At 65.4% G+C, this 56520-nt stretch carries 58 protein-coding genes, 1 pseudogene and 1 riboswitch (1 of these 60 only partly in view); of the genes and pseudogenes, 35 read left to right on the forward strand and 24 right to left on the reverse strand.

The window, feature by feature from the left end:
- The first annotated feature begins 158 nt into the window (after window positions 1–158).
- The 12 genes from LWC34_RS56030 to LWC34_RS56085 all read left to right on the forward strand — a co-directional run bounded on the left by LWC34_RS56030 (window position 159) and on the right by LWC34_RS56085 (window position 11819).
- The gene (locus tag LWC34_RS56030) at window positions 159–494 is read left to right on the forward strand and encodes a hypothetical protein (RefSeq protein WP_233735070.1); all 336 of its coding nucleotides are present in this window, start codon (window positions 159–161) and stop codon (window positions 492–494) included.
- A gap of 432 nt (window positions 495–926) precedes the next feature.
- Complete coding sequence (locus LWC34_RS56035) at window positions 927–2750, forward strand: MFS transporter (protein ID WP_233735072.1); 1824 nt, start codon at window positions 927–929, stop codon at window positions 2748–2750.
- 174 nt (window positions 2751–2924) lie between these two features.
- Window positions 2925–3134, forward strand: coding sequence for a hypothetical protein (locus tag LWC34_RS56040; RefSeq protein ID WP_233735074.1), 210 nt, complete (start codon window positions 2925–2927; stop codon window positions 3132–3134).
- Between the two features lie 114 nt (window positions 3135–3248).
- On the forward strand, window positions 3249–3833 hold the full coding sequence (gene clsA / locus LWC34_RS56045; RefSeq protein ID WP_233735076.1) for a cardiolipin synthase ClsA: 585 nt from the start codon (window positions 3249–3251) through the stop codon (window positions 3831–3833).
- Window positions 3834–3888: 55 nt separating this feature from the next.
- Window positions 3889–4740, forward strand: a complete 852-nt coding sequence (locus LWC34_RS56050) for an IS5 family transposase (RefSeq protein WP_233722595.1) — start codon at window positions 3889–3891, stop codon at window positions 4738–4740.
- A gap of 235 nt (window positions 4741–4975) precedes the next feature.
- Window positions 4976–5356: a glycine cleavage system protein GcvH gene (gene gcvH, locus LWC34_RS56055; protein WP_233735078.1), complete on the forward strand. Its 381-nt coding sequence runs from the start codon at window positions 4976–4978 to the stop codon at window positions 5354–5356.
- Between the two features lie 122 nt (window positions 5357–5478).
- Window positions 5479–5928 carry a glycogen accumulation regulator GarA gene (gene garA / locus LWC34_RS56060; protein WP_233735080.1) on the forward strand — a complete coding sequence of 150 codons (450 nt, stop codon included), beginning with the start codon at window positions 5479–5481 and terminating at the stop codon, window positions 5926–5928.
- Window positions 5929–6237: 309 nt separating this feature from the next.
- A complete protein-coding gene (locus tag LWC34_RS56065) occupies window positions 6238–6711 on the forward strand; it encodes a bifunctional nuclease family protein (protein ID WP_037260078.1) in 474 nt (157 codons plus the stop codon).
- A 266-nt stretch (window positions 6712–6977) separates the two neighbouring features.
- Window positions 6978–7550, forward strand: coding sequence for a MerR family transcriptional regulator (locus LWC34_RS56070; RefSeq protein ID WP_233735241.1), 573 nt, complete (start codon window positions 6978–6980; stop codon window positions 7548–7550).
- Window positions 7550–7819, forward strand: a complete 270-nt coding sequence (locus tag LWC34_RS56075) for a hypothetical protein (RefSeq protein WP_233735082.1) — start codon at window positions 7550–7552, stop codon at window positions 7817–7819. The genes LWC34_RS56070 and LWC34_RS56075 overlap by 1 nt, the downstream gene beginning before the upstream one ends.
- A 65-nt stretch (window positions 7820–7884) precedes the next feature.
- Window positions 7885–7983: riboswitch (glycine riboswitch) on the forward strand.
- Between the two features lie 146 nt (window positions 7984–8129).
- On the forward strand, window positions 8130–11003 hold the full coding sequence (gene gcvP, locus LWC34_RS56080; RefSeq protein ID WP_233735084.1) for an aminomethyl-transferring glycine dehydrogenase: 2874 nt from the start codon (window positions 8130–8132) through the stop codon (window positions 11001–11003).
- Between the two features lie 207 nt (window positions 11004–11210).
- Complete coding sequence (locus LWC34_RS56085) at window positions 11211–11819, forward strand: BtrH N-terminal domain-containing protein (RefSeq protein ID WP_233735085.1); 609 nt, start codon at window positions 11211–11213, stop codon at window positions 11817–11819.
- Here LWC34_RS56085 and LWC34_RS56090 read toward each other — a convergent pair.
- Window positions 11748–13136, reverse strand: a complete 1389-nt coding sequence (locus tag LWC34_RS56090) for an IS1380 family transposase (RefSeq protein WP_233722400.1) — start codon at window positions 13134–13136, stop codon at window positions 11748–11750. The two genes, LWC34_RS56085 and LWC34_RS56090, sit on opposite strands and share 72 nt — an antisense overlap.
- Window positions 13137–13249: 113 nt before the next feature.
- On the opposite strand from LWC34_RS56090, the gene LWC34_RS56095 reads away from it, so the two are divergent.
- Window positions 13250–13963: a BtrH N-terminal domain-containing protein gene (locus LWC34_RS56095; RefSeq protein ID WP_308200334.1), complete on the forward strand. Its 714-nt coding sequence runs from the start codon at window positions 13250–13252 to the stop codon at window positions 13961–13963.
- A 52-nt stretch (window positions 13964–14015) separates the two neighbouring features.
- On the opposite strand, the gene LWC34_RS56100 is transcribed toward LWC34_RS56095, so the two are convergent.
- Entirely contained in the window at window positions 14016–15011 is a 996-nt protein-coding gene (locus LWC34_RS56100) for a LacI family DNA-binding transcriptional regulator (protein ID WP_233735087.1), read from the reverse strand.
- 133 nt (window positions 15012–15144) lie between these two features.
- Between LWC34_RS56100 and LWC34_RS56105 the strand changes: the two genes are divergently transcribed.
- The gene (locus LWC34_RS56105) at window positions 15145–16263 is read left to right on the forward strand and encodes a discoidin domain-containing protein (protein WP_233735089.1); all 1119 of its coding nucleotides are present in this window, start codon (window positions 15145–15147) and stop codon (window positions 16261–16263) included.
- 54 nt (window positions 16264–16317) lie between these two features.
- Complete coding sequence (locus tag LWC34_RS56110; protein WP_233735091.1) at window positions 16318–18138, forward strand: ricin-type beta-trefoil lectin domain protein; 1821 nt, start codon at window positions 16318–16320, stop codon at window positions 18136–18138.
- Between the two features lie 41 nt (window positions 18139–18179).
- Here the strand turns inward: LWC34_RS56110 and LWC34_RS56115 are convergent, their stop codons facing one another.
- The 3 genes from LWC34_RS56115 to LWC34_RS56125 are packed head-to-tail and all read right to left on the reverse strand — an operon-like array spanning window position 18180 to window position 20151.
- Window positions 18180–18617 (reverse strand): VOC family protein, encoded by a 438-nt coding sequence (locus LWC34_RS56115; protein ID WP_233735093.1) that lies wholly within the window; start codon window positions 18615–18617, stop codon window positions 18180–18182.
- Window positions 18618–18668: 51 nt separating this feature from the next.
- Window positions 18669–19721 carry an FAD-dependent oxidoreductase gene (locus LWC34_RS56120; RefSeq protein ID WP_233735095.1) on the reverse strand — a complete coding sequence of 351 codons (1053 nt, stop codon included), beginning with the start codon at window positions 19719–19721 and terminating at the stop codon, window positions 18669–18671.
- Between the two features lies 1 nt (window position 19722).
- Complete coding sequence (locus LWC34_RS56125) at window positions 19723–20151, reverse strand: hypothetical protein (RefSeq protein WP_233735097.1); 429 nt, start codon at window positions 20149–20151, stop codon at window positions 19723–19725.
- Window positions 20152–20162: 11 nt separating this feature from the next.
- Here LWC34_RS56125 and LWC34_RS56130 point away from each other — a divergent pair, with 11 nt between their 5' ends.
- The gene (locus LWC34_RS56130) at window positions 20163–20315 is read left to right on the forward strand and encodes a hypothetical protein (RefSeq protein ID WP_233735099.1); all 153 of its coding nucleotides are present in this window, start codon (window positions 20163–20165) and stop codon (window positions 20313–20315) included.
- 38 nt (window positions 20316–20353) lie between these two features.
- The gene (locus tag LWC34_RS56135; RefSeq protein WP_233735101.1) at window positions 20354–20974 is read left to right on the forward strand and encodes a TetR/AcrR family transcriptional regulator; all 621 of its coding nucleotides are present in this window, start codon (window positions 20354–20356) and stop codon (window positions 20972–20974) included.
- Here LWC34_RS56135 and LWC34_RS56140 read toward each other — a convergent pair.
- Window positions 20937–21200, reverse strand: a complete 264-nt coding sequence (locus LWC34_RS56140; RefSeq protein WP_233735103.1) for a SemiSWEET family sugar transporter — start codon at window positions 21198–21200, stop codon at window positions 20937–20939. The two genes, LWC34_RS56135 and LWC34_RS56140, sit on opposite strands and share 38 nt — an antisense overlap.
- A gap of 60 nt (window positions 21201–21260) precedes the next feature.
- On the opposite strand from LWC34_RS56140, the gene LWC34_RS56145 reads away from it, so the two are divergent.
- The 4 genes from LWC34_RS56145 to LWC34_RS56160 all read left to right on the forward strand — a co-directional run bounded on the left by LWC34_RS56145 (window position 21261) and on the right by LWC34_RS56160 (window position 26309).
- Complete coding sequence (locus LWC34_RS56145; RefSeq protein WP_233735105.1) at window positions 21261–22406, forward strand: ROK family protein; 1146 nt, start codon at window positions 21261–21263, stop codon at window positions 22404–22406.
- A gap of 751 nt (window positions 22407–23157) precedes the next feature.
- Entirely contained in the window at window positions 23158–24306 is a 1149-nt protein-coding gene (locus tag LWC34_RS56150) for an epoxide hydrolase family protein (protein WP_233735107.1), read from the forward strand.
- Between the two features lie 6 nt (window positions 24307–24312).
- Window positions 24313–25242, forward strand: a complete 930-nt coding sequence (locus LWC34_RS56155; protein WP_233735109.1) for an alpha/beta fold hydrolase — start codon at window positions 24313–24315, stop codon at window positions 25240–25242.
- Window positions 25243–25484: 242 nt separating this feature from the next.
- Window positions 25485–26309 carry an aldo/keto reductase gene (locus LWC34_RS56160; protein ID WP_233735243.1) on the forward strand — a complete coding sequence of 275 codons (825 nt, stop codon included), beginning with the start codon at window positions 25485–25487 and terminating at the stop codon, window positions 26307–26309.
- Here the strand turns inward: LWC34_RS56160 and LWC34_RS56165 are convergent.
- The 5 genes from LWC34_RS56165 to LWC34_RS56185 are packed head-to-tail and all read right to left on the reverse strand — an operon-like array spanning window position 26306 to window position 29667.
- On the reverse strand, window positions 26306–26953 hold the full coding sequence (locus LWC34_RS56165) for a response regulator (RefSeq protein ID WP_233735111.1): 648 nt from the start codon (window positions 26951–26953) through the stop codon (window positions 26306–26308). The genes LWC34_RS56160 and LWC34_RS56165 overlap by 4 nt on opposite strands.
- A complete protein-coding gene (locus LWC34_RS56170) occupies window positions 26950–27798 on the reverse strand; it encodes a sensor histidine kinase (protein WP_233735113.1) in 849 nt (282 codons plus the stop codon). The genes LWC34_RS56165 and LWC34_RS56170 overlap by 4 nt, the downstream gene beginning before the upstream one ends.
- 11 nt (window positions 27799–27809) lie before the next feature.
- Window positions 27810–28307, reverse strand: coding sequence for a P-loop NTPase family protein (locus LWC34_RS56175; RefSeq protein ID WP_233735115.1), 498 nt, complete (start codon window positions 28305–28307; stop codon window positions 27810–27812).
- A complete protein-coding gene (locus LWC34_RS56180) occupies window positions 28304–28993 on the reverse strand; it encodes an ABC transporter permease (protein WP_233735117.1) in 690 nt (229 codons plus the stop codon). Before LWC34_RS56180 ends, LWC34_RS56175 begins: the two co-directional genes overlap by 4 nt.
- Window positions 28990–29667 (reverse strand): ABC transporter ATP-binding protein, encoded by a 678-nt coding sequence (locus LWC34_RS56185; RefSeq protein ID WP_233735119.1) that lies wholly within the window; start codon window positions 29665–29667, stop codon window positions 28990–28992. Before LWC34_RS56185 ends, LWC34_RS56180 begins: the two co-directional genes overlap by 4 nt.
- A 181-nt stretch (window positions 29668–29848) precedes the next feature.
- Between LWC34_RS56185 and LWC34_RS56190 the strand changes: the two genes are divergently transcribed.
- Together LWC34_RS56190 and LWC34_RS56195 are read left to right on the forward strand one after the other, a co-directional pair.
- Complete coding sequence (locus tag LWC34_RS56190; protein WP_233735121.1) at window positions 29849–30673, forward strand: poly(ethylene terephthalate) hydrolase family protein; 825 nt, start codon at window positions 29849–29851, stop codon at window positions 30671–30673.
- 547 nt (window positions 30674–31220) lie between these two features.
- Window positions 31221–32192, forward strand: a complete 972-nt coding sequence (locus LWC34_RS56195) for an ABC transporter substrate-binding protein (protein WP_233735123.1) — start codon at window positions 31221–31223, stop codon at window positions 32190–32192.
- 16 nt (window positions 32193–32208) lie between these two features.
- Here the strand turns inward: LWC34_RS56195 and LWC34_RS56200 are convergent, their stop codons facing one another.
- Entirely contained in the window at window positions 32209–33711 is a 1503-nt protein-coding gene (locus LWC34_RS56200; protein ID WP_233735125.1) for a peptide deformylase, read from the reverse strand.
- A 126-nt stretch (window positions 33712–33837) separates the two neighbouring features.
- Between LWC34_RS56200 and LWC34_RS56205 the strand changes: the two genes are divergently transcribed.
- A complete protein-coding gene (locus tag LWC34_RS56205; RefSeq protein WP_233735127.1) occupies window positions 33838–34152 on the forward strand; it encodes a hypothetical protein in 315 nt (104 codons plus the stop codon).
- A gap of 160 nt (window positions 34153–34312) precedes the next feature.
- Here LWC34_RS56205 and LWC34_RS56210 read toward each other — a convergent pair whose 3' ends face one another.
- From LWC34_RS56210 to LWC34_RS56220, 3 genes are read right to left on the reverse strand one after another with little or no spacing between them, the layout of a single operon-like run.
- A complete protein-coding gene (locus LWC34_RS56210) occupies window positions 34313–34879 on the reverse strand; it encodes a GyrI-like domain-containing protein (protein ID WP_233735129.1) in 567 nt (188 codons plus the stop codon).
- Entirely contained in the window at window positions 34872–35102 is a 231-nt protein-coding gene (locus LWC34_RS56215; RefSeq protein WP_233735131.1) for a GyrI-like domain-containing protein, read from the reverse strand. The genes LWC34_RS56210 and LWC34_RS56215 overlap by 8 nt, the downstream gene beginning before the upstream one ends.
- Window positions 35042–35614, reverse strand: a complete 573-nt coding sequence (locus LWC34_RS56220) for a MerR family transcriptional regulator (RefSeq protein WP_233735133.1) — start codon at window positions 35612–35614, stop codon at window positions 35042–35044. The genes LWC34_RS56215 and LWC34_RS56220 overlap by 61 nt, the downstream gene beginning before the upstream one ends.
- A 75-nt stretch (window positions 35615–35689) precedes the next feature.
- Here LWC34_RS56220 and LWC34_RS56225 point away from each other — a divergent pair, with 75 nt between their 5' ends.
- Window positions 35690–36460 carry an SGNH/GDSL hydrolase family protein gene (locus LWC34_RS56225; protein WP_233735135.1) on the forward strand — a complete coding sequence of 257 codons (771 nt, stop codon included), beginning with the start codon at window positions 35690–35692 and terminating at the stop codon, window positions 36458–36460.
- Here LWC34_RS56225 and LWC34_RS56230 read toward each other — a convergent pair.
- From LWC34_RS56230 to LWC34_RS56255, 6 genes are all read right to left on the reverse strand, one after another.
- A complete protein-coding gene (locus LWC34_RS56230) occupies window positions 36457–38169 on the reverse strand; it encodes a VWA domain-containing protein (protein ID WP_233735137.1) in 1713 nt (570 codons plus the stop codon). The genes LWC34_RS56225 and LWC34_RS56230 overlap by 4 nt on opposite strands.
- Before the next feature lie 152 nt (window positions 38170–38321).
- Window positions 38322–39200 (reverse strand): 3-methyladenine DNA glycosylase, encoded by an 879-nt coding sequence (locus LWC34_RS56235; protein ID WP_233735139.1) that lies wholly within the window; start codon window positions 39198–39200, stop codon window positions 38322–38324.
- Window positions 39200–40240, reverse strand: a complete 1041-nt coding sequence (locus LWC34_RS56240; protein ID WP_233735141.1) for a hemolysin family protein — start codon at window positions 40238–40240, stop codon at window positions 39200–39202. Before LWC34_RS56240 ends, LWC34_RS56235 begins: the two co-directional genes overlap by 1 nt.
- Window positions 40237–41580: a hemolysin family protein gene (locus tag LWC34_RS56245; RefSeq protein ID WP_233735143.1), complete on the reverse strand. Its 1344-nt coding sequence runs from the start codon at window positions 41578–41580 to the stop codon at window positions 40237–40239. Before LWC34_RS56245 ends, LWC34_RS56240 begins: the two co-directional genes overlap by 4 nt.
- 141 nt (window positions 41581–41721) lie before the next feature.
- The gene (locus LWC34_RS56250; RefSeq protein WP_233735145.1) at window positions 41722–42285 is read right to left on the reverse strand and encodes a TIGR03086 family metal-binding protein; all 564 of its coding nucleotides are present in this window, start codon (window positions 42283–42285) and stop codon (window positions 41722–41724) included.
- A gap of 49 nt (window positions 42286–42334) precedes the next feature.
- Entirely contained in the window at window positions 42335–42709 is a 375-nt protein-coding gene (locus LWC34_RS56255) for a cupin domain-containing protein (RefSeq protein ID WP_233735147.1), read from the reverse strand.
- Window positions 42710–42796: 87 nt separating this feature from the next.
- Here LWC34_RS56255 and LWC34_RS56260 point away from each other — a divergent pair, with 87 nt between their 5' ends.
- The 5 genes from LWC34_RS56260 (at window position 42797) to LWC34_RS56280 (ending at window position 46569) form a co-directional block, all read left to right on the forward strand.
- Window positions 42797–43333 (forward strand): MarR family winged helix-turn-helix transcriptional regulator, encoded by a 537-nt coding sequence (locus tag LWC34_RS56260; RefSeq protein ID WP_233735149.1) that lies wholly within the window; start codon window positions 42797–42799, stop codon window positions 43331–43333.
- A gap of 147 nt (window positions 43334–43480) precedes the next feature.
- Window positions 43481–44749 carry a DUF8832 domain-containing protein gene (locus tag LWC34_RS56265; RefSeq protein ID WP_233735151.1) on the forward strand — a complete coding sequence of 423 codons (1269 nt, stop codon included), beginning with the start codon at window positions 43481–43483 and terminating at the stop codon, window positions 44747–44749.
- Window positions 44746–45123: a FixH family protein gene (locus LWC34_RS56270; protein WP_233735153.1), complete on the forward strand. Its 378-nt coding sequence runs from the start codon at window positions 44746–44748 to the stop codon at window positions 45121–45123. Before LWC34_RS56265 ends, LWC34_RS56270 begins: the two co-directional genes overlap by 4 nt.
- 4 nt (window positions 45124–45127) lie before the next feature.
- The gene (locus LWC34_RS56275; protein ID WP_233735155.1) at window positions 45128–46132 is read left to right on the forward strand and encodes a hypothetical protein; all 1005 of its coding nucleotides are present in this window, start codon (window positions 45128–45130) and stop codon (window positions 46130–46132) included.
- Between the two features lie 2 nt (window positions 46133–46134).
- Complete coding sequence (locus tag LWC34_RS56280) at window positions 46135–46569, forward strand: hypothetical protein (RefSeq protein ID WP_233735157.1); 435 nt, start codon at window positions 46135–46137, stop codon at window positions 46567–46569.
- Window positions 46570–46610: 41 nt separating this feature from the next.
- On the opposite strand, the gene LWC34_RS59265 is transcribed toward LWC34_RS56280, so the two are convergent.
- From LWC34_RS59265 to LWC34_RS56290, 3 genes and pseudogenes are all read right to left on the reverse strand, one after another.
- Complete coding sequence (locus LWC34_RS59265; protein ID WP_372496530.1) at window positions 46611–46973, reverse strand: transposase; 363 nt, start codon at window positions 46971–46973, stop codon at window positions 46611–46613.
- A gap of 267 nt (window positions 46974–47240) precedes the next feature.
- Window positions 47241–47324, reverse strand: a pseudogene (locus LWC34_RS59270) (helix-turn-helix domain-containing protein); the annotation flags it as partial.
- The gene (locus tag LWC34_RS56290) at window positions 47305–48255 is read right to left on the reverse strand and encodes an ISL3 family transposase (RefSeq protein ID WP_233727881.1); all 951 of its coding nucleotides are present in this window, start codon (window positions 48253–48255) and stop codon (window positions 47305–47307) included. The gene LWC34_RS56290 and the pseudogene LWC34_RS59270, both read right to left, overlap by 20 nt.
- Before the next feature lie 73 nt (window positions 48256–48328).
- On the opposite strand from LWC34_RS56290, the gene LWC34_RS57835 reads away from it, so the two are divergent.
- The 5 genes from LWC34_RS57835 to LWC34_RS56310 all read left to right on the forward strand — a co-directional run.
- The gene (locus tag LWC34_RS57835) at window positions 48329–48451 is read left to right on the forward strand and encodes a hypothetical protein (protein ID WP_284052016.1); all 123 of its coding nucleotides are present in this window, start codon (window positions 48329–48331) and stop codon (window positions 48449–48451) included.
- A 347-nt stretch (window positions 48452–48798) separates the two neighbouring features.
- Entirely contained in the window at window positions 48799–49311 is a 513-nt protein-coding gene (locus tag LWC34_RS56295; protein ID WP_233735159.1) for a DUF1707 SHOCT-like domain-containing protein, read from the forward strand.
- Window positions 49312–49386: 75 nt separating this feature from the next.
- Window positions 49387–51609: a molybdopterin oxidoreductase family protein gene (locus LWC34_RS56300; protein WP_233735161.1), complete on the forward strand. Its 2223-nt coding sequence runs from the start codon at window positions 49387–49389 to the stop codon at window positions 51607–51609.
- 22 nt (window positions 51610–51631) lie between these two features.
- The gene (locus tag LWC34_RS58615) at window positions 51632–54355 is read left to right on the forward strand and encodes an ATP-binding protein (RefSeq protein ID WP_233735163.1); all 2724 of its coding nucleotides are present in this window, start codon (window positions 51632–51634) and stop codon (window positions 54353–54355) included.
- 24 nt (window positions 54356–54379) lie between these two features.
- Window positions 54380–56520: the 5' portion of an ATP-binding protein gene (locus tag LWC34_RS56310; protein WP_233735165.1), read on the forward strand. Its footprint extends 586 nt past the window's final position; 2141 of the gene's 2727 nt are visible here — the first part of the coding sequence; it begins with the start codon at window positions 54380–54382; its stop codon lies off the right edge, out of view.

Raw genomic sequence — 56520 nt, forward strand, 5'->3', positions numbered from 1 at the left:
TTCTACCAAGGGCTCCCCGCCCATCTTTCCCCGGGTCTCACCACTCCCCAGCACATCGACCAGCGCTCGTCCGAGCAGCTTCGCGGCTCAACAAACGAACCAGAATCTTGGTGAGATTACCTCAGTGGCGACCGGACGGCGGGGTCGCGATCTGCCGGATGCTGGCCGTCGCTGATACGTATGAGGAAGCCTGGAAATCCGCCGAGCAGTCCATGGCTTTCATGGGCGACTGGCTCGGCGAATTCGGTTTCTTCGAGGCGTGGCGGTTGCCCGGGCAAGAAGGTCCGGTTCCGCGTACTCTGGAACAGTTGGTGAAGTCCGGCATGATGCTGGTCGGCACTCCGGACAGCGTCGGTGAACAGGTGCAGGATCTTCGCCGGGATCTCGGCGTTGATTACATCGTTTTTGTGGCATGCGCGGGGGCTGTTGACCATCAGCGGATGCTCGACACCATTCAACTCTTTGGGGAGAACGTCATTCCAGCGGTCGCCTAGGGTTCAGCCGCCCCTGTGCGGTCCATCAGCCCGTGTCCACCGTTCCGTCACACCGTGTCCACCGTTGCTCGCGACCGTGTCCACCGTTGCTGCACACCGTGTCCACCGTTGCTGAAGGCCGTGTTGACCTTTGCTTGCGGCCAGGTCTTTTTTCGGCGGTGTTCTTTGCGCTTGCGGGGCTTGCACTTCGGGGCTTCTCGCATTGCACCGCCCTCTCGCGTGTCCACCATTCCTTCATGGTGAGTCAAACTGCTCGACTCGCTTCCAGCTTCGCTGGTCGCCGCCTTGCGCCGCTCGCGGGTTCAACTCACCACAAGGAATGGTGGACACGCGTGTCGCGTGCCGCGTGCTTCGGTTGGTGACTTGCTCGTCACACCTCTGGATGAATAGTTGCTACATGCAACCAGATTGGTTAGCATTACTAAGTAACCGATGCAGGAGGTTGGTGTGGCCAGGCGGGGTGCTGAGCGGAAATCACTGAGCGAGCTGGGACCGCGCTACAAGTGGGTGGCGCTGTCCAATACGACGCTCGGCCTGCTCATCGCGACGATCAACTCGTCCATCGTGCTGATCGCGTTGCCGGACATCTTCAAGGGCATCGGGGTCAACCCGCTCGACGCGGGCAACACCAGCTATCTGCTGTGGATGATGATGGGCTTCCTTGTCGTCACCGCTGTCCTCGTCGTCACCTTCGGGCGACTAGGGGATATGTATGGCCGCGCCAGGATGTACAACCTTGGGTTCCTCATCTTCACCATCTCGTCCATCGCGCTGGCTGTCACCTGGATGAGTGGGGACGCGGCCGCTATCTGGCTGATCGCGTGGCGGATCGTGCAGGGGATCGGTGGCGCGTTCCTGATGGCCAACTCCAGCGCCATCCTGACCGACGCTTTCCCCGCCAACCAGCGTGGCCTCGCGCTCGGCGTCAACGGCATCGCCGCGATCGCGGGCAGTTTCCTCGGCCTGGTCATCGGCGGCGTGCTCGCTCCGATCCACTGGCACTGGGTCTTCCTCGTCTCGGTCCCGTTCGGGCTGATCGGCACCGTCTGGGCGTACCTCAAGTTGCATGACACGGGCGTTCGCGTGAAGGCCAAGATGGACTGGGGCGGCAACATCACCTTCGCCGTTGGCCTCATCGCCGTGCTTGTCGCGATCACCTACGGGATCCAGCCGTACGGCAACAGCTCGATGGGATGGACGAACCCGTGGGTCATCGGTGCCCTCGTCGGCGGCGTGCTGGTGCTGGCTTGGTTCGTGGCCATCGAGCGCAGGTCGCCTAATCCGCTCTTCAACCTCAGTCTTTTCAAGATCCGCACGTTCACGTGGGGCAATGTCGCGAACCTGATGGCTTCGCTCGGCCGTGGTGGCCTTCAGTTCATCCTCATCATCTGGCTGCAGGGGATCTGGCTTCCGCAGCACGGCTACTCGTTCGAGGAGACGCCGCTCTGGGCCGGTATCTACATGGTGCCGATGACGATCGGGTTCCTGATCGCCGCGCCGATCTCCGGCGTGCTGTCCGATCGGATCGGTGCTCGCGGCCTCGCCACCACGGGGATGATCATCACAGCGGGCACGTTCTTCGCCCTCACGATCCTCCCTGTCAACTTCGACTACGTCGTGTTCGCGATCCTGCTCGTGATCAACGGCATCGGGATGGGCATGTTCTCGTCGCCCAACCGTGCCGCCGTGATGAGCAGCCTGCCGAGCAACGCCCGAGGCGCGGGCGCGGGTATGACGGCCACGTTCCAGAACGCCGCCATGGTCCTGTCGATCGGCATCTTCTTCAGCCTGATCATCGCCGGTTTGTCCACGAGCCTGCCGGGTGCCTTGACCAGCGGTTTGACCGCTCACGGCGTGCCTGCGGCGGATGCCAACGAGATCGCACAGCTGCCTGCGGTCGCTGTGTTGTTCGCGGCGTTCCTTGGGTACAACCCCGTGCAGCAGTTGCTCGGACCCGCGCTGAGCCAGTTGCCGCCGGATCAGGCGAGCTTCCTGACCGGGCGCAGCTTCTTCCCGAGCCTGATCACCGAACCGTTCGCCGATGGTCTGCACGTGGCGTTCTGGTTCGCGATCGTGGCTTGTGTCATCGCCGCCGTCGGGTCGTGGCTCGCAGGTCGGGGCGTCCCAGTTGGTGAGAGCGTTGGCGAGGAGTTGGCCGCGACCGCTTCCGAAAGCGGGACCATCCCCGTTGACCTGGTGGATATGAGCCGGGCCGATAGCTCGGTGACCGCTGGGCGCTCGGTGAGTGGCGGCTGACGACGCCGCAGCGATCGTTCCGCCTAAATGATCTTCGACCGATCGGCGCGTTGTGGTGCCGATCGGCGCCATACACCCGCAAATTGTCAAGAGCAAGGTGAACCGTGCCGCATGATCTAGAAGCGGCTAACGGAGCGGCTCCGTCGGCCGACACCCCTGACGGAGGTGGGGGACATGACTGACGAGGCAGCACCCGAGACCAAGTCCATCCGCAGGCTCCCGACCGCGCCATGCAGCGTCGTGTGGAGCCGGGGCCACGCATACGTCCTCGAGGCAGGCCTTGCCAGGTCGCGCTGGGTAGGCTGCGACGACCGCGGCCGTCCGGTCGAGTACACCAACGCCGAGATCGAGCGCAGGGGATGGACCCTCACCCGCGCGAGCTGATCCCCGGTCACTAGAGTTTCCCCTGGTCATCCCTCGTGAGTGGTTAGCCGTGTTAGAACACGCGCAACCACTCACGAGGAGAGACCAGGGGTTTTCTGCTTAGTGGAGGGGTGTGTGGTGGAGGGCGAGCGGATTTGGACCGTGCCGAACGCGCTGAGCGTTCTGCGTCTCGCCGGGGTACCGCTGTTCCTCTGGCTGCTGCTCGGCCCGCAGGAGGATGGCTGGGCGATCGTCGTGTTCGTCGTCAGCGGGATCACCGACTGGCTGGACGGCAAGATCGCGCGCTGGCTCAACCAGATGAGCAAGTTCGGCGCCATGCTCGACCCGCTGGCCGACCGGCTGTACACACTCGCCGCGATGGTCGCGTTCGTCGTGCGCGACATCGTGCCGCTCTGGGTCGTGCTCCTGGTCATCGGCCGTGACCTGGCCGTTCTTATTTGCTTGCCGCTGCTGCGGCGCGCGGGCTACGGCCCTCCGGAGGTGCTCTACCTGGGCAAGGGCGCCACGTTCGTGCTGCTCTACGCCTTCCCGTTCTTGCTGCTCGCGCAGACCGATTGGGCGGTGGCCGGTGTGGCCAAGCCGATCGCGTACGCCTTCCTGGTCTGGGGCATTGTGCTGTACGTCTGGGCCGGGCTCATTTATGTCATGCAGGCGGTCACCGCGATCCGGCGACCGAGGCCACTCTTAGAGGGCATCTGATCTTGGTTGGGGCGATATGTCTGTGTCGGGTGACGGCTGATACCTTGATCAACTTGTGGGGTCCCGGCGTGCGTACCGCAGCGACTTGTCCGATGCTCGCTGGGCGTTGATCGAGCCAACGCTGACGGCGTGGCGTGCTGCCCGGCGTGGGCCGGGAACCGTGATGCGCGTGCATGACTTGCGGGAGATCGTGAACGCGATCCTGTACGTGTGCCGGACCGGGATCGCCTGGGAGTATCTGCCGCACGACTTCCCGCCCTGCAAGACGGTTTATGACTACTACGCCAAGTGGGAAGCCGATGGCACAACGGAAACGCTGCATGACCTGTTGCGTGACCAAGTCCGCGTCGCGAAAGGCCGCGCTGCTGCCCCGACGGCGGCGATCATCGACTCGCAGAGCGTGAAAACCTCCTGCAATGTCAGCGAATCCAGTCAGGGTATCGACGCGGGCAAGAAGATCAAGGGCCGCAAACGGCACATCGCCACCGATGTGCTCGGCCTGCTGCTGGCGGTAATCGTGACCGCGGCGTCGGTGCAGGATTCCGCTGGCGGGCAACAGGTTCTCGATCATCTCGCCGCTGCGCATCCGACCGTGTCGGCGGCATGGGTGGACGGTGGCTACAACAACACAGTCATCCGTCATGGAGCCCAGCGGGGTATCCGGGTTGAGGTCGTCAAACGCCCTTCTGCCAAGGGATTCCACGTGTTGCCCCGGCGGTGGGTAGTGGAGCGCAGTCTGGGCTGGCTGATGCAACACCGCCGACTCGCGCGCGACTACGAAGCCCTGCCCCAGCGGTCGCGCACGATGGTCCACTGGGCGATGACTAACATAATGAGCCGCACCCTGACCGGGGAATCCACCCAAACCTGGCGAAACGATCCACCCAAAGCAGACATTCTTGCCTAACTAAGATCAGATGCCCTCTAAGAGGCACCGCCGAGTGAGTCTCGGAATAGCGAGTCAGGATCCGCGTGGATGGATCGGCGTTCTGCGGGTTGGACCTGGACTGGACCGTCCCGGTCCAGCCCGCAGGACGCCGAGGCGCCGCGCGGGCCTGATCTCGCCCGAACGCTCACTCGGCGGTGCCTCTAAGCTCTGCGCCAACCAGCGCAGTCGGTGATCGACAAGAGGAGACGGGGACGTGACGCCGGAAGAGTTGAAGTACACACCTGACCACGAGTGGATCGCCGTGAACGGCGACACCGTGCGGGTGGGCATCACCGACTTCGCCCAGGAACAGCTGGGTGACGTGGTGTTCGTGCAGTTGCCCGAGGTCGGCGGGACGGTGTCGGCGAAGGACTCGGTCGGCGAGGTGGAGTCGACCAAGAGCGTGTCGGAGATCTACGCCCCGCTCGGCGGCGAGGTGGTCGCGGTGAACGAGACGCTGAACGACACCCCCGAGTTGATCAACTCGGACCCGTTCGGCGATGGCTGGATGTTCGAGCTCAAGATCAGCAACTCCGCCGAGCTCGGTGACTTGCTCGACGCCGCCGCCTATGGCGAGCTGACCGGTCAGGCATGAGAAGGATCTTGGACTGGTTCCGCAGGCGACGGGGCGCATCTGGGGGACCAGCCGATTCGTCATATGGCCCGCACGGTACGTTTGGCGGAACAAGCGATTCCAGTAGCAGGAGGAGAGCTCAGGTGAGCACGAACGACGGACCCGGCGTTCCGCCGGAGCAGTCTCCGGAGCGGACCTCCGTCTTCCGGGCCGACTTCCTCGCCGATGTCGAGGGCCAGCAGGCACCCGCGCCGGAGCCGCAGGTCGCCGGGATCGACGCGTTGCCAGCCGGTTCGGCTCTGCTGGTGGTGAAGCGTGGCCCGAACGCGGGCTCCCGGTTCCTGCTGGACCGTGACACCACGAGCGCGGGCCGTCACCCGGACAGCGACATCTTCCTCGACGACGTCACGGTTTCCCGCAGGCACGCGGAATTCCGCCGTGAGGGCAGCGACTTCGTCGTGATCGACGTCGGCAGTCTGAACGGTACGTACGTCAACCGTGAGCCGGTGGATCAGGCCGTGCTCGCCGGTGGCGACGAGGTTCAGATCGGCAAGTTCCGGCTGGTCTTCCTCACCGGCCCCGGCGGCCAGTAAAAGGCGAGTGAACGCCAGTTAGACCAGGTAGGAACAGTCGGGAAGCGCACGGGCCGGGGGTATCCCCGGCCCGAGCTTGTTTTCTGTTGCCCTGCACACACTTTGTGTGTCCGATGTGTTGCGCCGGGTGATCGGCGGCTAGAACAGGCCATCATATGAGCTGCACAGAGCGCAGATCGTGATCGATATGCAAACCTGGGATGTCAAGCGTGGGGCCCGGATGGCGGGTAGCGTCATTGTTGACGATGCGCGATCCTCTTGGCAGCAGGGGGTCGTCGCGGTTGAGCGTGCTGAGGGAGGCGATGGCCGATGAGCGAGATGCGCGTCGTTGGCGTGCGGGTCGAGCTGCCCGCCAACCAGCCGATCTTGTTGCTACGCGAGACCGAGGGCGAACGCTACCTGCCGATCTGGATCGGCTCGGTGGAAGCCACAGCGATCGCGCTGGAACAACAGGGTGTGCGGCCTGCCCGGCCGCTGACCCACGACCTGCTCAAGGACGTGATCGCGGCACTTGGTCGTGAGCTGGAGCAAGTGCGGATCACCGACCTGCGGGAAGGCACGTTCTTCGCCGAGCTTGTCTTCGACGGTGACATCAGGGTGTCGGCGAGGCCGAGCGACTCCGTCGCGCTGGCCCTGCGGATCGGCGTGCCGATCCATGCCGAGGACTCCGTGCTCGCCGAGGCCGGACTCATCATTCCGGACGAGCAGGAAGACGAAGTCGAGAAGTTCCGCGAGTTCCTGGATTCGGTCTCGCCAGAGGATTTTAGAGGTGCGGACACCTGACCGACGCCCGCTGAGGCGAACAGGTGTCCGCTTATTCCATGTCATGCTGCCCGTTCGCGGGCTGAGCACACGTCCAAGTGGTGTGAACCACTTCGCTTGATTCGCGGCGCTCCGCGCGTCGCGTTGACCGGGATGCTCCCCCGTCCTACCGTCAGATACGAGCCAATGACGACGGCGTGACCACTAGAGGCGCCGCCGTCGAATGCTCATGACCGGCGTATTCCTGCTCCTGTTGGCGGGCGCTGGGGACGATGGGAGGCAGTGTGATGGAGCAACGGCCCGACAGTCCGCTCGCCGGTGTGGACGCCGGTGAACAGGGCGAGCTGTTCCCGGACGCTTCACTGCCGGACGAGCTGGTCGGCTACCGCGGCCCTGCGGCGTGCCAGATCGCGGGGATAACGTACCGCCAGCTGGACTACTGGGCGCGCACGGGGTTGGTCGCCCCGTCCATCCGCACGGCGCACGGATCGGGCAGTCAGCGGCTGTACTCGTTCAAGGACATTCTGGTGTTGAAGGTGGTCAAGCGGCTGCTGGACACCGGCGTCTCGCTGCAGAACATCCGCGTCGCCGTCGACCACCTGCGCCGAAGGGGCGTGCGCGACCTCGCGAAAATCACCCTCTTCAGCGACGGAACGACCGTCTACGAGTGCTCGTCGCCGGAAGAAGTCGTCGATTTGCTGCAGGGCGGCCAAGGTGTGTTCGGTATCGCGGTGAGTGGCGCGATGCGGGAGATCAGCGGAACGATCCACGAGTTCCCGGCCGAGCGGGCCGACGGAGCCGAGTTGATCCAGCACGACGACGAACTGACCGCAAGGCGACGCGCCCGCAACGCGGGATGATGAACAGGTTCACGCGAGCCTTGGCCGCGGTGGCGTTGGTCGTCCCGGCGGTGCAGGGATGCGCGGCCGAGAAGATCTGTTCCGCCGGTCAAGTCGTGATCGAGCGCGCGGGCGGCGGCCGGATGTGTGAGAAACCGGCGCCAACCGACCGGAGCTGCCCGGACGGCGAGATCTTGTTGAAGAACCCGGACGCGGGCCGCGAGGGATGCATCCCGAACGTCTATTCGTCGGATTCGTACACCGACAAACTCCCGAAAACATCCGGGTGACCTAGACACCAGTCACACATAACCAGTAGATGATCGGCCGCGCGCTATCCTTACGCGGTAGTCGACGACGTCGTGCGGGAGAGACCGGGTTGCGCTAGGGGCCCGGCACCGAAGGAGCAATTCCTCCCCGGAACCTCTCAGGTACCCAGGACCGCACGAAGTAGACGCCTCTGGAAAGTGGGTTCGCGGACCCCGCCGACGGTGAAAGCTCGCAGCAGTGCGCGAGTGAAGCTCTCAGGCGCCCGATCGTGGGTACGGACAGAGGGGGAGGGCTTGCCGGAGCACGCCCGACCCTCGCCGGAGGCTGAAGATGACCCAGGACCGGATCTCGCTGGCAGATCTCGAGCACGGTACGCCGTTCGCGGACCGGCACATCGGCCCGCGCAATGGCGAGATCGCCAAGATCCTCGACGTCGTGGGCGTCGACTCGCTTGAGACGTTGGCGCAGCGCGCCGTACCTGACTCGATCCGCGAGACCAACCTGGTGATGGACCTGCCGCCAGCCGCGACGGAGGCCGAGGCGCTGGCTGAGCTCCGCGCGCTCGCTGCGCGTAACCGCCCGATCACGCAGATGATCGGCCTTGGCTACTACGGCACCCAGACCCCGCCGGTGATCCTGCGCAACGTACTGGAGAGCCCGGCCTGGTACACGGCGTACACGCCGTACCAGCCGGAGATCTCGCAGGGCAGGCTCGAGGCACTGCTGAACTTCCAGACGATGGTCGCCGACCTGACCGGCGTGCCGGTGGCCAACGCGTCGATGCTGGACGAGGGCACGGCCGCAGCCGAGGCGATGACGCTGGTGCGGCGCGGCGGAAAGGCCAAGTCGCCGCGGTTCCTTGTGGACGCGGACACGTTCCCGCAGACCGTCGCGGTGATCGAGACCCGCGCCGAGCCGCTGGGTATCGAGGTCGAGGTCGTCGACCTGACCGACGGGCTGCCCGAGGGCGAGTTCTTCGGGGTTCTGCTGTCCTACCCGGGTGGCAGCGGCGTGCTGCGTGACCACGAGGCGCTGATCTCAGACGCGCACGGTCGTGGCGCGCAGGTCGTTGTGGCCGCGGACCTGCTGTCGCTGACGCTGCTGCGTCCTCCGGGTGAGATCGGCGCGGACGTAGTTGTCGGCACGACCCAGCGTTTCGGTGTTCCGATGGGCTTTGGTGGCCCGCACGCCGGATATATGGCTGTACGTAAGGGACTTGAGCGCCAGCTCCCGGGCCGTTTGGTTGGCGTGAGCACCGACGCTGACGGCTCGATGGCGTACCGGCTGGCGCTGCAGACTCGTGAGCAGCACATCCGCCGGGAGAAGGCGACCAGCAACATCTGTACCGCCCAGGTCCTGCTCGCGGTCGTCGCGTCCATGTACGCGGTCTACCACGGCCCGGCTGGCCTGAAGTCGATTGCCTTGCGGGCGCACAGGATGGCGGCCGTGCTGGCGGCTGGTCTGCGTGCCGGTGGCGTCGAAGTTGTGCACCCCCAGTTCTTCGACACCATCCGGGTCCGCGTTCCTGGGCGAGCGTCCGATGTGGTCAACGCCGCCCGTGAGCGCGACATCAACCTGTGGCTTGTGGACGGTGACCACGTCGCGATTTCATGCGACGAAACCACCACGCGTGCACACATTTCCCTTGTCTGGCAAGCCTTTGGTGTATCAGCTGATGTGGACACTGTGGACGCGTCCACTTCGGACATTATCCCCGCCGAACTGCTGCGGACCTCGGAGTACTTGACGCACCCGGTATTCCACACCCACCGCTCGGAGACCGCGCTGCTGCGCTACCTGCGTGCGTTGTCGGACAAGGACATCGCGTTGGACCGGAGCATGATTCCGCTGGGATCGTGCACGATGAAGCTGAACGCGACCGCGGAGATGGAACCCATCACGTGGCCGGAGTTCTCCAGCCTGCACCCGTTCGCGCCAGCGGAGGACGCCTCGGGTCTGCTGGAGATCATCACCGACCTGGAAAGCTGGCTCGCCCAGATCACCGGCTACCACGCGGTGTCCCTGCAGCCCAACGCAGGCAGCCAGGGGGAGTTCGCGGGTCTGCTGGCAATCCGCGCGTACCACCGCGACCGCGGCGAGACCCGCCGTGACGTCTGCCTGATCCCCGCAAGCGCACACGGAACGAACGCGGCATCCGCGGTGATGGCCGGAATGCGCGTCGCGGTCGTGAAATGCGATGACAACGGCAACATCGACATGGACCACCTGCGCACATCGGTGCAGGAGCACAAGAACGACCTCGCCGCGATCATGATCACCTATCCGTCAACCCACGGCGTGTACGAAGACACCGTGCGCGAGGTCTGCGGCCTTGTCCACGACGCGGGCGGCCAGGTCTATGTGGACGGTGCGAACCTGAACGCCCTGATCGGCCTCGCGCAGTACGGCCGTTTCGGCTCGGACGTCTCACACCTGAACCTGCACAAGACCTTCTGCATCCCGCACGGAGGCGGTGGCCCCGGCGTCGGCCCGATCGGAGTCCGCGAGCACCTCGCGCCGTTCCTGCCGAACCACCCGCTGCAGCCGCAAGCAGGCCCGAAGACCGGCGTCGGCCCGATCAGCGCGGCACCATGGGGCAGTGCGTCAATTCTGCCAATCTCCTGGGCTTACGTCCGCATGATGGGCGCAACCGGCCTCCGCAACGCGACGCTGACGGCCGTGGCGGCTGCGAACTACGTGGCCCGCCGGTTGGACGAGCACTACCCGGTCCTGTACACGGGCGAGGGCGGATTCGTTGCCCACGAATGCATCCTGGACCTGCGACCGATCACCAAGGCGACCGGCGTGACCGTGGATGACGTGGCCAAGCGTTTGGCCGACTATGGCCTGCACGCCCCGACAATGTCGTTCCCTGTGGCGGGAACGCTCATGGTCGAGCCGACCGAGAGCGAGGACCTCGCGGAGCTGGATCGCTTCTGCGAAGCCATGATCGCGATCAAGGCGGAGATCGACAAGGTCGGCGCGGGCGAGTGGCCGATGGACGACAACCCCCTGTGCAACGCCCCGCACACGGCGGCTTCCATTGCGGGCGAGTGGAACCATCCTTACAGCCGCGAGATCGCCGCTTTCCCGGTCACCTCGGACCGGCCGAAGGCGTGGCCTCCGGTTCGGCGTATCGACGGCGCCAAGGGCGACCGCAACCTGGTTTGCTCCTGCCCGCCTTTGGACGCGTACACCAGCTAGATACCCGTGGGCGCCCCGGTTAGGATGCTTGCAGGCGAGTTCCACGCCCAACCTCCTGACCGGGTGCCCACGCTGCCCGGCTTACGCGGAGGCAAAGGGGACCTGTGTGCCTCGGGACGCTCTCTTCGTCACGCCTGAACACAGGCTGTCGTGGCATCGGGGCGCGTGGGGTCCGGGTGTCGGTGGCGACGGCCGAGGAGTTTGGTGATGACGTCACGCAAGCAGCTCAAAGCCCAGGTCCGTGCCCGGATGGCCAAGACCGGCGAGCGCTACACCACCGCGTTGGCCCATGTGGCCGGAGCGTCTCCGGCTGGCGGGTGGACGTTGCGTGGAGGCACGGACCCCGACGCGGCGGGCCTGCACGCGATGCTCACGGCACGAGGCATTTCCGGTCTGACCGAGGCGCTGGTGTTCGGCATCGGCGGCGGGATCGGCGCTGGCTACATCCTGTGGGAGTTCAAGCACGACAACAGCCGTTACGTGACGATAGGCTTTGACAACTCCTGGCAGTACTTCGGCCGTCGCACCGAGAAGGTCCTCACCCGCCTTGGCATCGCAGCTGAGTGGCACAGGTCCGCGCCTAAGCCTGAATCCACCGATAGACCTTGTGTTGATCTTCCGGGGTGTTCTGGTCATGTGTGGATCTTGGGTTTTGGTGGTGGGCATGGTGAAACGGCTGGCTTGTCCAGCGTGTCCACGGGAGGTCTCCGGTCGGGCCCTGGCGGGCGGGTGGTGAAGAAAAGGTCAGGCGGCGGGTGGGCTGGCGGCGGTGTGCAGGGTGGTGAAAGCCTCGGCCCAGGGCCAGTGCTCGGGTAGGTGCAGGACCGGGCGGCCTTGAGGGCGGGCAAGGCGGGCTGGGACGCAGACGAGGTGTTTGCGCAGTGTCGCGCCGCGGGCTTTGGCGTGGAAGGTGCTGGTGAGGCTGCCTGCGGCGCGCAGCAGGTTGTGGGCGAGGGCGGTGCAGACGACCCACGCGGCGTTGGCGTCGAACTGCCCCGATGGCAGATGCGCCAGCGGGCCGTCGATGAGGTCGGCGAAGGTCGTTTCGACGATCGCGTGCTGCCGGTGGGCGAGATCAGCGTCTACTGTGGATAGTTCGGTGTTGGTGAAGAACGCGTGGTAACGCCAGATCGGGAACAGGGCGTTCTCGGAGTTCTTGTCCTTCACCCGGCGTACCACCAGCCGGGCGGTGATGACGTGGCGGGTTCCGGCGAAGGCGGTATAGCCGGTCTCGGCGACCTCGGCGTCAGAGATCAGCTCGCCGGTATCGGGATCTTCCACCGAACCCGGGTAGCGCACCGCGACCCACGCGTCCTCGGCGATCGCCGTGATGGCGGCCTGGATTGACGGGTTGGTCGCCACGGTGATCGAGAACATCGCCCCGGCGCGGCGTGCGGCACTGACCACTGTGCCGGCGTAGTAGGCGGAATCGCCGCGGACCAGGATCCGTCCCGCGCGTGCCCCGGCGGCTTTCGCAGTGTTCAGGGCTTGGGTCAGTAACCTCGCCGCGCCCCGCGCGGAACCGGCGTTGCCTGCCCGCAGACGGATCGCGGCGACGAGGGGTGCGGCCAGCCGGGTGGAGATCGTGACCACCAGCGGCGAGAGCCCTCGCAGCAACAATTGGTAGCCACCGACTTTGGCCGGCCCGAACCGCGCACCTCGTTTCTGGGTGCCGTACACGCGGCGCAGCAGCGAGTCGATGTCCACAAAGGTCATCTGATCCGCCCCGGCCAGCACCGGGGTCTTCGCCGCCAGCGACACCAGCATCGCGCGCAGCACCGCGGCCAGTTGCAGCGCATGGCCGTGGGTGAACGAGCGCAGAAACGATCCCAGCGTCGAGGGCGCGTACACCCCGGTGAACAGACGTTTCATCCCGCCGTGGCGGATCACGTCCAGGTCATCGATACAGTCCGCGCCCGCGAGCATCCCCGCGACGATCGAGGCGACCTTGCCTGCCGGGCTGGCCCCAGTCGACGGGATCGGAGCGTTCGTGATCTCTACCTTCTGCGCTACCAGTTCCGACATGCCCGCCCGCTCGGCCAGCGCCATCACCGGCACGATCCCGGCGCAGGACACGAGATTCTCCTCATCGAACCGCACCGCCGCCCGCGACCACCTGTGCGATAATTTCACTGAAAGTGCCTTCCATCCCCGGGTGATAATCGAGCCTCAGTAACTCGTATTATCACAGGTCAGAAGGCACTTTCACTTGTAACACGCCGCCCCGAACACCCACTCATCAGTGGATTCAGGCTAAGGCGGCGCAGGCGTGGCTGACCGGCCAGTTGGCCGACGGCAACGCCGTGATGGTGTGGCCGGACCGTTACCAGATCGGCTACTGGGACCTTCCGGAGCAGCTCGACGGCCACGGCGGTCACCCGGTTGTGGTGTACGCAGCTTCTGGTGACCAGGTGTATCTGGACGACCGGAACCTGGCGCCGCTGACCGTTGCCCGAGCGGACCTGGACCGGGCGGTGGCCCGGGTCGGCAGTTGGAAGAACCAGGGGCTCGTGATCACCGACCGGGATCGCACGCCTGATGTCGAGACTGCGGTTCGCGAGGGTTTGCGGGATGTCGTTGAGCATCTGTCGGCGAAGTCGGACTCGTTCTCGTTGCCCGCGTGGCGCAAGTGGTCACGGATGATGACAAACACCAAGGCCGCCAAGGCGTGGCCACGGGTGTTCGCCGACGGACAGTGGCTCGACCTGGCGATGCAGGGCGTCCGGGAGGGTGTGGACGCCCGTTTCGGGGTCACCGGCGGTAACTTGCGGCCGTTGTTCGCGGATTTCCTTGAGCAGGCTGGGCATTCCGGACTGGCGCCGCAGTGGCGGGAGATCGCCGAGATGTGGCACGCGCTGGGCGAGATGACCGAGTTCGCGGCCATGGGCAAGCAGCTCAATGCGTTGTACGAGGCGGAAACCGATGCCATTGCCCGCCTAAAGGCGACGACAACGGCCTGACGGAGCACCGCGGCTCGGCATCAACACGGCCGGATCCGTCGGCAGATGGGCCTCAGTGGGCGGCGGTCGAGTCGCGGACGACCAAGGTCGTGGCCAATTCGATGTGCAGAGCCTCGGGTTGGTGACCGTCGAGCACCCGCATGAGCTGGGTGACGGCGATGCGGCCCATCTCCTGCAACGGTTGCCGCACGGTGGTCAGCGCGGGATCGGTGGCCTCGCTGAGATCGATGTCGTCGAACCCGGCGACGGACAGATCCTCAGGGACCCGCAGTCCCCGTTCCCGTGCGGCCTGCAACGTGCCGACGGCGACCTTGTCGTTGAAGCACACGATCGCGGTCAGCCGGGGTGAGAGGTCAAGGAGGGACGCCGCGGCGCTGCGACCTGCGGCAGTGGTGGGTTCGATGTGGCGCAACCGTTCTGGCGTCAGCAGGATTCCGGCTTGGGCGAGGGCGGCGCGGTGTCCGGCCAGGCGCGCGTCGCCCGCCAGCCACTCGTCGGGGCCCGCGATGACGCCGATGTCCCTGTGGCCGAGGCCGATCAGATGGTCGGCAACTGCCCTGGCACCGGAGAAATGGGCTGCTGAGACAGCGGCGATGTCCGGCGGTGGTGGGGTGCGGGGATCGACCACGACGAATGGAAAACCGGTGTGGGACAACGTGACCAGCTGGTCGCCTGCCTCCGGCGGAAGGATCAGGATCGCGCCGTTGATGTCGTCTTGGCTTGGCAGTACCGTGAGCGCGTCGCTGTCCTGTGCGGATTCTCCTGCGTCAAGGACTAGGCGCAGGCCGTGGAGTTTCAGGGTTTCCGCGATTGAGGAGACGATCACGCCGAAGTAGTCCGTCAGCACGTATGGGCAGCGGACATACACCGTGCGCGGCCGGGAAGGCTGGGTTGCGCGCTGTTTGTGGCGTTCGACGGCTTGCAGGACCAGGTCGCGGGTTCGGGGCGCCACGTTCACGCGGTCGTTGAGTACCCGCGAGACGGTCGCGACCGAGACACCGGTCTCCGCCGCTATGTCACGGAGACTCGCGCGCCGGTTATCGGGCATGGCGCTGTTTCAGGTGCCCGGGCTGGCGTTGCACCTGGTGAGTATAGCGAAGGCTTGACGACGTCAACCGGCGCGGTGTTTCATGCTGCAAGTCGGTGTTTCATGGTGATCACCGCTTGTTACAAGGACGGCGATGAGAACGATTGTCGTGTCGGTGGCCCTCGTCGCGGGGCTCGCCGCGGTGCCTGCGGCCGAGGCCTCCGGTGAACGAGTGCGGGTGTGGGTGACCACGCCGGATCGGTCTGAACTGCTGGCGCAACGTCCGCCGGTGACGTTCGGCAAGAGCCCGTCCACCCAGCCGACGATCGTCATCGACCCTGATCGCGAGTATCAGACCGTCGACGGGTTCGGCGCGTCGATCACCGATTCCTCCGCCGCGGTGCTCGCTGGTCTTGCGCCTGCTGTCCGGGCTGACACGATGCGCGAGCTGTTCGATCCGGTACGCGCACGCAACATAGTCCTTGGCACCACACGTAACTGGGCGCGCAGCGTGGTCAACTGGAACATCGCGCTGGACAGCACCGGCGGCCCACACAACGGCGGCTGCGGCACGTGCACAGGCCTGGTCACGGTGCACCCAGACGGTTCCGTAACCACAGACGCCGAGTACTACACGATCGGACACCTGGCGAAGTTCGTGAAACCCGGCGCCCGCCGCGTCGCCAGCACGTCCTTCGGCACCACGGGCTGGAACGGCCAGATCATGGACGCCGCGTTCCGCAATCCGGACGGATCCACCGCACTCGTGGTCCACAACCAAAACGACGACCCGCGGTCGTTCGCGGTCAACGTCGGAGACCGCACCTTCGAGTACACGCTGCCCGGCGGCGCCCTGGCCACCTTCACCTGGCCCCGCGGCCACAGCCGAAGCCTGGACTTTGTGCCGATCAACGGTGCCACAGCCGCACCCGGGCCAGAAGCAAACCTCGCCGTTGACGACGACGCCTCAACCCGTTGGTCCAGCGGAGCACCTCAAGCCAACGGGCAGTACCTCCACGTGGATCTGGGCGCACGCAAGCGCTTCCGCCGAGTCGCTGTCGACAGCGGCGGGTACCTCGGTGACTACGCCCGCAACTGGCAGTTGGAGATCAGCGACAACGGCACCACATGGCGGACCGTCGCGACCGGGACCGGGGGCAGGCAACTCACGACCATTGACGTCCGCCACACCAGCGCACGGTTCTTACGTATCACCTCCACCAGTGCAGCAAGCGCTTGGTGGAGCGTCGCCGACATCCGCCTCTACGACTGAGGCGGAGCGGGGCACCGCCCCACGAGATTGCTCTTTACCCCTGCAAGGAGCGTCATGCACTCAACGATGAGGAGCAGGCGATGGCGGATCACCGCACTCGCCGCGGCAGCTGTCACTGCCGGAACTTTCCTGGCCATCCCGGCCCAGACCGCGCTTGCTGCGACAAGTGCCAGCGTCTGGCTGACCACTGGCGACCGGTCGAACCTGTTACGGCAACAAGGAAACGTCACTTTCGGTTCTGGTGGTAGCGGCCCGGTCATCACGGTCAACCCGAACGCCACCTACCAGTCGATGGTCGGGTTCGGTGCCTCGTTCACCGATTCGGCCGCGTGGAACGTCTTCAACTCGCCACGACGTGACGAGATCATGAACGCGCTGTTCAACCCGAACACCGGCGTGGGCATGACCTTCCTGCGTCAACCCATTGGCGCGACAGACTTCTCACGCAGCTTCTACACCTACAACGACGGCGCCGCCGACCCGACGCTGTCACGATTCTCCATCGCGCACGACAATGCCTACATCCTTCCGTTGGTACGCCAAGCCAAATCGCTCAACCCAAGACTGTCTATTATGGCCAGTCCGTGGAGCGCGCCAGCGTGGATGAAGAACAACAACAACCTGATCGGTGGGTCGCTCAACGACAGCCGGATCGGTGTGTACGCCGACTATCTGGTCAGGTTCACCCAGGCGTACACGGCCGCGGGCGCGCCGATCGACTACATGAGCGTGCAGAACGAGCCGAACTTCTCCCCGCCGGGGTATCCGGGCATGCTGATGTCGGCGGCACAGCAGTCGAACATCATCAACAACCTGGTGCCGAAGCTGCGTGCGGCCGGGTTCGGCACGAGGCTGCTCGGCTATGACCACAACTGGGACAACACCAGCTATGCCCAGCAGGTCAACAACAGTGCGGGCAACAACGTGGTCGGTTCGGCGTGGCACTGCTACGGCGGTAACCCAAGTGGACAGTCGGTGGTGCGCAATGCCCAGCCGAACAAGGAGATCTTCTTCACCGAGTGCTCCGGCACCTCGTCGGGCAGTGACGCCGCTACCTTCCGGGACACGTTGCGCTGGCAGGGGATCAACCTCGCGATCGGCACCACCCGCAACTGGGCAAGGACCGTCACGACGTGGAACATGGCCCTGGACAACAACCACGGCCCGGTCATTGGCAGCTGTGGCAACTGCATGGGCGTCGTCACCACGAACGGCAGCAACGTCACGTACAACGCCGAGTACTACGTGCTGGGCCACCTGAGCAAGTTCGTGCAGCCCGGTGCTGTGCGGATCGACTCGACCGGGTACGGCGAGGGCGGCATCCAGAATGTGGCGTTCCGCAACCCGAACGGATCGATCGTGCTCGTCGCGATCAACAGCGGCGGTACGCAGAACTTCCAGGTCTCCTATGGTGGCCAGTCGTTCGGATACCAGTTGCCGGGCGGCTCGATGGCGACATTCACCTGGCCGGGCACGCTTGACCCGCCGACCGGTCGGACCGGGCAGATCACCGGCCTGGCTGGCAAGTGCCTCGATGTCACCGGCGGATCGACGGTCAACGGCAACCTGCCACAGATCTGGACGTGCGTCGGCGGCCCGAACCAGCAGTGGACCATGGGTACCGACGGCACGATCCGCGGCCTTGGCAAGTGCCTCGACGTTGCTGGCGGCGGTACGGCAGATGGCACGCCGGTCCAGTCATGGGACTGTTTCGGCGCAGGCAACCAGCAATGGACCTATTCCGGCGGGACGTTGATCAACGTCCATACGAGAAAGTGCCTTGACGTCACGGGAAACAACTCCGCGGACGGCACCAAGCTGCAGATCTGGACCTGCGGCAGCGGAGCCAACCAGCGGTGGACCGTCCCAGCATAAAACTCCGGTGGGGCGGGCTTGGGGGTCCGCCCCGCCGGTTTCTAGCTGAGCTGCTCGGCCAATGCGACGATGATCCCTTCGGGGCCGCGGATGTAGCAGAACCGGTAGCTGTCGCCTTCGACGTTCGCCAACTCGCCGAGGAGTTCCCAGCCGCGGGCACGTATCCCTTCGGCGAGGGTGTCGATGTTGTCCACGGCGAACAAGATCCGCCGGATGCCCAGCGCGTGCACTGGCGCGTCGGCTGCGCCACTGACCGCCGTTGGCCGGTGGTAGCGCATCAGTTCGAGCCTGCCGTTGCCGTCTGGCGTCCGCATCATCGCGATGTCGAGCTTGACGTCGTCGAGCCCGACGATGCGGCCCATCCAATCGCCCTCGAACGTTCCCCTGCCTTGCGTGGTCAGGCCAAGGTGCTCGAAGAACTCGATCGTGGCATCGAGATCCTCGACGACGATGCCCACGTTTTCCAACCGCTTGATCATGGTGTGCCTCCTTACCCCAGTGACGGAGCCGGTTCGAGGAACTCGACACTGTCAGGAGGCGAATCTGGTGGGATCCATGAATTCGATCGGGCAATAGGTGGGTTCGCCGGTCACGATCTGCGCCAGCAGCTCGCCGATACCGGCGCAGTGCTTGAATCCGTGGCCGCTGTCGCCGCCTGCGACGGTCACGTGGTCGCTGATCCGTCCGACAAGGAACTGCTCGTCAGGCGAATCCGTGACGTGGCAGGGCTTGACGTCGAACGGCTTGGGGGCCAACGACGGAAACGCTTGCGCGACAGCGTCTTCGACATCGACGGTGTCCAGGGGATGCGCGCCGACCTTGACGGCGAAGTCCGCTGTCGAGCCGTGCCCCCACAGGCCCATCTCCTCGGAAAAGTCCCAGACGAAGGCAGGGAACTTCGCCAGCGAGAAATCGGCGGAATCCTTGGGACGGAACCAGCTCACGGGCGTCGGCGTGTGCTTCAACGGCAGATCCGGGACGAAGTGGCGCAAGCCCGCACCGGCCGCGATCACGATCTGGTCGGCTTCGATGGCCAGCGTCGGCGTGTAGACCGTGTTGCCTTCTATGGCCAGGACGTTGGTGTTCGCGTGCACGTCCGCGCCGAGCCGTTCGGCCGCGGCGACGTGGGCGCGGACGCTGAGCTCGGGGTAGCAGATGCCCGCGCCCGGGTCCCAAACGCCGATTTGTCCAGGTTGGACGTTGTACTGTGGTTGGCGTTCAACGACTTCCGTGTTGGTCAGCAGTTCGACCGGAACGCCTGCCTGCTGCGGCACGGTAATGGCCTTGCTGTCCGGATTTCCAACGTAGAGCAGGCCGGTCTGGTGGACATAGGTTTCGCCGGTCTGCGCGCCTAGCGCCGTCCACAGTTCAAGGGATTTCAGCGCGATCGCTGACAGGCTGGGATGTTCCATGCAGGCGATCCGGAACAGCCTTGTGCCGCCGTGGGATGAGCCTTGGTCGTGGCCGATCGCGTGCTGCTCGATGCCTGCCACGGTCAGGCCGCGCTGGGCAAGGCGCCAGAGCGCCGCCGATCCGAACGCGCCCAATCCGACAACCACGACATCTTTCCGGACGATCTGCAAACTAGCTCCTCACGCGGATCAAGGTGACGCCGTACGTTGCGATCCAGACGACCCACATTAACCAGCCAAGCAATCCGAGCAAGCCGATCGACAGGGTCGCGAACGTGAACATCAACATGGCCCCGGTGAAACCAAGCGTCGCGTGCCAGCGGCGGATCAGCCCGGCTTGCAGGCCGCCCATGGACAGTCCGAGCATCACGATCGCGAGGAACGTGCCATTGAGGCTGAACAAGGCCTCATGCAGGTTCCATAAGCCCTCGGTTGGCGGGTTCATCGCGTGCCGCAGTGCGATGACCGCGGTGAATGCGCCGTTCTGCAGCAGCATCCCGGCGAATCCGACCAGGGCCCAGCCGGATCGGAGGATGTTCAGCGCGCCCGCTGCGAAGAGCGTGGCCGCCAGGAAACTGGCCGGGCCCAAAGCCAAGGCCACGGCCAACGCCCGTGCTGTCCTTGGCGAAGAACTGGGCGGCCTCGGGGTACGGGGTTCCTGGGATGGGCAGGCCCGCTGGCACGGCGATCGCGTTGGCGAGGACGATCAGGATCGCGAACCCCAGTCCCGCCGCCCCGCTGAGCTGGGTGAACGTTTTGGTTTGACGACTCGTATAATGAATATAGCGAACGGAAGGCGATTGGTGGACACCCCACGGCGGAAGTACGACTCCCTCAAGCGCGCGACCCAGGCTCTGGAGACGCGGGCGGAGATCGCACGCGCCGCGCGAAAGCTCTTCGTGGAACAGGGATGGGCGGCCACGACCGTCCGCGATGTCGCGCGTGAGGCGGGCGTGTCCGTGCCGACCGTGTATTCGGTCTACGTCAACAAGACCGGCCTCGCGCTGGCCGTGGCGGACGCGGCGGACCTGTCGGCGGACGGGCCGCGGATGGTGGAGGAGTTGGAATCCGAGACCTCGCCCGCGAGGCAGCTCGCGGCGATGATCGGCTATGACCGGCGCCTGTACGAGCGTTCCGGCGAGGTCATCGTGCCGTTGCGCGAGGCTGGCCGGGTCGATCCTGAGCTCGCGGGTGTGCACAGCGAAGGCCGTCGGCGAGGCGATCAGACCAGGAGGCAGGTGTTTTCGGGGTGGTCGGACATGCGGATGGACGTCGAGACCGCGATCGACGTGTACGCGGCGCTCTGCAACATCGACGTCTACCTGACGTTGATCAACGAACGCGGCTGGTCGCCGGATCGCGTCGAGCAGTGGTGGAACGAGGTGCTTACGCGGGAACTGCTGCTCGTTGATGGACAGCCTTGATCACGCCGAGCGCGGCAACGAGCACAAGCGTGATGCCGTTGGCGACGATCACCGGCATGTCCGCGCCGAGCAGGCCGTAGACGAACCACGCGCCGACACCCGCACACATCATCAGGATCCATGCCCAGGACAGATCGCCGGTGCTTCTCGTGCGGAAGCACCGCACCACTTGCGGCAGAAAGGCGAGCGTGGTCAACGCGCCCGCGAACAGACCAAGGATGGTCAAGACAGATAACCCCTCGTTTGTGCAGTGGCTGTACAAAGGTACGATACGGGGGTGGGCGGCGTGACACAAGCGTCCAAGGACACGCTTGGGCAGCTCCTGCTGACCCTGCATGTCTCCGGCGGCCAAGCCAGCCGCGCCGAGCTGACCGACCGGCTCGGCTGCGGCCGCAGCGTGATGGGCTATCTCCTGGGCGAACTGGCCGACCGCTCACTCGTGCGGATCGACCGGACCGGTGGAAAACCCGGAGGCGGGCGGCCATCGCACCAAGTGACCATCCCCGCGGAAGCGCCGACGGTCGTCGCGGCGCAGATCCAGCCGGACGCGTTCACGGTCGCGACAGTGGGCCTCGGCGGCAAGATCCTCTCCCGCTCCACGCTCCCGCTGCGTAACCCGCAACCGTCCGAGGCACTCGACGAGCTCTGCGAGCTGATGAATCAGCACGTCGGGCCGAACGTGCTTGGGTTCGGAGTGGCCGTGCCGTCGCCAGTGCGGGCTGACGGATATGCCCCGGCCGCGTTGCACCTGGGCTGGCCCGGCCTGCACCTGCTGGACCTGCTGCGAGAGCACCTGGACCGGCCGGTCGCGATCGCCAACGACGCCAACCTGGCCGCGCTTGCCGAGCACAGGCATGGCGCGGGCAGGGAATCTGGTCAGCTGCTGTACCTGACGACTGGCAATGTCGGGCTCGGCGGGGGAGTGGTCACCGAGGGTCGCCTTTTCCTTGGCGCGCATGGGTATGCGATCGAGCCAGGGCACATCACGGTCGATCCGGATGGCGCGCAATGTCCGTGTGGCTCAACGGGATGCCTTGAGGTCGAGGCGGATCACCGGGCCCTGCTGCGGCTGCTGGGCATCGAGGTCCCGTTGCAGGAAGTCGCAGCTCGAATCGAGGACCTGTTGGCGTCGCCGTCCGAGGATGTGCTCGAAGCCGTGCACCGGGTGAACACGCGGCTCGCGATCGGGCTCGGCAGCTTGGCCAATATCGTTGACGCGGACCGAATCGTGCTCGGCGGAACGCTCGGCAAGCTGTACTCCCTTGAGCCCGAGACCGTCCGTCGAAAACTAGCGGAACGCGCGTTCCTGGCAGACCTGGCGCACGTGCCGATCACACCAGGCGAACTGGCGGACAGCGTTTTGCTTGGCGCTGCCGAGCTCGCCTTCCAACCGTTGCTCGACGATCCACGCGCCTTTGTGCGAGCGAACTAACCCCCGGAGCGAAGCGACGGGTTACGGCGCGACAGCGCGTGTGTCCACCATTCCTTGTGGTGAGTTGAACACGCTCGCGGCGTACAGCGGGTCCCAGCGGGGCTGGGAGCGAGTCGAGCAGTTTGACTCACCGTGAAGGAATGGTGGACACACGCCGGCTCGCGGGTTCAGCGAGATGCCCTGACATGCTCGGCCCTCTTTTTTCGTCCTGGTTGGGTTGGATGGTCTTCCGCGTGTCCGCCCCACCGGCACGGCGTGTCAAACTGCTCGACTCGCTTTCAGCCTGGTTGCTCGCCGCCGTGCGCCGCTCGCGCGTTCAACACGCCATGCCGGAGCGGCAGACACGCGCGGGCACCCGTCGCTGACTTCCCGCCTGTTCGCTTCGCTCACGGCGATACGTCATTGTGCTACCGGGTGCTTGTTCTTGCGTACATTTTCCGGCCTGGCCCTTTGTCCCCTCGATCATGGAGGCGTGAGCCGCCAGTCCTCGTACACAATGTGGGATACCTCCGGGCTCGTGCACTGTCTGGCAATGCCTGAGTGCGGCGGGAGGTGGGCAACTCGCCAACTGTTCGGGCCGGTCGCCGGTGGCTGACGAGCCCGGCTTTCTTTGTACGCCAAGGTGATTAGCGACTGATCCGGTCGACCTCACCGCGCGTGAGGGGCTAGCCGCCGTCCAGGGGTTTCAGCCCTGGCTGAAACCCGGGATCGACCCTCACGATCCGGCCAGCCTCGGCGCGAGGCTGTGCGCATGAGCAGCCAAGACATCACGCCATTTCGCATCGACATCCCGCAGTCCGACCTCGACGACCTGACCGACCGGCTCGATCTCACCCGCTGGACCTCGGCGCAGTTACCCGGTTGGGACCGCGGAGTGCCCACAGAGGAGTTAAAGCGGCTCGCCACCTACTGGGCCAACGGGTTCGACTGGCGCGCCCAGGAACAGAAGATCAACGCCTTCCCGCAGTTCCAGACCGAGATCGACGGCACGAACGTCCACTTCCTGCACGTGCGCTCGCCAGAGCCGGACGCGTTCCCGCTGATCCTGACGCACGGCTGGCCTGGCACGTTCGTTGAGTACCTCGGCGTCATCGCGGCACTGACCGACCCTCGCGCGCACGGAGGCGACCCGGCCGACGCCTTCCACCTGGTCATCCCCTCCATCCCCGGCTTCCCGTTCTCCGGCCCGGCGACCGACGCGGGCTGGAACGACACCCGGATCGCCAAGGCATGGGCGGAATTGATGAGCCGCCTTGGATACGAGCGTTACGGCGCCGCTGGAAACGACGCCGGTTCGATGATCACGCCAGTCCTGGCCAGGGTTGCCGCCGAACAGGTCCCGGCCGTGCACGTGACCCAGGTTTTCTCGTTCCCCAGCGGGGATCCCGCCGAGTTCGACGGCTTCGGCCCTGAGGAGTACGGCAGGCTCGGTTTCCTGCAGCGGTTCATGGACGAGCATTCGGGCTTCAACAAGCTCCAGTCCACCAGGCCCGAAACGCTGGCGCACGCGCTCGCGGACTCCCCGGTCGGCCAGCTGGCGTGGGTCATGGACCTGATCCGTGGCTTCGGCGATCACCCGGCCGAGATGGACAAGGCACTGGACGACGACTTCATCCTGACCGTCGCCTCGCTCTACTGGTTCACCAACACCGCAGGTTCCTCCGCGCGGCTGTACTACGAGAACTCTCACCAAGGCGAAGGAGAACCCGCGGCACGCGGCACGGTCCCTACCGGTGTCGCGGTGTTCGCCCACGACTTCAAAGCGATCCGCCCTTTCGCCGAGCGTGACCACAACATCGTGCACTGGTCGGAGTTCGACCGCGGCGGCCACTACTCGGGTGTTGACGCGCCTGACCTGCTGACCGGCGACCTGCGTACCTGCTTCCGCGACTACAGGTGATCATTCATGGCGCTCAATCGACGTAACCTCTTCTCGCTCACCGCGGCTACGGCTGTCCTCGGCGCTCCGGCGGCCGCTGCGGACACCGTGAGCGCGTCCCTGCCGGGTTTCCGCAGTGGATACGCCAACGTCAACGGCATCCGGATGCATTACGTGACCGGCGGCCGCGGCAGACCGCTGGTGCTGGTGCCTGGATGGCCGCAGACCTGGTGGGAGTTCCACAAGATCATGCCCGCGCTCGCGGCGAAGTACCGCGTGATCGCGGTGGATCTGCGTGGCCAAGGCAATTCGGACAAGCCAGCCGGTGGCTACGACAAGAAGACCATGGCACGGGACATCTACGAGCTTGTCCGCGAGCTCGGATACTCCACTGTGGACATCGTCGGGCACGACATCGGCGCGATGGTGGCGTTCAGCTTCGCCGCCAACCACCCCGACGCGACCAGGACCGTCAGCCTGCTGGACGTCTCGCATCCCGACGAGAACCTGTTCCGGATCCCGTTGCTGGCCCCGCCCGGCACGCCCGTGCACGTCTGGTGGTTCGCGTTCAACCAGGTCAGAGGCTTGCCAGAGCAGCTGCTCGCCGGGCGGTTCCGGTACATGGTCGACTGGCTGTTCAACACGATCCTCGTCGACAAGACCTCGGTCAGCGACCGTGACCGGGCGATCTACGCGGCCGCATGGAACCGGCCGGAGGCCATCCGTGCTGGCAACGCCTGGTACCAGGGCTTCTACCAGGACATCGAGGACCAGAAGGGGTACGGCAAGATCACCGCGCCGATGCTCGGACTGGCCGCCGAGTACAACGACACATTGCAGTACTCGTTGCCGGACAAGGGAACCAACGTCAAACTCGGCAAGATCGCCGGTGCCGGGCACTTCCTGCCGGAGGAACAACCGGAAGCGGTCCTCAAGGCCCTCACTGAGTTTCTATAAGGCTTCGACGAGCCCAAGGTCCGGCTGGAACAGTCAGTCTCCTCGTGAGTGGTTACGCGTGTTCTAACCCTGCTAACCACTCACGAGGGCTGACCAGGGCCTGGGCTGATGTCCGAACTCGTCCGGGTCGACCCGCGGACGGGCCTTACTGCGGCCGAACTGGCGGCGGTGCGTGCCTGCCTCGGGTGAGCCACTACCATCCGTGGCATTACGCCATGTGGAGTCGGAAGGGCAGTTCGTTGATGGGCGAGGTTCCTGTCGTTGAGATGAGCAACGGCGTATCCATTCCGCAGGTGGGCTTCGGAATGGCGTTGGTGCACGACAGCGTGGTCGCCGACGTGATCTGCACGGCGATCGAGGCTGGCTACCGCAGTTTCGACACCGCGTCGATCTATGGCAACGAAGAAGCCGTCGGCAAGGCGCTCGTCAGCTCGGGCGTGCCGCGTGACGAGCTGTTCGTGGCCACCAAGCTGTGGAAGAACGCGCAGGGTTACGACGCCGCGCTGCAGGCGTTCGACGAGAGCCTGAAGCGCCTCGGCCTCGAGTACATCGACCTTTTCATGATCCACTGGCCCGCGCCGGCGCGCGGCGACTTCGTGCAGACGTGGAAGGCACTGGAGAAGCTCGCGGTGGACGGCCGGGTGCGCGCGATCGGCGTCTCGAACTTCCAGATCTCGCACCTGCGCAGGCTGAGCGAGGAAACCAGCACGGTCCCCGCGTTCAACCAGATCGAGCTGCACCCGAACCTCGTGCAGGACAACCTGCGTGCGTACCACAGCGAGCACGGAATCGTGACCCAGGCGTGGAGCCCGCTGGCCGGTGGACGGCTCCTGCAGGACCCGGGCATCCGTGGCATGGCCGAGAAGTACGGCAAGTCACCTGCCCAGGTGATCCTGCGCTGGCACCTCGAGCTCGGCAACGTGGTGATCCCGAAGTCGGTCACGCCGTCCCGGATCCGCGAGAACATCGACATCTTCGACTTCGAGCTCGCCGAGGACGACGTGATGAGCCTCTCGGAGATGCACAACGACACCCGAGTCGGCCCGCACCCCGACCACTTCTCCTAACGGTTCGGCGCGACCAGGCCCAGTTCGTAGGCGGCGATCACCAGCTGGGCCCGGTCACGCGCGGCAAGCTTGCTCAACAGACGGCTGACGTGCGTCTTGACCGTTTTGACCGAGATGGTCAGTGCCGTGGCGATCTCGTCGTTGGACAGTCCGCGGCCGATGACCGTCAGGATCTCCGCTTCGCGTTGGGTCAGACCGTCGGGTTGTGGTGGCTGATGCCGTGGCGTGGCCAGGTAGTGCTCGACCAACCGCGTGAGAATGGCTGGCGCGAATAGGGACTCGCCTGCGTGCGTACGTCTGACCATGGTGAGAAGATCGTCCGGGTTGGTGTCCTTGAGCAGGAACCCGCTCGCGCCTGCTCGCAGTGCGCCGTAAACGTATTCGTCCAGCTCGAACATCGTCAGCACGAGGACTCGGGTGTCGCTGAGTTCCTCGCTGATCTGGCGCGTGGTCACGATGCCGTCCTGGCCGGGCATGCGGATGTCCATCAGCACGACGTCCGGGCGCAGTTGCCGCGCCAGTGTGAGGGCTTCGGTTCCGTCCGCAGCTTCGCCAACGACTGTCATGTCGGGCGCGGCGTTGATGATGATCGCGAGGCTGTGCCGGAGCAGGTGCTGGTCGTCGACGAGCAGAACGTCGATCACAGGACCTCTCCGTCGGGTAGGTGTGCGGTGACGCGAAACCCGTTGCCTGCCTGGCCAGTTCGCAGATCACCGCCGAGTGCGTCCACTCTTTCACGAAGGCCGTCGAGGCCATGTCCGGCGCCACGGGTTGGCTGCCATGGCGTTTTCGGCCCGTCGTCCTCGGCTGTCACGATGATCGTTTGATCGTCGCGCCGCAGGTCGATCCGGAGCTCGGTGGGACCTGCGTACCGCGAGGTGTTCGCGATGGCCTCACGCACGATCGCACAGACCGTCGCCTGAACACCGGGGGAAACGTCGCCGAGCGCGCCGATGCTCAGTTGCGCGGCCAGGCCAGTCGAACGCGCGGCTTCGACGAGGCCAGGGATGTCCGCGAGGCTCTGCACTGGACGTAGTGGGGCTTCGTCGGCGTCGCGTATCACGGTCAGCATGCGCCGCAGTTCGGAGATCGCGTGCTTGCTCGCGTGCACGATGTCTTCCAGTGCCTGATCGCGCTCGGATTCCCTGCGGTCGCCTTGAATGCGTTGTGCGGCCGTGGCTCGGAGCGTGATCATGCCGAGTCCATGGGAGACGATGTCGTGCAGCTCCCTGGCGATCCTGAGGCGTTCGTGGTGCGTGGCCTCGGCAGCGGCCCATGCGGTGAGGCGTGCTTCGTATTCACGTCTTTGGAGGCGTGCGCGCACGATCGTCCATATGGCCACACTGATCGCGGTTACGACGATGACGATCGGCACGATCGTGGCGCCCGGTCCGTCGGCGCCGACAGCCAACAATGCGATGGCCAGCAGACCGAGAACTGGTCCGAGTACGGGCCATACGCGTGATCTCCACACCGGACGGGTCGTCATGGTGCTCAACTCTATGCGTCACGCAGACGGAACAACGCGGTGGCGATCCCGACTGCCGCGGCGGCGCCGATTGCGTAGATGACGGTGTCTGGTGGCGCCGCGTACAGGAATGGGCTCAGTATGAAGTAGTAGCCCAGCAAGCCTGCGATCGCGGGGATTGTCCGCCGGAGCACGGATGCGACCGAGGCGGCGATCAGCGTGGTGAGTACTAAGTGGACGGCGGTTTCGCTTGCTCTGCCGACAAGTACGGCGGTGGGTGCCGCGACCGACAGCAGGACGACCATTTTGGACAGATAGATCGGGATTCGCCGGGGTGTCACGGCGAGTGTCGTGTAGATCTGCCTGCCTTGGTACTCCGAAGTTATCGCCACGACGCCGAGAACGATGAAGCCTGCTTGTGCGAAGACGACTGGCGCGTCGCCAGTGTCGGCGAACGAGAGAACGCCCGCGATCCCCAGCGCGCCAAGGATCGCCGGTAGCTTCAGTTTCAGGAATTCCGCCTTGATCACGCGTCCCTCCTGGTAAACGCCACGAACCCGGCGAGCAGCACCGCCGCGACCCACCCGCACATCACCAGGCCGCCGGTAAGCGGGGACAGCCGGATGGGCACGTCCATCTTGCCGACGAACATCTGCACCCCGGCCACGTCAGGCAAATAGACGGCCAGTGGCGTGAGCTTTGTCAGCAGGAAGGACACACTCACCAGCCCGGAGTTCACGATCAGCACTGTCAGCGGGATGATTCCGTTGCGCGCCAGCATGGTGATGCCGAACGCGAGCAGGGAGGTGAGCACCCAGTACACGATGATCGCCAGAACCCTTGGCACATCCATTTCGATGCGCGCGCTCAGAAATGTCAGCAGCGTCGCCGCCGTGGCCAGCCCGGCCGTCAGGACCGCCAGTGCCACGATTTTCGCGGCCAGCAAACGGATCCGGGACGGCACGACGATCAGGCTCGTCGTGACCTGACGGCCGTGCTCCTCGCCTTCGGTGAAGTATTCACTGCTCGCCAGCACGACGCCGAGCACGATCGCGCCGAACGTACCGAAGGCCAGTTCCTGATATCCGATGTCCGGGGACTGCTTGCCCGAGTTGAGGATCGCGATGCCGGTCGGCACGATCAGCCCTACCGCGATCGCGACCCATACCGCGGGCAGCGACCGTGCCTTGGCCAGCTCGCCGCGTAGCGCGTTCATCGCTTGATCAGCGCGAAAAACGCGTCCTCCAGGGTGTGATGGGTTCCGGTGATCTCGGCGAGCGTGCCGTGGGCCATCACTCGGCCGCGGTTGATGACGACCACGTCATCCACAGCCATCACTTCCATCAGATGACTGGACAGCAGCACCGTTTTGCCCGCGGCGGCGAAGTCCTTGAGAAACGTGCGGATCCAGCGGATGCCTTCGGGATCGAGACCGTTGATGGGCTCGTCGAGCACCAGGGCCTTCGGATCGCCCAACAACGCGGCGGCGATGCCAAGGCGCCTGCTCATCCCCAGCGAGTAACGGCCGACGCGTTTCCCCGCCGCTTCGGTCAGTCCGACCATGTCAAGGACTTCGTCGACTCGGCTTCGCGAAATGCCTGCCGCTGCGGCGATCCACCTCAGGTGCGCCCGGCCGGTGCGTGACCGATGCGCTCCTGAACCGTCCAGCATCGCGCCGATTTTCCTGACGGGATTTTTGAGCTGGGCGTAGGGAACCCCGTCCACCAAAGCCCGGCCGGACGTCGGATGGTCAAGGCCGAGCAGGATCCGCAGGGTCGAGGACTTGCCCGCGCCGTTCGGCCCGAGGAAACCGGTGACTCGTCCAGGGCGGGCTTCGAAGCTGACGTCGTCGAGGACGTGCCGCTTGGTGACGTGGTCGATCGTGAGCATGCGGTTGAGTCAATCCGGATCGAGGCGGCGGCACATCGGCTCGTGGCCCGATCTTGCCGGGACCGTGGTCCGTCAGACCTGGGTCTTACGGGCCGCTCGGGTTGCCCGTTTCGTCACACCGTTGTCAGTGTCGCGCGGGCATGTGCTTTGGTGATCATGTTGGGGAATGGGAGGAGACCACATGAGGCGCTGGACGACGCTGGCTGGACTGATCGCGCTCGTGGCCGGGACCTTTGTGCCGACCGCGCAGGCGGCGCCCGCGTGCCCGTCGGTTGGCGGGAACTATGCGGGGTCCGGGCCGTTCGCGGTGACGCAGGCGTCCAATGGGGCAGGAACGACGATCTTCCGGCCGACCAATTTGGGCAGCCTCGGCTGCGGCACCCACCCGGTGCTGCTGTGGGGCAACGGCGCAGCGGCGACACCCGCGAACTACGCCCCACTGCTGACCCACTTCGCGTCACACGGATTCATCGTGGCGGCGTATGAAGGCAAGTCGGAGGATCCAAAGTTCCTGCTGGCGGGGCTGGATTGGCTGACGCAGCAGAACAGCACCGCAGGCAGCCCGTTCGCGGGCAAGGTCGACCTGGCGCGCGTCGGCGCGACCGGGCACTCACTCGGCGGCGGCCAAGCGGTCGGAGCTGGCGCGGATCCCCGCGTGGACACAGTCGCACCGTTCTTGGGCGGGCCTTTCAACGACCCTGCCAAGTTGCGCGGTCCCGCGTTCTTCACTGCCGGTGAGCTCGACCCGATCGTGTGGTCGTCGGTGGTGAAGGGCGAGTACCAGAAGGCAAGCCAGGTGCCCGCGATCTTCGCCGAACTGCGTGGCAAAGGCCATTTCCTCGACGGTGACGCAGGCGGTCTGCGCGGACCGATCACCGCATGGTTCCGCTACCACCTGATGGGTGACACGCAGGCACGCGGTTTGTTCTTCGGCCCGAACTGCGGCTACTGCGGACCATCGGAGTGGACGAAGTTCGAGCGCAACGCGAAGGCAGCAGCGCTCTAGAGCCTTGGGAATCGGGTTCTAGTTACTTCTTTCCTAGGACACCGCCGTAGCTTTGGTAGAGGTGCAAAGGAGCCTCAGCTGCGGCGGTGTCCATGTGGTGCATGGCTTGGTGCCTGCGGGCGAACCCAGGCAACCAGCTCAGGTTCCTGGTTTTCAGTGAGCCGCTCGATGGCTGAAATAATCAAGAGGCCGTTCGAGTGAACGCTGCGGCCTCATTTTCGGCCGAATGCCAATAGCTTTGCCACTATGGATCCCAACTCGCCTCAGCAGTCACATCTATCCCATCTATCCCACCTGTTACAGGATGGGATGCCGTCAAGGTCACCTTCACGGCGTTCAACGCACCAAATCAGGCCCTCGCGCTCCGGCCATCTCTGATTCTTGGCGCCGCCTCTTTGTCCAGGTGGATCTCTTGTGATGTCACGGTTGGAAAATTGCTTCCGCTAAGCAAGCAAGAAATTGCGGTCTTCTGGTCCGAATCCGGCGCAACCGGGTACGTGCATCGCTACGCTCGGCATCCGATCCTCACCGACTGGAGGAAAATTTCATGCTGCTGCGGGGGTTCGGAGCGTGGTTTCTGGCCGGCGTCCTGCTGGCCACAACGTCTGGGTGTGGGCTTATGGGGGATTCGGACAGCCCAACACCGCCAGCCGGTGGCCAGTTGGAACGTAAGGTGATCAAGGTCGGCACGCTTGGCCTCGTCGACTCCGCACCACTCCATCTGGCCATGGAGAACGGTCACTTCGCTGCCGAGGGCCTCGAAGTGCAGCTCACGACCGGGGCCAAGGGGTCGGCCAATGTGGACAACGTGCTCGGTGGCGAGCTCGACTTCGGGTTGACCAGTTATCCGCCCGCGCTCATGCCCCAGGTCAAGGGGGTCGCCAATATCAAGATCGTCGCGGACGCCGTGCAGACCACCGAGAACCTGATTCTCTGTGTTGTCAAGAAGAACAGCCCGATCACCAAGCCTGCCGACCTCGTCGACAAGAAGATCGCCGTCTCGTCCAAGCGCGGTATTTCCGAGTTGACGCTCAACTCCCAGCTCAAGATGATGTCCGTTGACCATCGGAAGATCGAGTACATCTCGATGGAGATCGCCTCAATGCCGTCCGCTTTGGACAGAGGTGATGTCGCGGCCGCGGTCATCGCCGAGCCGCATTTGACCGCGGCCACCAAGGCCGGTCTGGTCAAGCTGATGGATCCGTTCTCCGGGCCCACCGCTGACTTCCCGTGGTCGGGGTGGATCGCCAAGAAGGAGTTCACCGACGCCAACCCGAACGTTGTCGCCGCCTTCAAACGCGCGCTCAACAAAGGCGTCGCGGAGACCGGTAGCCGGGACAAGGTCGGTCAGGTGCTGATGAAGCACGTCAAGATCGAACCGGACACGTACCAACTCATGACCATGCCCGTCTTCCCGACGAGCGTCGATCCCAAGCGCCTGCAACGCGTCGCCGACCTCATGCTCGAGCAAGGCGAGATCGACAAGCCCATCGACATGCGCTCGATGATGCTCAACTAGTGGTTGATCGTGACCACTAGTACTGCCAGTTCAGGCCGCTGCCGCCGTATTGCTCGATCGGGATCGCCTCGGTCCCCGGCGGCAGCCGGTCGATGTACAGCTTGCCGTGCAGGTGATCGATCTCGTGTGCGACCAACCGGGCCACACCTCTCTCGAAGATCGTGATCCGGCGCGCGCCGGACAGTTCCTGGTGTTCCACGTGCAGTACCAACGGCCGGGGTACGAGGCCGCGCACATCGAAGAACGACAGGCAACCTTCGTACTGCTCGTCGAACTCTTCGCCGTTTTCGATGATCCTCGGGTTCAGCAACATGATCACGTCGTCGGTTCCCGGTGGGAAGACGATCGCTGCCGCCCGGTCGATGCCGATCTGGTTCGCCGCGAAGCCCATGCCTTTGCCGAACGTGTGCGCTGCCGACACCCGTTTGGCCGCGGAGACCAGTTCTGCTATCACTCGTTTGGCGTCTTCGGCTTCTTCGGGTAAGTGGAAGGGTTTCGCCGGTCTGTGCAGGATCGGGTCGTCGGATTGCACGACTCCCAACGATCTCATCACCTGGCTCGGTTTCTCCTCCGGCTCGGCCGGTCGGGTCGACTGCTTGCGCCGGAAGTGCCACTCCAGCCGGTATCGAGCGTGCAAGGGCGGCTCTTCCGTCGTCCACGAGAAAATCCGGCGGTTTCCCGATCTCTGCTCGTTGATCGCGGTCCGGAACGGCATCGACTCCGCGGTCATCGACGTGTGCAGGCCCCAGACCGCTGGGTCGAGGTGTTCGGGAAAGTCAAGGCGTACAGACAAAAGCGACGTTGGCAGCCGGACGGCGCGCTGGAACCAGTTGCCCCACTTGTCATCCCGGACCGTGTATGTGTACTCGATCCAGGTACTCTGCCCTGGATACAAGGGAAAATGGCCGCTGTCGTTGGCGAACTGCAGCCACACTTCCTTGAACGCGTCCCGGTCGTGCTGTGCCACCCAGCGCATCGTCTCCGAGCGGTCCTCGCCGCACCAGGCCTGCAGATCGAGTTCTTCCCACGTGAGCGGGCGGTCCCGGTAGAGCTGGTTCGACAGGTCCGGATCGCCGGGAAACCGGTCAACCGAAATCCGGATCATGTAGCGGGTGATCGGATCCGTGCCGTAGTTGACCAGCTTTCGCCGCATGACCGCGCGATAGTTCCTGCCGTCGTAACGAAGTTCGGCGTCGTCATGTTCGACGAAAAGACTGCGGGTTGACGGTTCCGGGGCGCGCTCGATTGGAGTAGCGCGCACCACGACTGGGCGAAGGGCTTCGTACTCACGCCATGCACGGCGTAACGCACCACCGGCGTTCAGCGCGTCGTCCGCCGCTTTGGCGAACTCACGCGACGGGCGTTCGTGCCCGCTCTCCACTTTCGATACGTACGAACGGCTGTAGCCCATGGCAACAGCCACAGCGGTACGCGACATGCCGCGCACCTCCCGCCATCGCCGCAGTTCACCGACGAAGACGTCTTGGTGCGCAGGCGAGTCTTCGTCCTGGGTCGCCATGCTGCCTCCCACACCGGCTGACCGTGAGTACGCGTGAGCGCGCCGTGAGTAGCTCTCAGTCTTCCATGACATACCCCGTCGCTGGTGTCCTCGTATTCCAGATGTAGCACAGAAGGGGCTGAAACAGTGCGAAACACATCGACGACGACGGCGGTGACCGCGCAGACCACGAGTCCCGCGCAGCCGCGCAGCAGGGGACTTGTCATGAGCAAGCGCGCGCGCAGTGCTCGGCGCCTCGCCAGCCTGCTGACCACCAAGTCGGGCACTTACGTCCGGGTTTACTACGACCGGCAGATCCGCAGGTATCGGGTTGTATGGACAAACGGCCCCGATGCGGCACAGATGTTCACGTTCGCTGTTCAGGCAGCCGGGGATGTGTCTGAACTGGACGTGGCGACGTTGCTGTGGGACCGGGGGACAACGAACAACAACCACAAGTAAATAGCCAGACCCGTCGACCGGACGACGTTTCGCGGCTGGACGCCTGTGTCCAAGAAGCTGATGCCGCACCCCTCCCGACGCGTTGCCCGGTAGACGTGCCGTTCCGGTGGCCAGCCGACAGCCCCCGTGCTGGTCACCGGACGGCATCCAAAGTTCGTCGTCAAACGGGATATCTGATCAGTGTGCGCATCTTGTCAGGGGCATCCGTGCGCGGCCTGGTCAGGTAGATCTCGTGGTGCTTTCCAGTGAGCTGACGGCCCTCCTGCCGCACGAAATCCATCAGCCTGGCAATCGTGGGTGGTTCGGCGCTGTACGGGCCCTTGTGCAGGATCTGAGCGCACGTTCCCTCGGTGAACTCCTCGAACCGCACCCCTTCGACTGGCCTCTTGCGGGCCGCCTTGGCCATCGCCGAAGCGACGATCTCGGCCGTGGCCCGCGCCGGTTGCAAGATCATCATGGTCCATTGCCAGGCATCCCGGTCACCGGCCGCGAAGACTGCCGGATCGGGTGACCACCATTGCCCCTGAAGAGGGAACACCGAGTACTCCACTTGGGTTTTCAACGCGGCACGAACCGAATAGGCGACCGCGTACAACCTCGACACCGCATTGCTGTATTCGGGTGAATCCGGCGCGCCCTTACCGTCGACCATCAAGTACGGCAACGACGGCACGTCGATGAGTGCCGGTTCTTGCTTGCCGGAGAACAGATGTTTGTACTCATTCATGCGAATGCTCCAACGGGATGATGATCCGGGTGACCGGATTCTCAGGACCGGCGAGATAGGCCTCACGAGCCAGCCCGGACGGCCGGTGACCGCGTTCGTAGATCCACGCGAACAGGCCCTGGTAAGCCAAAGTGACGTCCTCGTACGGTCCAACGTGCGTGGTCATCGCGACCAGACCGGCTGGCAGCCGTTCGACATCACCGCCGGGTTCCTCGGTTTCCACGCCAACCGCGATCGCGATCCGCGTCGCGTCGATGTCCAACGGGAACAAGCCCCACCGCGGCCCGGCCAGGTTTCCCAGACCTGCCATGCACTTCCCGACCGCGAGACCGATTTCCTCTGGCGCGCAGACGGTTCGGTGCACGACCAAACGGCGTGCTGGTTCGTTGGCGAGCGTGACTTCCTGAGTAGCAAGCCTTCCGACAGCAACCGAGTCAACGCTCGCGCGGTACGTGTGCGCTGCTCGATCTCCGCCTCGACCCGGCTCAGATGCGTGCCGAGCACTTGTGCGTCCTGCAACGCGGCCGGAATCTCAGCCAGCGGAACGTCCAACCTGCGCAGCAACGCGATCGCCAGCGCGCGGCGCGCCTGTGCGGTGGAGTAGTAGCGATAGCCGGTTGCCGCGTCGACTTCGGCAGGGACGAGCAGGCCGAGCTGGTCGTAGTGGCGCAGCTGTTTGGCGCTGAGCCGGCAAATCCTGGCGAACTCGCCAATCGGCAGCAGGTGATCGGTCACACGTGCATCCTGATCCTTGCCACAGTGTCAAGGTCAACACAGTGGGAAGGTCAAATTCGTGGCTAACCTGGACGGGTGAACGGGTACCGCTTTGTCGCGATCGGGGACAGCTTCACCGAAGGGATCGGCGACCCTGGCCCGGACGGCACGTTCCGCGGCTGGGCGGACCGATTCGCCGAAATGCTGGCCGAACGCCGCGGCCCGATCAGTTACGCGAACCTGGCCGTGCGTGGCCTGACCGCACGCCAGGTCGTGCAGACCCAACTCGACGCCGCGGTGGCGCTGGAGCCCGAGCTGGTTACGGCGGTCGCGGGAATGAACGACCTGATCAGGCCGAAGCTGAACTTCCGCGAGTTCGTGGCCGACCAGGAGAAGATGATCAGCACCCTGGGCGCGACCGGCGCGCAGGTGATCACCGCGACCCTGCCAACCCCAGGCCAGGGCACGCCACTGCCGACGCCGTTACGCCGTGCGTTGGTCAAGCGGCTGAACCTGAGCAACGCCTTTGTCCGGCGAATTGCGGCCAAGCACGGCGCGCTGTGCCTCGACCTAGCCGCGATGCTGCCGCCCGGAACCGGCGGCTGGAGCGAAGACCGCCTGCACCCAGGGCCAGACGGGCACCGCGCGACGGCGCAGGCATGCATGGGCCTGCTCGACGGGGAACCGCCGCGCAGACTGGCCGTGACCGAAATCGTCGAGGTCGATCCCGGCGAGCCGACCTGGCGGGAACAGTTGCAGTGGACCAGGCAGTTCCTGGTGCCGTGGGTGAAACGGCGGCTGCGTGGCGAATCGAGCGCGATCGGGCTGGTCCCGAAGCGTTCGGGTTACGGGACAATATCGAGTTAGCCGTCGTTGGACAGCAGTTGACCCAGGGCGCCGTCTACGCCACGCGCATCGGGAAGGACGGACACTGTGCCGCCGGTGGTGCGGGCGAGGTCGGTCAGTTCACCGCGGTTGAGCTCAGGACCGATGGACAGGAAGCTGATCGGGAGCTTGCGTTGGGTGGTGTTCTTGCCCCGCAAGCGATCCTTCACTTGCGCGAACGACAACCCGCCATCGTTGGGCCCGTCGGTGATCACGACGACCCGATTGCGTTTGCCCACGGTGTACGAGCTCAGCGCGCTCTGGTAAACCGCGTCGAGGCTCGTGTACAGATGTGTGCCCGTGGCTGGTTGGAGGGCGTCGATACCGGCGTGCACCGCGGGTCGGTTCGTTGCGATTGGGCTTGTTGGCGTGAGCTGTTTGTACGGCTGGTCTGCCTCCAGTCGGCGGGAGAACTCCCAGATGCCAAGGGCGCCGCTGGCCATCCGGTCCGCCATCCCGTGCAGGGCTTGTTTCACCCAGTCGATGCGGGTCTTGCCCTCGTTGGTGAGCATCGAACGGGAGACGTCGACAAGGACCGTGATCACCTGACCGCCCTCGGCGGCGTTGGTCCATGTTGCTGAGATTTGTTGCGTGGTGGTGGCGTCAGCTGGGATGAGGCTGGTTGTTGCGCTGTCCCAACGGATTCCGGGGGAGTTCTGCGGGTATGCGGCGCCGCCTGCGGCCCGCAGGCCGATGTGGTTGAAGGACTGCTGTTGCGGGGTTTCCTTCAGGAAGTCACGGAACTTCAGCGCCGCACGGACCTTCGACTCATCGCCCGACAGCGCCACGAACGGGAAGTCCGCGGCCGGGGACGGGCCACGGGCCGCGACCTCGTACAACGGTTTGCCGACCGGCCTGCCGTCCAGGCCGAGGTTCCGGCGGTACAAATCGACCTCGGCCACCGGAACCGCGCTGTAGGAAGCGCTTTTACCGAGTTCGACCAAGGCGTCGACGGTCGTGCGAGGCACGTTGGCCGGACGCGCCGCCGCCAACTGGGCCAGATTCTGTTGCACCTCAGGCAAAGCCAGGGTTTCGACAGCCACCGGCCCTGATCGTTGCGGGCTGACCCCAGCGATCACGCATTGCAGCGCGAGAACGCTGGCGGTGTTGGCCGCGGGATCCGGCATCGCGACGGTGAACTTGCCCCATTCCGGCTTGCCGTAGCGGGCCCAGCCGTCTGAAGCGCTGGTCAACCCGGCCAGATCCGCGTAGGTGAACGAGTCGTGGTCTTCGAGCGGTTTGACGGCCTCGAACCCCACCGCCAGCACAATCGGGCTTGTGGCAACGGATTCAGCCGCTGAGCCGATCGCCGAGCCCTCCGCCGCGGACAGCCGGTTCACCCAGTACGACGACTCCGGCAGCCACGCGTGCGGCTTGTCACCCACGGTCCAGCCGCTGGTCAGGCCATCGAAAACCTGGCTGGATTCGTGCGCGACGACCTCGACTCGGACGCAGTGATCGGCGATCACGGTTTTCTGGACGTTCCAGCGCTTGGCCGCTTCCTCGACCGCCGACGCGGCGCTCGGAGTGACCGCGACCCGCAGCACCGAGTCGCCTTCCGGGCAGGATTTGGACACCACGGCCGCTCGTTGGTCGATCTGGTCGTTGATCCACGTCCAGCCGAGCCAGGCCAACGCGAGAACGGCTACGACACCAACAGTCGCGACGGGCCATTTGATTGCGCTACGCACGTCTTCCCCCGTGCGGTGCCAACCCATGCACACTCCGCCTTCGTGTCTGTCCGTAACCGGCAGGCCTTACTCAAGCGCGATCAACGCTAACAAAGCGCGGCGATGGGTCAAGTTCGCTCACTCTGCGTATACGTTACGTAACTGAAATTGACCTAATCGTTATCTGCACGATCAAGCAACTGAGTGCACAGCGCGATCAACTGGCTACGCAGCGGAGCGGCCCGGGTGGCGAATTCGGCCTGAAGGCGGGCGTAGGTCGCGCGTCCGGCGGGCGTCTCGATGGGCACAGGGGAGTAACCGAGTTCGCGAAGGTCGTACGGGCTCGCGCGCATATCGAGTTCACGCACGTCAGAGGCCAGTTCGAAGCACTCGGCGATCAGCTCGGACGGAGTGAACGGCGCCAGTTTGTAGCACCACTTGAACAAGTCCATGTTCGCGTGCAGGCAGCCTGGCTGTTCCAGGTCGATCTGCGTGACCCTCGCGGGCTGGAGCGTGTTGAGCGGCCGGGCCTCGGGCGTGAAGAACCGGAACGCGTCGAAATGCCCGCACTTGATCGGCAGCGACTCGACGACCGTGTCGGTCCCGGCTGAGCCGAGGCGCAGCGGCCACGACTCGTGCCGGATCTCCGACGAGCGGTAGACCATGGCCCATTCATGCAGGCCGAAGCAGCCGAGGCGCGGCGCACGGGACTCGGTCGCGGCAAGAAGCGATCGCACGAAAGCCACCGATTCCCGGCGCTGCGGAGTCAGCAGATCCCGCGACACCAGCACACCCTGCGGCGTCTGGACGTACCCGGTCCAGGCGAGGAACTCGCTGGCGTCCCCGGCCAGCGCCACATCCGGACCGGGATGCCAGCGCAGCAGCCGGGTCGGCCGGTAGGAGTAGTAGCTGAACAGGAAGTCCAGCACCGGGTGCTTCTGCCCCAGCGCCTTGCGCTCCTGGTGTGGCTCGACCCATTTGCGCATGCGTGAGACGTACGCCTCCCGCCGGGCGCGCCACTCCTGCTCGGCCAACACGATCACACCGGTCATTATTCGCCGATGTGCGTGCTGTCCCGAACAGTGCCGACGTACTCCTCGACCAAGTCCTCCAGCGCGACCACACCCAGCACCGTGCCATCGGCCGCGACAGCTTTGGCCAGGTGGCTCTGGACCCGCCGCAACGCCGCCAAGGCTTCGTCGAGCCGGGCATCCGCCGGGAGCTGGGGCAAGCCGCGCACCCGCGCCCACGGCAGGGGGGTGTCGGCGTCGCCCGCGAGGTCCAGCACGTCCTTGACGTGCACGAACCCGTTCAACCGGCCGTCGGACAACCGGACAGGGAACCGCGAGAAGCCGGTCGACGCGACCGCCGCCTCGATATCGCCGATCTTCGGCGGATATGGCACGGTCGTGAGCTGGTCCAACGGCACGAGCACGTCGGCGACGGTCCGTTCCGTGGACGACAGCGTCTGCGTGAGCCTGCGGTGCTCAAGGTCGTCGAGCAGGCCTTCCCGCCGCGAGTCGGCGATCAGGCTGGCCAGCTCCTCCGGTGTGTACGAAGTCTCCAGCTCGTCCTTCGGCTCCACCTTCAGCAGCCGCAGGATGCCGTTGGCCATCAGGTTCAGCAAGCTGATCACCGGCCTGATCAGCCGCACCCACGCGACCAGGAACGGTGTCAGCCATACGGCCGTGCGCTCCGGCGCCGCGATGGCGATGTTCTTGGTGACCATCTCGCCGAGCAGCACGTGCAGGATCGACACGATGAGCAGGGCGATCGCGAACGCGATGCCGTGCATCACCGCCGGGTGCACGCCGAGCGGTTCGAGGACCATCTCCAGGTAGTGCGCCACGGCCGGTTCACCCAGGGCACCGAGCGCGATCGTGCACAGCGTGATGCCGAACTGGGCACCAGCCATCATCAGCGACGTCTTCTCGGCGGCCCGCATGACGATCCGCGCGCGGTCGACGCCACGGTCGGCCATCGCCTCAAGGCGGTCACGACGGGCGCTGACCAGCGCGAACTCCGCGCCGACGAAGAACGCGTTCAACCCGAGCAGCAGCAGCGACACCAGGATCGCGGGAATTCCGGTCATCGCGCACCTGCCTCAGCAGGCGTTTCCTGGTCGGCCATGCGCGTGACGCGCAGCTCGGCGACCCTGTGCCGGTCCATCCGCATCACGGTGATCCGCCAGCCGTCCACGATCACTTCGTCGTTGACCTCGGGAATCCGGCCGAGCCGGGACAGCACCAGGCCAGCGAGGGTTTCGTACTCGCCCTGCGGCATCCGGAAGCCGGTCGCCTCGGCCAGCTCGTCGTCACGCAGCAGTCCGGAGACCATCCAGCTGTCCTTGCCGAGCGGCCGGACCGGGCTGACCTCGCCACGGTCGTGCTCGTCGCGCACATCGCCGACGATCTCCTCGACCAGGTCTTCCAGCGTCACGATGCCCGCGGTGCCGCCGTACTCGTCGACGACGATCGCCAGCTGCAGCCCGCCGACGCGCAGCCGGTCGAGCAGCGTGTCGCCGTCGAGGCTCTCCGGCACGGTCGGGACCGGGCGAGCGAGCTTGGCCATCTCGGTGCTCGCGCGCAGTTCCTGTGGCACGCCGAAGACCTGCTTGACGTGCACGACGCCGACGATCTCGTCGAGGTCGCCCTTGTGCACGGGAAACCGGGAGAACCCGGTGGCCCTGGCGAGTTCGACCAGCTCAGGCACGGTCGAGTCGCACCGCAGCGCGGCGACCTGCACCCGGGGTGTCATCAGTTCATCGGCCGTGCGGTCGCCGAATCGCAGGGAACGGTCAAGCAGCTTGGCTGTGCCCTGGTCGAGCGTGCCGTGTTCGGCGCTCGATCGCACGAGCGATCCAAGCTCCTGTGGCGAGCGTGCTGAGGCCAGTTCGTCCGCTGGTTCAACGCCGAGCCTGCGGACCAGCCAGTTCGCCGACCGGTTCAGGCCGTTGATCAGCCAGCTCAGCGCCTTGGAGAAGCCCATCTGGAAGCCGGAGACCGCTCGTGCGGTCGCCAACGGCTTCGAGATCGCCACGTTCTTGGGCACGAGCTCGCCGAACAGCATCGAGATGAAGTTCGCCAGCAGCAGCGCGATCGCCAGGGCGAACCCGGACGCGGCGCCGTCGGGCAGGCCGATCAGGCGCATCAGCGGCACGAGCCACTCGCCGATGATCGGCTCGGCCAGATAACCGGTGGTCAGCGTGGTGATCGTGATGCCGACCTGCGCGCCGGAGAGCTGGAAGGACAACGTGCGATGAGCTTTGGCGACGTTCTGGGACTTCTTGTCCTTCTGGCGGCCCGCGTGGCTGTCGACCTGGCTACGGTCGAGCGCGGTCAGCGAGAACTCGGCCGCGACGAAAATAGCGGTTCCGAGGGTCAGAAGGACGACGGCGATGACGCCGAGCACGTCGAGCAATGGTCCGGTCACCGTGCAACTCCGGTGTCCGGGCGAATATGGCAGCCGGGAGAATCGCCCGGCTGGCTACTGCCACCGGGCGACTTGGCGTCGCACACCTTACTGACTCACTCCTTGCAAGGTCCAAAGAAGACCTGACAATCATACCGAGCCTCAGGGATGCCGACCGACCAATCCAAGCAGGCGGCCGGGTGCCCCGGCATCGGCGGAGACCGCAACGGGGGGTGCGAAGATGCCGGTTCCCTGCCAGCGCCACACCTGTGGCTGGAAAACCTTGAGCAGCGCGTCAGCCAGTTCCTCGTGCAATGGCGAGGTCTCGCCGATGCCCTTGGCCAGATCCCAGCCGTGAACCGCCAGGTCAAGGGTCATCTGCCAGCCGAACTCGGCGGCGGGCACGAGCCCGTAGCTCAGATGCACCTCTTGATCGAGCGCCCCGGGCCGCAACCACGCCTCCCGCGCCTCGGCCGACGCGGTCGCCCACGCGCCGACGGGGTCGGTGCCGAGCAGGTCGCCGTCGTAGGCCTCGCCGACCTCGTCCAGGTCGGCGCCACCGAGCAGCTCAGGCACCCAGAGCTGCTCAGCGACCAAGTGGTTGAGCAGGTCACGCACGCTCCAGCCGGGGTTGGGCGTCGGCCTGGCCCAGTCGGCCGGGCCGATCGCCTTGACCAGCCAGTCGAACCCGCTCAACGCACTGCCATGAGCGTCCAGCAGTTCCATACGATCAAGTGGACCACTGGTCGCGGCTCCGTGCAGCAGAAAAACGCAGTTACATGGACCACGGTGGCTGCAAGCTGTTGCCCTCCACAATCGCCTGCATACCGGCTGTAGTCGACACGGTCAGTGACGCGGGTTCGGTGGGTGACGCATTACCGAGGGTGAAGTCGGTGTGCGCCGGGACGATGATCGCGTCGCCTGGGTCGGCTTGGAAGGTCTCGCCGCCGATGGATCCGGTCATCTGGCCGGTTGTGACGATGAAGACGACTTCCCTGTCGTGCTGGTGTGGCGTGCTTGAGGCTCCGGGAGCTGCGGAAATGCTCCAGACGGCGAGTTCTTTACTGCCACGAGACGGCACGGCTAACGGGTGGAATTCGTAGCCCTCGACCTCGAAGTGCGGGGCTTCGGCGCGCGTGGCGACGGTCATGTGCGGACTCCTCGGAGATGGTCAACTTGGTTGACCGGATGGTAGCCATGGATTGACGTGGTAGGCAACTAGGTTGACTATGTGGAGGTGGTGGAGAAGAAAAAGGCGGCGGGGAGTGAGGCTTCGGCAGGCGATCCCGGTTCTGGGCGGATACCGGGTCCGGGCCGCGAACCCGGCGAGGTCGCCCTGCTGTTCGCCATGGTTTATCGCGCCATGACCGACCACATGCACGATCTTCTCCACGACCATGGCCGCGAACCACTGCGCCCCGCGCACGGCTACGTCTTCCGCTACCTGCAGAGCAAAGGCCCGGTGACCATCGTGGAACTGGCTGCCCAATTGGACGTCACCAAACAGGCAGCCTCGAAAACCGTGGCCGAACTGGTCGACTGGGGATACATCGAGCGCCATGTGCACCCGACCGACGGCCGAGCCCAAGTCCTCGCGCTGACCCAGCGCGGAAAGGACTACGTCCGGCTGGCAGACCGGCTCTGGGGCGAGGTCGAAGACCACTGGGCCGGGTTGATCGGCGACGAAAGGCTTGCCGCCGTCCGCGATGACCTGCAGGCCTACTTGGACTCCCGGTACGGCGACGACCGGGTGAAACTCCGTCCCGTCTGGTGACACCCCCTCGTGAGTGGTTAGTCCAGTTAGAACCCGTCTAACCACTCACGAGTCCTGACCAGCTCGGCCTGTCGTGCTTTAGTACTACACGGCTCGGCTCCTTCGCATGACTCGCCCGGATGTCCGCGCGTCCTAACGTTTTCTGGCATGGGGCGGATCTTCGCGGTGCTGGCGGCGGTCATCGCCGTTCTCATGGTGGCAACGCCACAAGCCGGTGCGCACGGGGTCAGCGACACCGCTGATTTCCATCTGGCGCAAAGCTTTGCGGGCAACGAGCTGACCTTGGTCGTACGCAGGACAGCGACCGTGCCCGGACCGCTGAACATCGACTTCATCGCGCACGACCCCGTGCACAAGACGTCCATCGAGGTTGGCCTTGTCGGCAAACCGGCCACGGCCAAGGTGGACTTGACCAGCACAGGAACCCATCCCGCACGCCTTGAGGTGGACCGGACGGGCCGCTGGGAGCTGACGCTGAAAGCCGCGAGCGGCGAGCAGGCACGGATTCCGTTCCAGGTCATGATGTCGAAGTTCACGGTCTGGGAACCGGTGGCGTACGGTGGTTTGGCCGCGACCGGACTGTTCATGGCGGTCGCGCTGATCACGGCAGTGTTCGCGAAGAGACGGTTCGTTGTCGTGATGCCTGCGGCGGCAGGGGTTGTGGCATTGACCGTCGCGGTCACCGCGGCACTGCTGTCGGCGGCGATCCCGCCTGCGCAGGCCGAGGGTGCGATCCCGGTTGACCCGACGGGCGGGCGGCCGTACGTCAACTCAAGTGTGACCACCGACCGGGATCCCGTTACTGGCAAGGAATTCCGGTTGCAGATGAAGATCACCGACGGCAACACCGGACGTCCGGCTGATGATCTCATCGCGCATCACGACGCGCTCGCGCATGTGGTCGTGTCGAGTGTGGACGGACAGTATTTCCGGCACCTGCACGCGGTCCGGGCGGCACCGGGGGAGCTGGGGGTTCTCCTGGTGGTCGACCGGCCGGGCCGCTATCTCGTGCACGCCGAGTTCGAACGCGTCAACTCCGGATCGCAGCTGGTCACCGGGTCCTTCGAGGCGACAGGCGACAAAATTGCCTCAGACACAACGAAAGAAACAAGACAAGCCATCGTCGGCCGGACGCACACGATTGAGATGGACCTCGGCGGCCGGGCGGACCTGCAGCCATGGCTTGGCATGGCCGGACATTTGGTGCTGCGCGACGAGGACGGCGACTTCTTCGGGCACGTGCACGAGATGGGTCCGATGCGTCAGAAAGCCGACGAAACAGTGGCGTCGCTGCCGCCGCATCTCCGGTTCACCTTCACCTTTCCGGAACCTGGGAGGTATTTCGGATGGATTCAGTATCAACGGAACTTCGCGGTGACGACCGTGCCCCTGGTCGTCGACGTCCGGGCACGGTGATCGTCCTCATCGGACTTGTGGTCGTCGGGGTCGCGGTGTTCGCGTTGTGGCCGCGTTCGCAGACCGGCACGACAACCGCGTCGGGGGACAGTGAAACGTATCGGATCGAGCTGACCACGAGCCCGCGCACCGGCCCGATCACAACGAAGCTGCAGGTCACTCGGCATGACAACGGTCCGGTCGGGATCACCGAGATCGTGATCGACTCGGTGATGCCCGCGATGGGCCACTCGATGCCGCAAGTGGTTGCCACGAAACAGAACGACCGGTTCGAAGCGCATGGCGAACTGTTCACCATGGGCGGCCTGTGGGACATCTCGCTACGACTGGCCGACGAGACGGTCACCGTGCAGATCCCGGTAACGGAGAGGTGAGGGGATGAAGGCGGAACGAATAGGCGCGTGGATGCTGATGGTCGGCGCGTCGATCGCGATCTTCGGGTTGACGTGGGACATCCAATGGCACACGGACGTCGGCCCGGACACGTTCTTCACCGCGCCACACCTGGTGATGTACATCGGCAGCGCCACAACCGGGCTCACGTGCCTCGCGGTCGTGCTGTACCGGACATTCCGGCGTCCTGACCCAGATGTCCGCACGGTCAAGGTACTCGGCACGTTCCGTGCGCCGATCCCTTTCCTGATCACAGGGTTGGCCGCGGCGGCGGAGTTGATGTACGGCCTGACGGATCTGTGGTGGCACACGGTTTACGGCTTCGACGCAACGCCGACCTCGCCGCCGCACGTGGCGATGTCGTTGTGCTTCCTGATCGAGGCGGTCGGCGGGGTCATGGCGTTCGCTTCACTGCGGGAATCCCGGTCCGGTCGGGTTGGGTTGGCGGCGTACGTCGGACTTTCGGTCTACGGCCAGATCTTCCTGCTCCTGTCGACTCCACCCTTGCCACTGGTGGCCGCGTTGCCGTTCGCGGTGTCGCTGCTGTGCGTGCTCGGGTTGATTCTGGTCGCGGCGGTCACGCGTTCGCCGGGCCTGGTGATGGTGACTGGTTTGTCTTATGCCGCGATCCAAGGGATCACGTGGGTGCTCAACCCGCCAATCACCAGGGCATACGCGGACTCGCTTGGTTTGCCGTTCCGTGACTACGTCGACGGCACGCCTGTTTATGCGGCGTTCTCACCGTTCGTGATGTTGCCCGTCGCGCTGCTCGTCGCAGGCGCTTTGGCTGTGGGCAAGCGATTCGGCTCGGTCAAGGGCGCGGTGATGGGTTCGGGAGCGATTGGTGCGGCGCTCGTGGCGTTCGGGCATCTGCTCCAGCTCGATGCCATGGATGTCGCGACCATCGTGGCCGCAACGGTTTTCGGCGCCGTCGTCGCGTTGGCCGCGTGGCGGATGAGCGCCCCACTTCGGAATCTGGCGGAGGTCTGACGATGCGAGCGTTCATTCTGGCGCTGACGGTGATGTTCCTCGCGGCTGCCCCGGCTTACGCCGCGCCACCGCCGGTTGAGGTCGTACACACGGAGAACGTGCAGGTAGGGCCGTATTCGGTGAAGGCGTCGTTCAGCGAATGGCCGTTGCGCGCCGAGCGGTCGCTTGACTTCACTTTCCTGCCAGACGGCGACCTGACCGGGCACGAAGGCACGTTGCGCCTGGTCGGGCCGAGCGAGTCCGGGCCGGAGGAGCGACTGGCCAGGCATCCAAGGGCCCGCGACGAATGGGGTATGGACATCCGGGCACTGCCTGAGGAAGGCCTGTGGAAACTGGAATTCGCCTTGGACGGGCCGAAAGGCCCTGGCACAGGCGTTCTCGCGGTTCCTGTCGGACCACGCCCCGGACCACCCGCCGGACTTGTCAACGGCACGTGAATCCTGGTTCTGGCACGGTTTCCGTGATTTGGCCCGTCAGGTCAGTCGGCGAGTAGGACGCGTTTGCGGAGCAGGTCGGGTTTGGCGCGGCCGAACATCTGACGTTTGAGCATCTTCAGGCGGTTCACATGGCCTTCGACGATCCCGCTGTTCCACGGCAGGGTGAGCCCAGCGGTGACCGCGTCCAGATCACGGCGCAAACCGCGGACGAACGAGTGAAGTGCTGGCTGGTCGTCGGCGTCGACGGCGGTCATCCACGCCTCCAACTCGTGACCGCGTCGGTCACACATCATGGCGGCGAAGGAGCGAACGTGGTTGGCCAATGCGGCCAGGTGGGAACTGGCCGCGAGAACAGCGTCCAGCTTCTGCTGGGCAGTCCCGTCCATGGTCGGCGGATCGGTCATGATCCAGCCGACGACACGACGGACTGAGGGCGGCTTGCGCGGCGGCTGGGGAGCACACGAGGTCGTGCGGAACTGGCTTAAGTATTGGCGCACCAGGGTTTGGCCGCCGCGATAGCCGCGTACGGTGATCTCAGCGAACAGGGCGGTGGCGTTGGTGCAGCCCTCGTTCCAGCGCTGGTGCAGGTACGGAGCGAACGGCTCAAGGACGCTGGTCCGACGCCCAGTTCCATTGCGGGTCAACAACTCTTCGACGCCCTCGGCCCGCGCGAAGCGGCGGACGGTGCCGCGCGAGAGACCAAGCCGCCGGCAGATTTCCCTGATCGCAGTGCCGTCAGCTAAGAGCGCATGCACGGCCGCGTGCCGTTCGCGCTCGAACAGCCCACCGATCCGACCGGACTGCCGAGGCAACCGGTGCCGCGGGAGGCGGGTCCCCGGCTGGGTCAGGTTGCCCGTCACTGTCGGCCTGGCCTTCCGTGCTGCTGCTGGTGACGACGGTCACGGCGGCGGTCAAGCAGTCCTGGTGTCTGGCCACGGAGCGCTCGACGGCCTCGGCCAGGTTGTTCCAGATGTGCCACCGATCGGCGACCTGGATGGCGTCTGGTGCGCCGTCGCGAGCGCCATCGGCGTAGGCGCTGGCTCGGTCTCGGCAGACGATCTGCACGCCGGGATGGGCGCGCAGCCACTCGGCCAGTGTCTGGGCGGTGCGGTCGGTGAGCAGGTCGACCGGGCGGTGCGACTCGATGTCGACCAGGAGCGTGCCGTAGTGGTGACCTCGACGCAGGGCGAAGTCGTCCACGCCGAGCACTCTCGGTGTGGATCGGTCAGGGTCGGGAAGGCCACGAAGGATCCGAAGCAGCGTCATCCGGCTGACCGATGCCGCCAAGTGCCGAGTCAGCCGGGCGCCGGCACGGCCACCGAGCGCTAACGCGACCGCGGCCAGCGCCCGCTGCAAGATCGGAGTCCGGCGGGCGTGGCGGGATGCCAGCTCGGGTACCTGTTCGGCGAACGTCTTCTTGGTGCACTCGGCGTTGTCGCAGAACAACCGTCGTACTTGCAGCCGGATCAGCACTTCCTGACCTGCGGTGGCGGTGTCGGACAGATGGCGGTTGTAGCGGCTGTGCACTCTGCTCGAGGCAGTCCCGCAGCCAGGGCACGGCGCTGGCGTCTGGTTGGTGCGTGCCTCGATGCGCACCGCTGGCCCCGTCGTCCGCACCGCTTCGATCTGCACCTGGCTCAGGTGCGGCCAGAGAACCCGAACCACATCAAGATCAACGCACGTCACCCATGATCAACCACCAGGCGGCTGGCGCGAGGGCCGGGCCCATCACGGAAACCGTGCCAGAACCAGTTTTCACGTGCCGTCGACAGGACTCAGCTGGACGATCGGGCTCGGTCCGTTGATCATCGCCGCGATCATCGGGCTGGTTGTCTGGATCCGCGGTCGTGGCCAACGCCGAATGGATACCTGGACCTGGTAACACCCGGGCGTGTCCACCATTCCGACACACCGAAACGCACGTTCCGACACATCGTGTCCACCGTTCCGGAACGGTGTGTCCACCACTCCAGCACACCGTGTCGACCATTCCGACACAGTGAAATCTCCCCGCGGACACTACTTCGGGGTAGCTCTCCGAGTCGTCGGTGATCGTCAGGCGCTCGCGCGCACTGGCATTGTCGAACTCGGTGTGCTGGAACGTGTATTTCATGGTGTCGCAATGGTGGACACGGTGTGTTGGAACGGTGGACACGGCTGCTGGACCTGGAGCTCACCGTATGCAAGACTCTCTCAAACTAAGATAATCAGTTTGTGAGGGGTGTGGGTATGTCTGGGGAGCTGGTGATTCGGCTGTCGGACGAGGAACGGTTCGAGGCGGTTCGCGTGCTGGACGCCGCGGTCGCCGACGGCCGCCTCACCTGGGACGAGCATGCCGAGTGGTCCGATCTGGTCTGGGCGGCCAAGACCGAGGGCGACCTCGTGCCTCAGCTCGCTGACCTCGCGCAGACCGCGTCCGCGCAGCGGGTCGTTGCCACGATCAGCAAGGTCATCCGAACGCCCGAAGCGACAAGGGAAGTCACCGCGCGGGCGACCTTCGGGGCGGTTGTGTTGAACCTGGAGGGGATGCGGCCTGGTGAGTACGTCCGGGTCGTTGCCGACGCGTTCTGCGGCAAGGTTGTGGTCTCTGTTCCCGCGAATGCCGTCGTGATCGATGAAGGGACCGCTGTCATGGGCAAACGCGGCATCTTCGGTGCCGCTCGTGGACAGGGTGGGCCGGTTGTCCGGATCGCTGGCCGGGTGACTATGGGCAATATCAAGGTCTTTCGAGGTCACGCATGATTACCTGAGACATAATGGCTTTTTGTCACACGGGCGCGGTAAGTTGCTGGCAGCCCGTGTGACAAGGAGATGCGCATGTCCACCGCTGTCTCGACCACCACGCACTTCCGAACCTGCCCGCTGTGCGAGGCCACGTGTGGCCTGAAGATCACGATGGCTGGCGACCGCGTCGTCGACGTCCGTGGCGACAAGGACGACGTCTTCACCAACGGCTTTATCTGCCCGAAGGGCGCCAAGTTCGGCGATCTCGACATGGATCCCGACCGGCTGAGCAAGCCTTTGGTCAAGCGTGCTGGCCAGTTCGTCGAGGTGACGTGGGACGAGGCCTTCGCTGAAGTCGATCGCGGACTGAAGGCGGTACGCGAGAAGCACGGGACCAACGCAGTCGCGTTGTACATGGGCAACCCGAGCGTGCACACGATGGCGGGCCCGGTCTTCAACGGTGTGTTCGCCAAGAGCCTCGGCACGCGCAACGTCTACACCGCGAGCACGAGCGACCAGATGCCCAAGCACGTATCCAGCGGGTACATCTTCGGCGATCCGTATTCGATTCCGGTCCCGGACATCGACCGCACCGACTACCTGCTGATGCTCGGCGCCAACCCGCTGGAGTCCAACGGAAGTCTGTGCACCGCACCCGATTTCCCCGGCAGGCTCAAGAAACTCCGGGCAAGGGGCGGGAAGTTCGTGGTGGTCGACCCGCGCCGCACCCGCACCGCCGACCTGGCCGACCAGCACCTGTTCATCCGGCCAGGCGCGGATGCCGCCTTCCTCTTCGCGCTGGTGCACACCCTGTTCGACGAGAACCTCGCGGTCGAGGTGCCCGAAGTCAACGGCGTGGCCGAACTGCGTGTGCTGGCCTCGAAGTTCTCGCCGGAAGTGGTCTCAGACTCTTGTGGCATCGAGGCCGGGGCGATCAGGCAGGTCGCCCGTGAACTCGCGGCCGCGCCAACTGCAGTGGTGTACGGCCGGATCGGCACAACGACAGCCGAGTTCGGCACGATCTCGAGCTGGCTGGTCGACGCGTTGAACGTCCTCACCGGAAACCTGGACACGCCCGGCGGCGCGATGTTCCCGCGCTCGGCGGCCCGCGCGACCTACGTGAAACGCAAGCCATTCCGGACCGGGCGCTGGCACAGCCGCGTGCGTGGATTCGCCGAAGCCATTGGCGAGCTGCCGACCGCGACCCTCGCTGACGAGATCGAAACACCAGGTGAGGGGCAGGTTCGGGCGTTGTTCACGGTCTGCGGCAACCCGGCGTCGTCCGCGCCGAACGCCCCGAGGCTCGCGGCAGCGTTGGCAGACCTCGAATTCATGGTCAGTGTGGATCCGTACGTCAACGAAACCACGCGGCACGCGACCGTGATCCTGCCGCCGCCGCGGATGACCCAGTCGCCACACTTCGACTTCGGTTTCACCCAGTTCGGGGTCCGCAACTTCGCGAACTTCTCACCGCCCGCCTTGCCCTTGCCGCAAGGGCGCCCGAGCGAAGCCGCGATCATGGCCAGGCTCGTGATGATCGCCGCTGGTCAGGGTCCTGAGGCCGACCTGAGCGGGCTTGAGGAGATGATGATCGGCGGGCTGCTGGCCAAGGCCGTCCAAATCGACGGATCCCCAGTTCACGGCGCCGATCCCACTGAGCTGCGCCAGATGATCGAGGGTGACGGGCCGCTGGAGCGATTCCTCGACCTCTCGCTCCGGCTCGGACCGTACGGCGATGGTTTCGGCGCGAATCCGGAAGGCCTGAACCTCGGGACCTTGCTCGCCAACCCGCACGGCGTCGATCTTGGCCCGTTGCGGCCAAGGCTGGCCGAGGTTCTGTCCACTGCGGACGGAAAGGTGCACCTGTGCCCGCCAGAGATTTCCGCGGACGTGCCCAGGTTGCTGGCGTGGCTTGAGGAACGGCCGCGTGGGATGGTCCTCATCGGACGCAGGCACCTGCGGTCCAACAACAGCTGGATGCACAACGTGCCCGCGCTGGTCACCGGCTCGAACACGTGCACACTGCACATCAACCCGCAAGACGCTGAAAAACTCTCGGTCACCACGGGCCAACGGGTGCGGGTGATGTCGCGGACCGGCACGATCGAGGTGTCCGTCGAGCCGACCGACAAGATCATGCCTGGCGTGGTCAGCCTGCCGCACGGCTGGGGCCACGACTCACCGGGCGTGCGGCTGTCGGTCGCCAGGAATACCAATGGTGTCAACGTGAACACCGTGACCGACGAGTCCATCCTGGACGTCCTGTCCGGCACCGCGGTGTTCAACGGCGTGCCGGTGGAGATAAAAGGCCTTTGATGCTTGGCTAGTCTTACGGGTTGTGACGGGACAGTTCGTTGGTCGGCGGGGTGAGCTCGACGAGCTCACCGGCAGGCTGCGTGCCGGGACCGGACATGTCGCCCTGGTCGCGGGCGAGCCGGGAATCGGCAAGACAAGGCTGGCCAACGAGCTCGCCGCGCACGCCGAGGCGAACGGCGTGTTCACCTGCTGGGGACGCGCGGTCCAGGAGGACGGAAGCCCGCCCTATTGGGCATTCCGGCAGGTGCTGAGGCAGCTCGCGCGGCTGCATCCGCCCGGAGAGCTCGCGGGTGAGCTGTCGCTGGTCGTGCCGGAGTTCGGTGACGGGCCCGCGATGACGCCAGCGGAGCGTTTCCGCGTCTTCGAAGCGGTCACCGAGTACGTAACGGGCATCGGCAAGGTCCTGATCGTGCTGGACGACCTGCAGTGGGCCGACCCGCCGACGCTGCAGCTGCTCGTCCACCTGGCACGGGCGATCGGATCGGCGCCAGTGATGATCCTGGTGACCTATCGCGACACTGAAGGCCCGCCAGCGCTGTCCACCGCCCTCGCGACTTTGACACGTGAGAACACGGTGTCTCGCATCCGGTTGACCGGACTGTCCGAAGTCGACGTCGCACTCCAGTTGGCTGATGTCACCGGCACAGACCTCGACGCCAGCGTGACGGCCGCGATCAGCCGCCGCACCGGCGGAAATCCGTTCTTCGTAGCCGAATTGGGCCGCATTCTCGATCAGGATCGCCTACCGGACGCGGTGCTCGATGCCGTGCGGGTCCGGCTGGACGGCTTGTCTCCCGACTGCCGGGACATGCTGACCGCGGCCGCAGTGCTTGGCAGGGAAGTAGATCCGGCCATTGTGGCCGAAGTTCTCGATCAGCCGCTCAACGACACCTTGACCACTGTGGACGAAGCCGTGCAGGCCGGTGTCCTGTCTGATGTGGATGGTTGGCGCTTCACGCACGACCTGGTCAGGGAAGCGGCGAGGCTGCTCATCCCGACGGCACGGCGCCTGGCACTGCACGAACGTGCCGCGACAGTTCTTGAGCAGCGTCCAGACGCGACGCAGCGGGTCGCGGAGATCGCCCACCACTGGCTGGAAGCCTTGCCAGCAAGCGATCCGACGAAGGCGGCCGAATGGGCCCGGCGCGCTGCGGACATCGCGATGGCACAGCTTGCCTGGGAGAACGCGGCAAGCCTGTACGCGCGCGCTTTGTGTGCGGCGCCTGACATCGGCCCGGCTGACCGGGCGAAGTTGTTGACCTCGCAGGGACTCGCGCAGTTGCGTCAAATGGACATTGTCGGCGGCGAGGAAACCCTGCGGCAGGCCGCAGTGTCGGCACGGGAATCGCGCGATGTCACCACGATCGCCGAGGTGGCGCTGGCGATGGAGACGGTCAGCAGTTCGGACTGGGTCACCCTGGGCAAATCGCTGTGTGACGAGGCACTGTCCGGATTGGACGATGGCCCGCTGAGAGCCCGGCTGCTGGCCCAGCGAGCCGCCGAGCTGGCGTTCTACGGCGCGCCGGGGTTGGCCGAACTCTCCGCCGAGGCCTTGGAAATCGCCGACCGCACGCAAGACCCTCGGGCGCTGAGGGCCGCGTTGCGGGCGCGTCAACTCGCGATGGCCGGGCCGGAAGGCGTGCACGAAAGACTGGCGCTCGGGGACCGGATGCTCGCGATCGGGCTGACGGACCACGACGCGGACGCCATGATGTGGGGCAGGCTCTGGCGGTTCGACGCGTTCTGCCAGCTCGGCAGGCTGGCCGATGCCGAACGGGAACTGCTGCCGATCAAGGAAGCGGTCGCTCAGGTCCGGACCAAGATCGCCCGCTGGCACTACGTCCGCGGCGAGGTCGCGGTCGCGCACGCGCGTGGCCGGTTCGCCGAGGCCCGTGAGCTGGCGTTGACCGCGATCGACCTGGTCAAGGAGACGGGCGGGCCGGTGGTGCTGGCCGTGTCGGTGTCCACAGTCGCCACGGTGGCCTCGATGACCGGCGACGAAGGTGACATCGTCGAGCGCTACCCGGACTACTTCTGCTCCCCGCCGGAGATCGTGTCCGCGATGGTCGGCGCGTGGCACGCCCAATGTGGGCGCCTCGACCTTGCCCGCCGGTGCTACCAACCCGCGCAGGTCAACGGCCCGATCGGCGGAATGCGCTGGTTGTCGGTGCTGGGCAGCCTTGCCCTGCTGGCCGCCGAATTCGACGACAAACAGACCGCAGCCGCCGCGTATCGGAGGCTGCTGCCCTACGAGGACCTCATCCTGTGCGGTGGCGCGGGAGTCGTGACCATGCACGGCGCAGTCGCTGGCGCGCTGGGCATCGCGGCTGCGGTGTGTGATCGTCTTGACGACGCCGTACGGCATCTGCGGCACGCCATCGAGATCAACGAACGCGCCGGAATGACGCCCTATGTCGCCACCGCACGCCTTGACCTGGCACGTGTGCTGGCACGACGCGACAGGCACGGCGACGCGGCCGAATCGGTCGCGTTGACCATGTCCGCGCGGGCGATCGCCGAGCAGCTGGGAATGCGGCGGCTGGTGGCCAGCGCGGAGTCCTTCTCCGGCCCGAAGCTGCTGTCACCACGTGAGGGCGAGATCGCTCGCCTTGTCGCGCAAGGGCTGACGAACAAGCAGATCGCCGCGGCCCTGCACATCTCGGTGCGGACCGTGGAGACGCACGTGCAGAACATCCTGGGCAAGCTCGGCGTGTCCAACAGGGGAGAGATCCAGTCCCGGCTGTGACCACGATGGTTACTCTTGGACATCGTGAGGGCGCAGTTCGTGGGTCGGCGCGGGGAGCTGGACGAGCTCGGCAGCCGGTTGCGCGCGGGCACCGGGCAGGTCGTGCTGGTGTCGGGCGAGCCGGGGATCGGCAAGACCAGACTGGCCAGCGAACTGACCACGGCCGCCGAGGCCAATGGCGTGCTCACCTGCTGGGGACGTGCGGTCCAGGATGACGGCAGCCCGTCGTACTGGCCGTTCCGGCAGGTCCTCAAGCTGCTGGCCAGGTTGTACGCGCCCGGCCAGCTGGCCGGTGACCTGTCGCTGCTCGTGCCGGAGTTCGGCGATGCGCCCGCGATGTCGCCGGGGGAGCGGTTCCGGGTTTTCGAGGCCGTCACGGAGTATCTGACCGGCGTTGGCAAGGTCCTGATCGTGCTGGACGACCTGCAGTGGGCCGATCCGCCGACCGTGCAGCTGCTCGTCCACCTTGCGCGGGCGATCGGCTCGGCTCCGGTGATGATCCTGGTGACCTATCGGGACACGGAGGTCCCACCGGCATTGTCGGCCGCGCTTGCTTCCTTGGCACGTGAGGAAACGGTGTCACGGATCCGATTGACCGGGTTGTCCGAAGCCGAAGTCGCTGTCCAGTTGACCAGCTTGACGGGTGCCACGGTCGAGGAGGATCTCGCGGCCGCGGTGAGCCGTCGGACCGGCGGAAATCCGTTCTTCGTTGCCGAGTTGGGTCGTATCCTCGACCAGGATCGCTTGCCCGACGCGGTCCTTGACGCGGTCCGGGTCCGCCTCGACGCGTTGTCCCAGTCCTGCCGCGGAATGCTCGCCGCGGCCACGGTTCTGGGTACTGACGTGGATCCGGCGCTTGTGGCCGCCGTGCTCGACTGGCCGCTTGACGATGTTCTGGCCTCTGTGGACGAGGCCATGGCGGCGGGCGTGCTGTCCACTTCGGATGGTTGGCGGTTCACGCACGACCTGGTCAGACAAGCCGCGAGCCTGCTCATGCCCACGGCACGGCGCTTGGCGTTGCATGCTCGGACCGCGATGGTGATGGAACAACGTCCAGAGGCTTTACGGCAGGCTGCGGAAATCGCGTACCACTGGCTGGAAGCGCTGCCCGCCGGTGACGCCATGAAGGCCGCCGAATGGGCCCGGCGCGCGGGCGACATCGCGATGGCACAGCTGGCTTGGGAGAACGCGGCGAACCTGTATGCGCGTGCTTTGCGTGTGGCCCCGGACATGCCGGACGTCGACCGGGCATCGGTGCTGACCAACCAAGGGATCGCGCAACTGCGCCAAATGGACATCGTCGGCGGCGAGCAGACGTTGCGGCAGGCTGCTTTGGTAGCGCGGACGTCCGGCGATGTCACCGTGATCGCCGAAGTGGCGTTGGCGATGGAGACCGTCAGCAGTTCGGACTGGGCGACCTTGGGGAAGTCGTTGTGCGACGAGGCGTTGACCTCGTTGGCGGAAGGCCCGTTGCGTTCCCGGCTACTGGCACAACAGGCCGCTGAGCTGGCTTTCCACGGATCACCGGACCTTGACGCGATCTCGAGCGAAGCCTTGGCCATCGCCGAACGGACCGCGGATCCGCAGGCTCTGCGTGCCGCGTTGCGGGCTCGTCAGCTGGCGTTGTCCGGCCCGGAAGGCGTGCGGGAGAGAGTGTTGCTTGGCGACCGGATGCTGACGATCGGGGTCACGGACAACGACCCGGAAGCCATGATGTGGGGCAGGCTGTGGCGGTTCGACGCCTTCTGCCAGCTCGGCCGGATGGCCGAAGCCGAGCGGGAACTGGTGCCCATCAAGGAAAGTGTGGCCAAGGTCCGCACCAAGATCGCGCGATGGCACTACCTGCGCAGCGAGATCGCCATCGAGCACGTGCGCGGACGCTTCGGCCGGGCACGTGAACTGGCGGCGGAAGCCATCGAGTTGGTGAAGGACAACGGCGGCCCGGTCGTGCTGGCCATCTCAGTGTCCACTTCGGCCTTGGTGGCCGGGATGACCGCCGACGAAGACGAGATCCTCGACGAATACCGGGATTACCTGTGCCACCCACCGGAAATGATCGCCGCGATGGTCGGTGCGTGGCACGCTCAATGTGGCCGTGTCGAGATCGCGCGGCTCTGTTTCGTTCCCGCGCAAGTAAACGATCTCATTGGCGGCATGCGACGCCT

It is taken from the genome of Kibdelosporangium philippinense, from assembly GCF_021390435.2.
Taxonomy (GTDB): Bacteria; Actinomycetota; Actinomycetes; order Mycobacteriales; family Pseudonocardiaceae; genus Kibdelosporangium; species Kibdelosporangium philippinense.

Bases quoted from the DNA above. Each gene is read 5' to 3' on its own strand.
- LWC34_RS56160 (WP_233735243.1), top strand. From the start codon at position 25,485: ATGGGCGAGGTTCCTGTCGTTGAGATGAGCAACGGCGTATCCATTCCG.
- gcvP (WP_233735084.1), top strand. From the start codon at position 8,130: ATGACCCAGGACCGGATCTCGCTGGCAGATCTCGAGCACGGTACGCCG.
- LWC34_RS56105 (WP_233735089.1), top strand. From the start codon at position 15,145: ATGAGAACGATTGTCGTGTCGGTGGCCCTCGTCGCGGGGCTCGCCGCG.
- LWC34_RS56265 (WP_233735151.1), top strand. From the start codon at position 43,481: ATGGGGCGGATCTTCGCGGTGCTGGCGGCGGTCATCGCCGTTCTCATG.
- LWC34_RS56200 (WP_233735125.1), bottom strand. From the start codon at position 33,711: ATGGCGACCCAGGACGAAGACTCGCCTGCGCACCAAGACGTCTTCGTC.
- LWC34_RS56085 (WP_233735085.1), top strand. From the start codon at position 11,211: ATGACGTCACGCAAGCAGCTCAAAGCCCAGGTCCGTGCCCGGATGGCC.
- LWC34_RS56190 (WP_233735121.1), top strand. From the start codon at position 29,849: ATGAGGCGCTGGACGACGCTGGCTGGACTGATCGCGCTCGTGGCCGGG.
- LWC34_RS56275 (WP_233735155.1), top strand. From the start codon at position 45,128: ATGAAGGCGGAACGAATAGGCGCGTGGATGCTGATGGTCGGCGCGTCG.
- LWC34_RS56040 (WP_233735074.1), top strand. From the start codon at position 2,925: ATGACTGACGAGGCAGCACCCGAGACCAAGTCCATCCGCAGGCTCCCG.
- LWC34_RS56035 (WP_233735072.1), top strand. From the start codon at position 927: ATGCAGGAGGTTGGTGTGGCCAGGCGGGGTGCTGAGCGGAAATCACTG.
- LWC34_RS56100 (WP_233735087.1), bottom strand. From the start codon at position 15,011: ATGCCCGATAACCGGCGCGCGAGTCTCCGTGACATAGCGGCGGAGACC.
- LWC34_RS56180 (WP_233735117.1), bottom strand. From the start codon at position 28,993: ATGAACGCGCTACGCGGCGAGCTGGCCAAGGCACGGTCGCTGCCCGCG.
- LWC34_RS56210 (WP_233735129.1), bottom strand. From the start codon at position 34,879: ATGAATGAGTACAAACATCTGTTCTCCGGCAAGCAAGAACCGGCACTC.
- LWC34_RS56110 (WP_233735091.1), top strand. From the start codon at position 16,318: ATGCACTCAACGATGAGGAGCAGGCGATGGCGGATCACCGCACTCGCC.
- LWC34_RS56170 (WP_233735113.1), bottom strand. From the start codon at position 27,798: ATGACGACCCGTCCGGTGTGGAGATCACGCGTATGGCCCGTACTCGGA.
- LWC34_RS56255 (WP_233735147.1), bottom strand. From the start codon at position 42,709: ATGACCGTCGCCACGCGCGCCGAAGCCCCGCACTTCGAGGTCGAGGGC.
- LWC34_RS56150 (WP_233735107.1), top strand. From the start codon at position 23,158: ATGAGCAGCCAAGACATCACGCCATTTCGCATCGACATCCCGCAGTCC.
- LWC34_RS56195 (WP_233735123.1), top strand. From the start codon at position 31,221: ATGCTGCTGCGGGGGTTCGGAGCGTGGTTTCTGGCCGGCGTCCTGCTG.
- LWC34_RS56240 (WP_233735141.1), bottom strand. From the start codon at position 40,240: ATGACCGGAATTCCCGCGATCCTGGTGTCGCTGCTGCTGCTCGGGTTG.
- LWC34_RS56235 (WP_233735139.1), bottom strand. From the start codon at position 39,200: ATGACCGGTGTGATCGTGTTGGCCGAGCAGGAGTGGCGCGCCCGGCGG.
- LWC34_RS59265 (WP_372496530.1), bottom strand. From the start codon at position 46,973: ATGACCGATCCGCCGACCATGGACGGGACTGCCCAGCAGAAGCTGGAC.
- LWC34_RS56250 (WP_233735145.1), bottom strand. From the start codon at position 42,285: ATGGAACTGCTGGACGCTCATGGCAGTGCGTTGAGCGGGTTCGACTGG.
- LWC34_RS56030 (WP_233735070.1), top strand. From the start codon at position 159: ATGCTGGCCGTCGCTGATACGTATGAGGAAGCCTGGAAATCCGCCGAG.
- LWC34_RS56065 (WP_037260078.1), top strand. From the start codon at position 6,238: ATGAGCGAGATGCGCGTCGTTGGCGTGCGGGTCGAGCTGCCCGCCAAC.
- LWC34_RS56115 (WP_233735093.1), bottom strand. From the start codon at position 18,617: ATGATCAAGCGGTTGGAAAACGTGGGCATCGTCGTCGAGGATCTCGAT.
- LWC34_RS56070 (WP_233735241.1), top strand. From the start codon at position 6,978: ATGGAGCAACGGCCCGACAGTCCGCTCGCCGGTGTGGACGCCGGTGAA.
- LWC34_RS56185 (WP_233735119.1), bottom strand. From the start codon at position 29,667: ATGCTCACGATCGACCACGTCACCAAGCGGCACGTCCTCGACGACGTC.
- LWC34_RS56075 (WP_233735082.1), top strand. From the start codon at position 7,550: ATGAACAGGTTCACGCGAGCCTTGGCCGCGGTGGCGTTGGTCGTCCCG.
- LWC34_RS56295 (WP_233735159.1), top strand. From the start codon at position 48,799: ATGTCTGGGGAGCTGGTGATTCGGCTGTCGGACGAGGAACGGTTCGAG.
- LWC34_RS56155 (WP_233735109.1), top strand. From the start codon at position 24,313: ATGGCGCTCAATCGACGTAACCTCTTCTCGCTCACCGCGGCTACGGCT.
- LWC34_RS56300 (WP_233735161.1), top strand. From the start codon at position 49,387: ATGTCCACCGCTGTCTCGACCACCACGCACTTCCGAACCTGCCCGCTG.
- LWC34_RS56280 (WP_233735157.1), top strand. From the start codon at position 46,135: ATGCGAGCGTTCATTCTGGCGCTGACGGTGATGTTCCTCGCGGCTGCC.